The organism is Streptomyces sp. NPDC018031 (genome assembly GCF_044327625.1).
Classification (GTDB): Bacteria; Actinomycetota; Actinomycetes; order Streptomycetales; family Streptomycetaceae; genus Streptomyces.
Map to the genome: position 1 here is coordinate 1 of NZ_JBIRFT010000025.1, position 57,671 is coordinate 57,671.

The 57,671-nt window shown below is 75.9% G+C and carries 38 protein-coding genes and 1 pseudogene (1 of these 39 running past the window's edge); 14 read left to right on the plus strand and 25 right to left on the minus strand.

All coding sequences use genetic code 11. The features are described 5' to 3' along the window. From ACH4B3_RS31860 to ACH4B3_RS31870, 3 genes are all read left to right on the plus strand, one after another. A partial coding sequence (locus tag ACH4B3_RS31860) for an SDR family NAD(P)-dependent oxidoreductase (protein WP_398468829.1) occupies nt 1-4,212 on the plus strand: 4,212 nt, incomplete at its 5' end. Between the two features lie 53 nt (nt 4,213-4,265). Beyond that, nucleotides 4,266-9,959 (plus strand): type I polyketide synthase, encoded by a 5,694-nt coding sequence (locus tag ACH4B3_RS31865; RefSeq protein WP_398468831.1) that lies wholly within the window; start codon nt 4,266-4,268, stop codon nt 9,957-9,959. A gap of 314 nt (nt 9,960-10,273) precedes the next feature. Further along, a complete protein-coding gene (locus tag ACH4B3_RS31870; protein WP_398468833.1) occupies nt 10,274-12,073 on the plus strand; it encodes a thiamine pyrophosphate-requiring protein in 1,800 nt (599 codons plus the stop codon). Between the two features lie 130 nt (nt 12,074-12,203). Here the strand turns inward: ACH4B3_RS31870 and ACH4B3_RS31875 are convergent, their stop codons facing one another. Together ACH4B3_RS31875 and ACH4B3_RS31880 are read right to left on the minus strand one after the other, a co-directional pair. Next, the gene (locus tag ACH4B3_RS31875) at nt 12,204-13,181 is read right to left on the minus strand and encodes a sigma-70 family RNA polymerase sigma factor (RefSeq protein WP_398468835.1); all 978 of its coding nucleotides are present in this window, start codon (nt 13,179-13,181) and stop codon (nt 12,204-12,206) included. Nucleotides 13,182-13,347: 166 nt separating this feature from the next. Then, a complete protein-coding gene (locus ACH4B3_RS31880; protein WP_398468837.1) occupies nt 13,348-13,680 on the minus strand; it encodes a DUF3140 domain-containing protein in 333 nt (110 codons plus the stop codon). A 290-nt stretch (nt 13,681-13,970) separates the two neighbouring features. Here ACH4B3_RS31880 and ACH4B3_RS31885 point away from each other — a divergent pair, with 290 nt between their 5' ends. After that, a complete protein-coding gene (locus ACH4B3_RS31885) occupies nt 13,971-14,198 on the plus strand; it encodes a DUF6480 family protein (protein ID WP_398468839.1) in 228 nt (75 codons plus the stop codon). A 290-nt stretch (nt 14,199-14,488) separates the two neighbouring features. Here ACH4B3_RS31885 and ACH4B3_RS31890 read toward each other — a convergent pair whose 3' ends face one another. After that, nucleotides 14,489-15,367 carry a glycosyltransferase family 2 protein gene (locus ACH4B3_RS31890; RefSeq protein ID WP_398468841.1) on the minus strand — a complete coding sequence of 293 codons (879 nt, stop codon included), beginning with the start codon at nt 15,365-15,367 and terminating at the stop codon, nt 14,489-14,491. A gap of 486 nt (nt 15,368-15,853) precedes the next feature. Here ACH4B3_RS31890 and ACH4B3_RS31895 point away from each other — a divergent pair, with 486 nt between their 5' ends. After that, nucleotides 15,854-17,011 (plus strand): threonine aldolase family protein, encoded by a 1,158-nt coding sequence (locus tag ACH4B3_RS31895; RefSeq protein WP_398468843.1) that lies wholly within the window; start codon nt 15,854-15,856, stop codon nt 17,009-17,011. Between the two features lie 144 nt (nt 17,012-17,155). Here ACH4B3_RS31895 and ACH4B3_RS31900 read toward each other — a convergent pair whose 3' ends face one another. Then, nucleotides 17,156-18,325 carry an acyltransferase family protein gene (locus tag ACH4B3_RS31900; RefSeq protein WP_398468844.1) on the minus strand — a complete coding sequence of 390 codons (1,170 nt, stop codon included), beginning with the start codon at nt 18,323-18,325 and terminating at the stop codon, nt 17,156-17,158. A gap of 296 nt (nt 18,326-18,621) precedes the next feature. On the opposite strand from ACH4B3_RS31900, the gene ACH4B3_RS31905 reads away from it, so the two are divergent. After that, on the plus strand, nt 18,622-19,125 hold the full coding sequence (locus ACH4B3_RS31905) for a metallophosphoesterase family protein (protein ID WP_398468846.1): 504 nt from the start codon (nt 18,622-18,624) through the stop codon (nt 19,123-19,125). A 288-nt stretch (nt 19,126-19,413) separates the two neighbouring features. On the opposite strand, the gene ACH4B3_RS31910 is transcribed toward ACH4B3_RS31905, so the two are convergent. Further along, complete coding sequence (locus ACH4B3_RS31910; protein WP_398468848.1) at nt 19,414-20,250, minus strand: META domain-containing protein; 837 nt, start codon at nt 20,248-20,250, stop codon at nt 19,414-19,416. Nucleotides 20,251-20,470: 220 nt separating this feature from the next. Further along, complete coding sequence (locus ACH4B3_RS31915) at nt 20,471-22,828, minus strand: transketolase-like TK C-terminal-containing protein (RefSeq protein WP_398468850.1); 2,358 nt, start codon at nt 22,826-22,828, stop codon at nt 20,471-20,473. Nucleotides 22,829-23,084: 256 nt separating this feature from the next. On the opposite strand from ACH4B3_RS31915, the gene ACH4B3_RS31920 reads away from it, so the two are divergent. Beyond that, on the plus strand, nt 23,085-23,579 hold the full coding sequence (locus tag ACH4B3_RS31920; protein WP_398468852.1) for an Lrp/AsnC family transcriptional regulator: 495 nt from the start codon (nt 23,085-23,087) through the stop codon (nt 23,577-23,579). Between the two features lie 503 nt (nt 23,580-24,082). Here ACH4B3_RS31920 and ACH4B3_RS31925 read toward each other — a convergent pair. From ACH4B3_RS31925 to ACH4B3_RS31945, 5 genes are all read right to left on the minus strand, one after another. Further along, nucleotides 24,083-24,805, minus strand: coding sequence for a histidine phosphatase family protein (locus ACH4B3_RS31925; RefSeq protein ID WP_398468854.1), 723 nt, complete (start codon nt 24,803-24,805; stop codon nt 24,083-24,085). A 64-nt stretch (nt 24,806-24,869) separates the two neighbouring features. After that, the gene (locus tag ACH4B3_RS31930) at nt 24,870-25,580 is read right to left on the minus strand and encodes a potassium channel family protein (protein ID WP_398468856.1); all 711 of its coding nucleotides are present in this window, start codon (nt 25,578-25,580) and stop codon (nt 24,870-24,872) included. Continuing rightward, entirely contained in the window at nt 25,573-26,943 is a 1,371-nt protein-coding gene (locus tag ACH4B3_RS31935; protein ID WP_398468858.1) for a TrkH family potassium uptake protein, read from the minus strand. The genes ACH4B3_RS31930 and ACH4B3_RS31935 overlap by 8 nt, the downstream gene beginning before the upstream one ends. Before the next feature lie 253 nt (nt 26,944-27,196). Further along, nucleotides 27,197-28,516: an acyl-CoA dehydrogenase family protein gene (locus ACH4B3_RS31940; protein WP_398468860.1), complete on the minus strand. Its 1,320-nt coding sequence runs from the start codon at nt 28,514-28,516 to the stop codon at nt 27,197-27,199. Between the two features lie 282 nt (nt 28,517-28,798). Continuing rightward, nucleotides 28,799-29,257: an RrF2 family transcriptional regulator gene (locus ACH4B3_RS31945; protein ID WP_398468862.1), complete on the minus strand. Its 459-nt coding sequence runs from the start codon at nt 29,255-29,257 to the stop codon at nt 28,799-28,801. Nucleotides 29,258-29,374: 117 nt separating this feature from the next. Between ACH4B3_RS31945 and ACH4B3_RS31950 the strand changes: the two genes are divergently transcribed. The 3 genes from ACH4B3_RS31950 (at nt 29,375) to ACH4B3_RS31960 (ending at nt 31,281) form a co-directional block, all read left to right on the plus strand. Further along, the gene (locus ACH4B3_RS31950) at nt 29,375-30,247 is read left to right on the plus strand and encodes an LLM class flavin-dependent oxidoreductase (protein ID WP_398468864.1); all 873 of its coding nucleotides are present in this window, start codon (nt 29,375-29,377) and stop codon (nt 30,245-30,247) included. A gap of 130 nt (nt 30,248-30,377) precedes the next feature. Continuing rightward, nucleotides 30,378-30,824: a nuclear transport factor 2 family protein gene (locus ACH4B3_RS31955; protein WP_398468866.1), complete on the plus strand. Its 447-nt coding sequence runs from the start codon at nt 30,378-30,380 to the stop codon at nt 30,822-30,824. Between the two features lie 208 nt (nt 30,825-31,032). Continuing rightward, the gene (locus ACH4B3_RS31960) at nt 31,033-31,281 is read left to right on the plus strand and encodes an SCO4226 family nickel-binding protein (RefSeq protein WP_398468868.1); all 249 of its coding nucleotides are present in this window, start codon (nt 31,033-31,035) and stop codon (nt 31,279-31,281) included. A 165-nt stretch (nt 31,282-31,446) separates the two neighbouring features. On the opposite strand, the gene ACH4B3_RS31965 is transcribed toward ACH4B3_RS31960, so the two are convergent. From ACH4B3_RS31965 to ACH4B3_RS31985, 5 genes are all read right to left on the minus strand, one after another. Further along, nucleotides 31,447-32,475 (minus strand): LuxR C-terminal-related transcriptional regulator, encoded by a 1,029-nt coding sequence (locus ACH4B3_RS31965; protein ID WP_398468870.1) that lies wholly within the window; start codon nt 32,473-32,475, stop codon nt 31,447-31,449. A 355-nt stretch (nt 32,476-32,830) separates the two neighbouring features. Then, nucleotides 32,831-34,315, minus strand: coding sequence for a pyridoxal phosphate-dependent decarboxylase family protein (locus ACH4B3_RS31970; RefSeq protein ID WP_398468872.1), 1,485 nt, complete (start codon nt 34,313-34,315; stop codon nt 32,831-32,833). 163 nt (nt 34,316-34,478) lie between these two features. Continuing rightward, nucleotides 34,479-35,900, minus strand: coding sequence for a diaminobutyrate--2-oxoglutarate transaminase family protein (locus ACH4B3_RS31975; protein ID WP_398468874.1), 1,422 nt, complete (start codon nt 35,898-35,900; stop codon nt 34,479-34,481). Nucleotides 35,901-36,396: 496 nt separating this feature from the next. Further along, a complete protein-coding gene (locus tag ACH4B3_RS31980) occupies nt 36,397-38,685 on the minus strand; it encodes a hypothetical protein (protein WP_398468876.1) in 2,289 nt (762 codons plus the stop codon). A gap of 134 nt (nt 38,686-38,819) precedes the next feature. Then, nucleotides 38,820-39,686, minus strand: coding sequence for a class I SAM-dependent methyltransferase (locus ACH4B3_RS31985; RefSeq protein WP_398468878.1), 867 nt, complete (start codon nt 39,684-39,686; stop codon nt 38,820-38,822). A gap of 63 nt (nt 39,687-39,749) precedes the next feature. Between ACH4B3_RS31985 and ACH4B3_RS31990 the strand changes: the two genes are divergently transcribed. The 3 genes from ACH4B3_RS31990 to ACH4B3_RS32000 all read left to right on the plus strand — a co-directional run bounded on the left by ACH4B3_RS31990 (nt 39,750) and on the right by ACH4B3_RS32000 (nt 42,141). Then, nucleotides 39,750-40,385 (plus strand): TetR/AcrR family transcriptional regulator, encoded by a 636-nt coding sequence (locus ACH4B3_RS31990; RefSeq protein WP_398468880.1) that lies wholly within the window; start codon nt 39,750-39,752, stop codon nt 40,383-40,385. Nucleotides 40,386-40,749: 364 nt separating this feature from the next. Continuing rightward, nucleotides 40,750-41,076: a hypothetical protein gene (locus ACH4B3_RS31995; protein ID WP_398468882.1), complete on the plus strand. Its 327-nt coding sequence runs from the start codon at nt 40,750-40,752 to the stop codon at nt 41,074-41,076. A 204-nt stretch (nt 41,077-41,280) separates the two neighbouring features. Beyond that, nucleotides 41,281-42,141, plus strand: coding sequence for an alpha/beta fold hydrolase (locus ACH4B3_RS32000; protein WP_398468884.1), 861 nt, complete (start codon nt 41,281-41,283; stop codon nt 42,139-42,141). Nucleotides 42,142-42,242: 101 nt separating this feature from the next. Here the strand turns inward: ACH4B3_RS32000 and ACH4B3_RS32005 are convergent, their stop codons facing one another. From ACH4B3_RS32005 to ACH4B3_RS32015, 3 genes are all read right to left on the minus strand, one after another. Then, nucleotides 42,243-43,268, minus strand: a complete 1,026-nt coding sequence (locus ACH4B3_RS32005; RefSeq protein ID WP_398468886.1) for an alpha/beta hydrolase — start codon at nt 43,266-43,268, stop codon at nt 42,243-42,245. Nucleotides 43,269-43,330: 62 nt separating this feature from the next. Continuing rightward, on the minus strand, nt 43,331-47,581 hold the full coding sequence (locus tag ACH4B3_RS32010; protein WP_398468888.1) for an alpha/beta fold hydrolase: 4,251 nt from the start codon (nt 47,579-47,581) through the stop codon (nt 43,331-43,333). Continuing rightward, complete coding sequence (locus ACH4B3_RS32015) at nt 47,578-49,494, minus strand: fatty acyl-AMP ligase (protein ID WP_398468890.1); 1,917 nt, start codon at nt 49,492-49,494, stop codon at nt 47,578-47,580. The genes ACH4B3_RS32010 and ACH4B3_RS32015 overlap by 4 nt, the downstream gene beginning before the upstream one ends. A gap of 393 nt (nt 49,495-49,887) precedes the next feature. Between ACH4B3_RS32015 and ACH4B3_RS32020 the strand changes: the two genes are divergently transcribed. Beyond that, nucleotides 49,888-51,171, plus strand: coding sequence for a PucR family transcriptional regulator (locus tag ACH4B3_RS32020; RefSeq protein WP_398468892.1), 1,284 nt, complete (start codon nt 49,888-49,890; stop codon nt 51,169-51,171). Nucleotides 51,172-51,276: 105 nt separating this feature from the next. Here ACH4B3_RS32020 and ACH4B3_RS32025 read toward each other — a convergent pair whose 3' ends face one another. The 6 genes and pseudogenes from ACH4B3_RS32025 to ACH4B3_RS32050 all read right to left on the minus strand — a co-directional run. Then, the gene (locus ACH4B3_RS32025; protein WP_398468893.1) at nt 51,277-52,785 is read right to left on the minus strand and encodes a long-chain fatty acid--CoA ligase; all 1,509 of its coding nucleotides are present in this window, start codon (nt 52,783-52,785) and stop codon (nt 51,277-51,279) included. A gap of 50 nt (nt 52,786-52,835) precedes the next feature. Then, nucleotides 52,836-53,288, minus strand: a pseudogene (locus ACH4B3_RS32030) (3-oxoadipyl-CoA thiolase); the annotation flags it as partial. Between the two features lie 574 nt (nt 53,289-53,862). Next, entirely contained in the window at nt 53,863-54,552 is a 690-nt protein-coding gene (locus ACH4B3_RS32035) for an ABC transporter ATP-binding protein (RefSeq protein ID WP_398468936.1), read from the minus strand. 46 nt (nt 54,553-54,598) lie between these two features. Further along, the gene (locus ACH4B3_RS32040) at nt 54,599-56,074 is read right to left on the minus strand and encodes an ABC transporter permease (protein WP_398468895.1); all 1,476 of its coding nucleotides are present in this window, start codon (nt 56,072-56,074) and stop codon (nt 54,599-54,601) included. A 256-nt stretch (nt 56,075-56,330) separates the two neighbouring features. Then, entirely contained in the window at nt 56,331-57,182 is an 852-nt protein-coding gene (locus ACH4B3_RS32045; protein WP_398468897.1) for an MBL fold metallo-hydrolase, read from the minus strand. A 237-nt stretch (nt 57,183-57,419) separates the two neighbouring features. Continuing rightward, nucleotides 57,420-57,671, minus strand: the 3' portion of a protein-coding gene (locus tag ACH4B3_RS32050) for a methyltransferase domain-containing protein (protein WP_398468899.1). 531 nt of this gene lie beyond the right edge of the window; only the last 252 of its 783 coding nucleotides appear in the window; its start codon lies off the right edge, out of view; the stop codon is at nt 57,420-57,422.

Consider the following 57,671-nt stretch of genomic DNA (forward strand, 5'->3'; position numbering starts at 1 on the left):
CTGGACACCACCAGTCTGGACGCGGAGTACTGGTACACCAACCTCCGCCAACCGGTGCGCTTCGAACCGGTCGTCCGCGCCCTGCTCGCCGACGGGCACGACGCCTTCATCGAGTGCACCCCGCACCCGGTGCTCACCACCGCCGTCGAGGAGACCGCCGAGGACGCCGACGCCCAGGCTCTGGTGGTGGGTTCGCTGCGGCGGGACGAGGGCGGCCCGCGGCGGATGCTGTTGTCGTTGGCTCAGGCGTACACCCGCGGTGTCCCCGTCGACTGGGACACCCTCCTGGCCGACGCCCCGGTAGTGGACCTGCCCACCTACGCCTTCCAGCACCAGCGGCTCTGGTTGCGGAACGGGTCCGCCGGCGGCGATGTGCGCTCCGCGGGCCTCCAGGCCGCCGAGCATCCGCTGCTGGGCGCCGCGCTGCCGCTGGCCGGGGACGGCGAACGGGTGCTGACCGGCCGTATCTCGGTGGAGTCGCACCCCTGGCTGGCCGACCACGCCGTCTGGGACACCGTGCTGGTCCCCGGCACCGCCCTGGTGGAACTGGCGATCCACGCCGGTGACCAGGTGGGCTGCCCGCTGCTCGACGAGCTGACCCTGCGGGCCCCGCTGGTAATCCCGGACCAGGGCGGCGTCCACCTCCAGATGTCGGTCGGGGCGCCCGACGAGGCGGGCCGCCGGCCGCTCACCCTGCACTCGCGGTCCGAGCAGGCCACCGGTGACGCCCCGTGGACCTGCCACGCCACCGGCCTCCTCGCCCCCGGCGGGCAGCCGCCCGGCTGGGACCTCAAAGCCTGGCCGCCGCCCGGCGCCGACCCGGTGGACCTGGCCGGCCGGTACGAACGCCTCGCGGCCGACGGCCTGGGCTACGGTCCGGTGTTCCAGGGCCTGCGGGCCGCCTGGCGGCGCGGTGACGAGGTGTTCGCCGAGGTGGCACTGGAGCCCGGCGCGCACGAGGACGCCGCGCGCTTCGGACTGCACCCCGCGCTGCTCGACGCGGCACTGCACGCTGCCACCCTGCGCACCGGGAACGAGGTGCGGCTCCCGTTCTCCTGGACCGGTGTGACCCTGCACGCCACCGGAGCCACCGCGCTGCGGGTACGGCTGACGGCGGCCGGGACCGACGCCGTCGCCCTGGCGGTGGCCGACGGCGCCGGCGAGCCGGTGGCCTCGGTGGAGTCCCTGGTGAGCCGCCCGGTCTCCCCGGAGCAGGTGCGTGCCGCCGGGGACGACGGCGACCCGCTGCTCGGCGTGGAGTGGACCGAGCCGGTGACCGCGGCCCACGCGGCGGCGGCCCCCGGCGCCGGGACGGGCGGCTGGGCACTGCTCGGCGCCGACCCGCTGCGGCTGGCCACCGGGCTTACCGCCGCGGGCCACGAAGTGACCGGCTACCCCGACCTCGACGCCCTGGCGGACGCGGTGGCGGCCGGCCGGCCGGCGCCCGGGACGGTGCTGCTCACCTGCCGGGACGCGGACCCGGACCGCACCGCGGGCGGTGCCGGCACCCCCGACCTCGCCCGGGCCGTACGCGCGGCCACCCACCGCACCCTGTCCGTGCTGCGCTCCTGGCTGGCCGACGAGCGGTTCGCCGGGTCCCGGCTGGTCCTGGTCACCCAGGGCGCGGTGGCCGCGGCCCCGGGCGAGCCGGTGGCCGACCTGGCGCACGCCCCGGTGTGGGGCCTGGTGCGGTCCGCGCAGACGGAGAACCCGGACCGGTTCGTCCTGCTCGACCTCGACCGGCGTGCCGACTCCGCGGCCGCCCTGCACCTCGCCGTGGCCACCGGAGAGCCCCAGCTCGCGGTGCGCGCCGGGAAACCGCTGGCGCCCCGCCTGGTACGGGCCGACTCCGGGCCGGCACTGGGGCCCGCACCGCAGGACACCGGCTGGCGGCTGGACGTCACCAGCAAGGGAACCCTGGAGAACCTCGCCCTCCTCCCGTACCCCGAGGCGACCCGGCCGCTGGAGCCGGGCCAGGTGCGGCTCTCGGTCCGCTCCGCCGGGATGAACTTCCGCGACGTGCTGCTCGCGCTCGGCATGGTCGACCAGGAGACCATGGGCGGCGAGGCCGCCGGCGTCGTCCTGGAGGTCGGCCCCGGTGTCACCGGCCTCGCCCCGGGCGACCGCGTCATGGGCATGGTGCCGGGCGCCTTCGGACCGGTCATCGTGGTCGACCGCCGCCTGGTCTTCCCGCTGCCCGCGGACTGGACCTTCACCGAGGGCGCCACGGTGCCCATCGCCTTCCTCACCGCCTACTACGGACTGGTGGACCTGGCCGGCCTGCGCCCCGGCGAATCGGTGCTGATCCACGCCGCCACCGGCGGGGTGGGCATCGCCGCCGTCCAGCTCGCCCGCCACCTGGGTGCCGAGGTGTACGTGACGGCCGGCCCCGCGAAGTGGGACACGCTGCGCGCCATGGGCATCGAGGAGGACCGCATCGCCTCCTCGCGCTCCCTGGACTTCGAGGAGCGCATCCGCGCCGCCACCGGCGGCCGGGGCGTCGACGTGGTCCTCAACTCCCTCGCCAACGAGTTCGTGGACGCCTCGCTGCGCCTGCTCGCCGACGGCGGGCGGTTCATCGAGATGGGCAAGACCGACATCCGCGACCCGCAGGCCGTCACCGCGGACCACCCGGCCGTCGAGTACCAGTGGTTCGACCTCATCGAGGCCGGTCACGACCGCATCGGCGAGATGCTCGAAGAACTGATGGCCCTCTTCGGCAGCGGCGCCCTGCGGCCGCTGCCCGCCGCCGCCTGGGACGTGCGGCGCGCCCCGGAGGCGTTCCGCCACATGAGCCAGGCGCGGCACGTCGGCAAGCTGGTCCTGACCGTCCCGCAGCGACCCGACCCGGACGGCACCGTACTGATCACCGGCGGCACCGGAGTGCTCGGCGGCCTGGTCGCCCGGCAGCTGGTCCAGCGGCACGGCACCCGCCACCTGCTGCTGCTCAGCAGGCAGGGTCCGGGCACCGGACGCGCCGCCGCACTCGCCGACGAACTCACCGCCCTCGGCGCCCGGGTGACGGTCACCGCGTGTGACGCCGCCGACCCGGACGCGCTGGCCGCGGTGCTGGACGCGATACCGGCCGAGCACCCGCTGACCGCCGTGGTGCACGCCGCGGGCGTCCTCGACGACGGGGTCATCGCCTCCCTCACCCCGGAACAGGTCGACACGGTGCTGCGCCCCAAGGTCGACGCGGCGTGGCACCTGCACCGGCTGACCGCCCACCTCGACCTCGCCGCGTTCGTGATGTTCTCCTCCTCGGCCGCGACCCTCGGCGGCGGCGGCCAGGGCAACTACGCGGCGGCCAACGCGTTCCTGGACGCCCTGGCCCAGCACCGCAGGTCCCACGGCCTGCCCGGACTCTCGGTGGCCTGGGGACTGTGGGAGCAGGCCAGCGGCATGACCGGACACCTGGCCGAGGCCGACCTGACGCGGATGCGCCGCTCCGGGATCACACCGCTGTCCGACGAGGACGGGCTGGAGCTGTTCAGCGCGGCCCTCACCGCCGACCGGCCGCTCCAGGTGGCGATGGGACTGGACGTCGCCGCCCTGCGCGCCGCGAGCGGACCGGCGGGCACGGTGCCGGCGCTGCTGCGCGGCCTGGTGGGCCCGCCCGCCCGGCGGTCCGCCGAGAACACCGGCGGGGCGGGCGGTGAGCAGGCCCTGGCCCGCCGGCTGGCCGGCCTGAGCCAGGCCGAACGGGACCGGGCGCTGCTCCAGCTCGTCCGGGAACACGCGGCCACCGTGCTCGGCCACGCCTCACCCCAGGCCATCCACCCCGAACAGCCCTTCAAGCAGCTCGGTTTCGATTCGCTGACCTCGGTGGAACTGCGCAACCGGCTGAGCGCCGCCACCGGCCTGCGGCTGCCCGCCACCATGGTCTTCGACCATCCGACGCCCACCGCCCTGGCCGGGCTGCTGCGCTCCCGGCTCGCCCCCGGCGAGGCCGCCGCGCCCGAACTCCCGGACGACGCCGTCCGGGAACTGCTGGGCCGGATCACGCCGGAGCGGCTGCGTGCGGCAGGGCTGCTCGACGCCCTGCTGCGCCTGGCCGACGACGGCCCGGCCGGCCCGGCGGGCGCCGGCGGTGACGGCGGGACCCCTCATCACGACGCCGACGGCATCGACGGCATCGACGACATCGACGAGGTCGACGACCTGGGCCTGGACGAACTGGTCGACATGGCCCTCGACGGCACGGACTTGTGAAGCGCGCCCGCACGAGCGCGCGGACCTGCGGAGACGACGGGACACGGGACGACATGGCAGCATCAGACGAGAAGGTCCTCGAGGCCCTGCGGGCATCGGTCAAGGAGACCAAGCGACTCCGCCGGGAGAACCGGCAGCTCACCGAGGCGATGCGGGAACCGGTCGCCATCGTGGGCATGGCCTGCCGCTTCCCCGGCGACGTCCGGTCGCCGGAGGACTTCTGGCGGCTCCTCGCCCGGGGCGGCGACGCCATCGGCGAGTTCCCCGACGACCGGGGCTGGGACGTGGCCGGACTGTACGACCCGGACCCCGACCGGCTCGGCAAGAGCTACGTCCGGCACGGCGGCTTCGTCCGGGACGCGGACCGCTTCGACGCCGAGTTCTTCGGCATCAGCCCGCGCGAGGCACAGGCGATGGACCCGCAGCAGCGGCTGCTGCTGGAGACCTCCTGGGAGGCGTTCGAACGCGCCGGCATCGACCCGGGAGCGGTGCGCGGCAGCCGGACCGGGGTCTTCGTCAGCGCGGCACCGCTCGGCTACGCCACCGGCGACCAGACCTCCGACGGCGCCGAGGGGTACCGGCTGACCGGCACCACCGTCAGCGTCGCCTCGGGCCGGCTGTCCTACGTGTTCGGCCTGGAGGGCCCCGCGGTCACCGTCGACACCGCCTGCTCCTCGTCGCTGGTCGCCCTCCACCTGGCCTGCCGTTCGCTGCGGCTGGGCGAGTGCTCGATGGCACTGGCCGGGGGGTCGGCGGTGATGGCCGCGCCGCACATGTTCGTGGAGTTCAGCCGGCAGCGCGGCCTCGCCCCGGACGGCCGGTGCAAGGCGTTCTCCGGGTCCGCCGACGGCACCTCCTGGGGCGAGGGGGCGGGCATCCTGCTGCTGGAACGGCTCTCCGACGCCCAGCGCAACGGCCACCCGGTGCTGGCCGTGGTCCGCGGCTCGGCGGTCAACCAGGACGGCGCGTCCAACGGGCTCACCGCGCCCAGCGGCCCGGCCCAGCAGCGGGTGATCCAGGAGGCGCTGGCCGACGCCCGGCTGGCGGCCGACCAGGTCGACGCGGTGGAGGCGCACGGCACCGGCACCACCCTGGGCGACCCCATCGAGGCACAGGCGCTGCTGGCGACCTACGGCCAGGGGCGGCCGCAGGACCGTCCGCTGTGGCTGGGGTCGGTGAAGTCCAACATCGGCCACACGCAGCTCGCCGCCGGCGCCGCCGGTGTGATCAAGATGGTGCTGGCGATGCGGCACGGGGTGCTGCCGCGCACCCTGCACGTGGACGAACCCACCCCGCACGTGGACTGGTCGGCCGGGGCGGTGGAACTGCTGACCGAGGCCCGGGACTGGCCGGAGACCGGACGTCCCCGCCGGGCAGCGGTCTCCTCGTTCGGCATCAGCGGCACCAACGCCCACGTCATCCTCGAACACCCCGGCGCCGGGGCCCCGGTCGCCCCGGCGGACGGGGACACCGGCGGCGCCGCCCTCCCCGGGGACCCGGACGCCCCCGCGGCGGCCGACCCGGCCGGTGCGGCGGGCGGCCCGGACGACCCGGACGAGGCGGACGGCCCGGACGCCGGCCCGGTCCCACTGCTGTGGCCGGTCTCCGCACGCGACGCCGAGGCGCTCGGCGCCCAGGCCGCGCGACTGCGCGACGCCGTGCAGCGGAACCCGGACTGGCGACCGCGGGACATCGGCTGGTCACTGGCGACCACCCGGGCCGCGCTGGAACACCGGGCCGTGGTGCTGGGCAGCGGACGGGAGGAGATGCTCGCCGGGCTGGACGCCCTGAGCAGCGGCCGGAGCGCCCCCGGCGTCGTCCGGGACAGCACCGCCCAAGGCGGCTCGGTCGGCTTCCTCTTCACCGGCCAGGGCGCTCAGCGGGCGGGTGCCGGACGCGACCTCTACCAGTGGTCCGAGGTGTTCGCCCGGGCGCTGGACGAGGTGTGCGAACCCTTGTCGGCACGCCTGGGCCACCCGCTGCGCGACATCCTCTTCGCCTCCCCGGACACCCCCGAGGCCGCCCTGCTGGACCGGACCGCCTTCACCCAGGCGGGGCTCTTCGCCCTGGAGGTGGCGCTGTTCCGGCTGGTCGAATCCTGGGGGGTGCGCCCCGACTTCCTGCTCGGCCACTCGGTCGGCGAACTGGCCGCCGCGCACGTCGCCGGAGCCCTCGGCCTGGAGGACGCGGCCACCGTGGTGGCGGCCCGCGGCAGCCTGATGCAGGACCTGTCGCCCGGCGGCGCGATGGTGGCGCTCCAGGCGACCGAGGAGGAGGTCACGGCCCTGCTGGCGGGTGCCCCCGGTGAGCGGGCGAGCATCGCGGCCGTCAACGGACCCACCGCGGTCGTCCTCTCGGGCGACGAGGAGACGGTGCTCGGCATCGCCGACAAGCTCCGCGCCGACGGCCGCAAGACCAAGCGGCTTCAGGTCAGCCACGCCTTCCACTCGCCGCACATGGACCCCGTGCTGGAACCCTTCCGTGCCGCCCTCGGACGGGTCACCTGGCGGGAACCGGCCATTCCGGTGATCTCCAACCTCACCGGCCGCCCCGTCACCGGCGACGAGGCCCGCTCCGCCGAGTACTGGATCCGCCACGTCCGGCACGCCGTACGCTTCCACGACGGCGTACGCCACCTGGTGGACCAGCAGGTCACCACCCTCCTGGAGCTGGGACCGGACGGCGTGCTGTCCGCCATGGCCCAGGACTGCCTCACCGAACACGACCCGGACACCGTGGCGGTACCGCTGCTCCGCCGCGACCAGCCCGAGGCGTTGTCCGTACGCACCGCCCTGGCCCGGCTGTTCGCCCGCGGCGTGCCGGTGGACCGGCGGGCGCTGCCGGCATCCCGCCGCGGCCGCCGCCTGGACCTGCCCACCTACGCCTTCCACCGCACCCGGCACTGGACCACCGCCGCCGCCGACGCGCCGGCCGACGCCACCGGCCTCGGCCTGGACGGCGCCGGCCACCCGCTGCTCGGCGCGGCCGTGACCACGGCCGACGGCGACGGACTGATCCTCACCGGGCGCCTCTCCCAGCACAGCCACGGCTGGCTCGCCGACCACGTGGTGCTCGGCACCGTGGTGGTCCCCGGCACCGCGTACCTGGAACTGGCGCTGCACGCCGCCCGCCAGGTGGGCTGCGACACCGTGGAGGAGCTGACCCAGGAAGCCCCGCTGATCCTCCCCGAACACGGCGCGGTGCGGATCCAGCTCACCGTGGGCGCACCGGACGGCGCCGGCCGCCGGCCGGTCCGCGTCCACTCCCGCCCCGACGAGGACGGTCCGCACCCGTGGACCCGGCACGCCGACGGCCTGCTGTCCGCCGCCGGACCGGACACCTCCGGCACCGGGCCCGGCACCTGGCCGCCGGCCGGCGCCGCCCCGGTGGACATCCGCGACTTCTACCCCTCGGTCGTCGAGGACGGCTTCGCCTACGGGCCCGCCTTCCGCGGGCTGCGCGCGCTGTGGCGCTCGGGCGAGGAGACCTGCGCCGAGGTCGTGCTGCCCGAGGACACGCCCGCCGACGGCTACGGCGTCCACCCGGCGCTGCTCGACGCGGCGCTCCACGCCGGCCTGGTCGGCAACACCGGCGACCAGGTGCGGCTGCCCTTCGCCTGGAGCGGCGTCCGCCTGCACACCGCGGGGGCGACCGTGCTGCGGGTGCGGACCGCGCCCATCGGCCCGGACACCATCGCCCTGACCGTGACCGACGCCGCGGGCGAGCCGGTCGCCTCGGTCGCCTCGCTGCGCGCCCGCCCGGTGTCCCTGGCCCAGCTCCAGGCCGCCGGCCGGCGCGGCCAGGACGCCCTGTACCAGCTCGGCTGGACCCCCGTACCGCACGGGGATCCGGCCGCGGCGGACGCCGGCCGGGACTGGGTGCTGCTCGGGCCCGGCCCCGACGGGCCCGAGACCGGCACCAGCGCACCCGACGGCGCACCGGCCAACCACTACCCGGACCTCGGCGCGCTGGCCGAGGCGGTCACCGCGGGCCGCCCGGTGCCCGACGCGGTCCTGCTGAGCCCCGCCGCCACCGCCGCCGGCGACGGTCTCCCGCACACCGCCCACCAGGCCGTCCACCGCACCCTGGCGGGGCTGCGCGACTGGCTCGCCGACGACCGGTTCGCCGCCTCCCGCCTGGTGGTGGTCACCCGGGGCGCGGTCGCCACCGGCACCGACGACCCGGCCGTCGACCCGGCCGCGGCCCCGGTGTGGGGCCTGGTCCGGGCCGCCCAGGCCGAACACCCCGGCCGGTTCGTCCTGCTGGACCTCGACGAGGACCGGCGGACCCCGTCCGGACTTCCGGACCTCGACCCGGACGAACCCCAGCTGGCCGTCCGCGGGACCACCGTGCTGGCCCCCCGGCTGGCGCCGGTCCGCCCCGCCGCGCCGGGCACCGGGCCCGGCGAGCCCGCCCTCGACCCGGACGGCACCGTGCTGGTCACCGGCGGCACCGGGGCCCTCGGCACCCTCCTGGCCCGCCATCTGGTGGCGGTCCACGGCGTGCGGCACCTGCTGCTGCTCAGCCGCCGCGGACCGGACGCCGACGGGGCGGCCGCGCTCCGGGACGAACTCGCCGCGCTCGGTGCCGACGTGACCCTGACCGCCTGCGACGTCGCGGACCGGACGGCGCTCGCCGAGGCGCTGGCATCGGTACCCGCCGCACACCCGCTGACCGCGGTGGTGCACGCCGCGGGCGTGGTGGACGACGCCGTCGTCGCGCAGCTGACCCCGGAGCGGGCCGACGCCGTACTGGCGGCCAAGGCCGACGCCGCCTGGCACCTGCACGAACTCACCCGGGACCGTGAGCTGGCCGCGTTCGTGCTGTTCTCCTCCGCCGCCGGCACCCTCGGCGGTGCCGGGCAGGGCAACTACGCGGCCGCCAACGTGTTCCTGGACGCGCTCGCCCGGTACCGGGCGGACCGGGGGCTGCCCGGCCTCTCCCTCGCCTGGGGTCTGTGGGAGCAGACCGGCGGCATGGCGGGCGGACTCGACGCGACCGCCCTGCGGCGGATGCGCCGTTCCGGAGTCCTGCCGCTGTCCGCCGACGACGGCCTGGCCCTCTTCGACGCCGCACTCACCGGCGGGCACCACCTGCTGCTGCCGGTACGCCTCGACCTCGCCGCCCTGCGCGCCGCTCCCGGAGAGGTCCCGCCGCTGCTCCGCGGCCTGGTCCGGGCCCCCGGGGCCACCGCCCCGGCGGCCGGTGCCGAGGTCCCGGAGCTGGGCCGGAAGCTCGCCGGGCTGCCCCCGGCGAAGCAGGAGGAACTGCTGCTGGACGTGGTCCGCACCCAGGTCGCGCAGGTGCTCGGCCACACGGCGGCCCAGGCCGTCGCCCCCGACCGGGCCTTCGACGACCTCGGCTTCGACTCGCTGACCGCCGTCGAACTCCGCAACCGGCTAACCGCGGCGACCGGCCTGCGGCTCCCCACGACCCTGATCTTCGACCACCCCACCTCCGCGGCACTCGCCCGCCATCTGCGCACCGCGCTGCCCCGGGACGGGGCCCCGGCCGTCAACCCGGTACTGGAGGAACTGGACAAACTGGAAGCCGCACTCGCCGGGGTCGGGGACGACGACCCGGACCAGGTACGGATCGCCAACCGGCTGCGTGCCCTGGCGGCCCGGTGGGGCGAGCAGCGCGGCACGACGACGACGGCGGCGGCCGACACCGCCGCCGACGATCTGGAAGCCGCGGGCGACGACGAGGTCTTCGACTTCATCGCGAACGAACTCGGCATCTCCTGACCGCCGACGGGCGACCCGCGGGCGCGGCCCGCGGCCGCGTCCGCCCACCCGCCGTGACGGCGGCCGCACCCGCACCGGGCGCGGCCGCCGTCGCGGCCGTTTTCCGGCTTCCGCGGCGCCGCGTCCGCCGGGGAGTCGTCGCGGAGCACGCGGGTAGACGTCCGGCCTGCCCGCCGGTGAGCCGGACGGGCGACCCGGGCGCGCGGCCCCGTGCCGCATCCCCACCCGGCCGCCCCCCTTGGCTACCGTCCCCAGCAAGCTCCGGGGCGGCCGTCGGGCAGGCCGGCGCAAGGACGGAAACGAAAGGAAGACCCGTGTCCACCAAGGTGTCCGACCTCATCCTCCGGCGGCTGCGCGAGTGGGGCGTCGAGCACGTCTTCGGCTACCCCGGCGACGGCATCAACGGGCTGCTGGCCGCCTGGGGACGCGCCGCCGACCGGCCCGAGTTCATCCAGGCCAGGCACGAGGAGATGGCCGCCTTCCAGGCCGTCGGATACGCCAAGTTCTCCGGGCGGGTCGGCGTGTGCGCGGCGACCTCGGGGCCCGGCGCGATCCACCTCCTCAACGGCCTGTACGACGCCAAACTCGACCACGTCCCGGTGGTGGCGATCGTCGGGCAGACCGACCGCAGCGCCATGGGCGGCTCCTACCAGCAGGAAGTCGACCTGCACAGCCTGTTCAAGGACGTCGCGGCGGACTTCTGCGAAACGGTGACCGTGCCCGAGCAACTGCCCAACGTCCTGGACCGCGCGCTGCGCACCGCGTACGCCCGGCGGACCGTCACCGCCCTGATCGTCCCCGGGGACGTCCAGCAACTCGAGTACAGCCCGCCCGCCCACGCCTTCAAGATGGTCCCCTCCAGCCTCGGCGTGTCCGGGTACGCGCCACTGCCCGCCCAGCAGGACGTGGCGCGCGCCGCACAGGTCCTCAACGACGGCGAGAAGGTCGCGATCCTGGTGGGCCAGGGGGCGCGCGGCGCACGGACCCAGGTGGAGGCGGTCGCCGAGACGCTCGGCGCCGGGGTGGCCAAGGCGCTCCTGGGCAAGGACGTGCTCCCCGACGGGATGCCCTGGGTCACCGGCGCGATCGGGCTGCTGGGCACCCGGCCGAGCTATGAGCTGATGCGGGACTGCGACACGCTCCTGGTGATCGGCTCCAGCTTCCCGTACAGCCAGTTCCTGCCGGAGTTCGACCAGGCGCGGGCCGTGCAGATCGACATCGACCCGTTCATGGTCGGCCTCCGCTACCCCTTCGAGGTCAACCTGGTCGGAGACGCCGCAGCGACGCTGGACATGCTGCTGCCGCTGCTGCGGCGGAAGAAGGCGCGCAAGTGGCGGGAGCGGGTGGAGTCGAACGTGGCCCGCTGGTGGCAGGTGATGGAGCGCCGGGCCGCGGTCTCCGCCGACCCCGTCAACCCGGAGTACGTGGTGCACGCGCTGGACGCCCTGCTGCCCGACGACGTGATCCTCACCGCCGACTCCGGCTCCGCCGCCAACTGGTACGCGCGCCACCTGCGGATGCGGGGCTCGATGCGCGGGTCGCTCTCCGGCACCCTGGCCACCATGGGGCCGGGGGTGCCGTACGCGATCGGCGCCAAGTTCGCCCACCCCGACCGCCCCGCCCTCGCCCTCGTCGGCGACGGCGCCATGCAGATGAACGGCCTGGCGGAGCTGGTCACGGTCGCCAAGTACCGGCAGCGGTGGAGCGACCCGCGGCTGATCGTCGCGGTGCTGAACAACCAGGACCTGAACCAGGTCACCTGGGAGATGCGCGCCATGTCCGGCGCCCCGGAGTTCGAGCCCTCCCAGCGGCTGCCCGACGTGCCGTACGCGGACTTCGCCACCTCCATCGGCCTGCTGGGCATCCGCGTGGAGAAGCCGGACGACGTCGAGGACGCCTGGCGCCGGGCCCTCGCCGCCGACCGGCCCTGTGTGCTGGACTTCCGTACCGACCCCGACGTCCCGCCGATCCCGCCGCACGCCACCTGGGACCAGATCGAGGCGGCCGCCGCCGCGATCGTCCGGGGCGACCCGCACCGCGCCGGAGTCCTCCGGCAGGGCGTCAAGGCGAAGATCCAGGAGATGCTGCCCGGCGGCCGGCGCCGCGAGCACTGACCGACCGCCCGGCAGCCCGCCGCCGGTCGGCGCCCGGCAGCCCACGCCGCCGCCACCGTCCGCGCCCCGACGCCGCCGGACCGGCACCCGGCCGGTGCCCCGGGCCCCGCACGGGGCCGGGCACCGGCCGCTAAGCGGTCCAGCCCAGCAGCGGTTCCTGCCGCTCCGGCGCGCGCAGATGCGCCAGCGCCTGCTTCTCCAGCTGGCGCACCCGCTCCCGGGTCAGCCCCACCTGGTCCGCGATCTGCTGGAAGGTGTGCGACCGGCCGTCGTGCAGCCCGTACCGGAGACTGAGGATCATCGCCTCGCGGGGCGACAGCGTGCCGATGGTGGCCCGCAGATCCTCCGCGAGCGCCCGGAACTCCACCACCTCCGGTGCCTGGAGGGCCTCGGAGTCCTCGATCAGATCCCCGACCACCGTCTCGCCGTCCTCGCCGACCGGGGTGTCCAGACTGATGGCCTCCCGGCCCACCCGGCGCAGCTCGACCACCTTCTCGGCGGTGAAGCCGCTCTCGGCGGCCACCTCCTCGGCGGTCGGTTCCCGGCCCAGCGCCAGCTGCAGCCGCCGCTCGATCCGGCCCACCTTGGAGAGGTCCTCCACCACATGGGCCGGCAGCCGGACCGTCCGGGCGTGCTGCGCCAGGCCGCGGTCGATGCCCTGGCGGATCCACCAGGTGGCATAGGTGGAGAACTTGTATCCCTTGGCGTAGTCGAACTTCTCCACCGCCCGCATCAGGCCCAGATTGCCCTCCTGCACCAGGTCGAGGAAGGGCAGGCCGCGGCGGCTGTACTTCTTGGCGACCGAGACCACCAGCCGCAGGTTGGCGCGGATCATGTGGTCCTTGGCGTGCCGGCCGTCCCGCGCCGCGGCCTCCAGCTCCCACCGGCGGTCCGGGGGGAGTTCGTGCCGGTCCGCCTCCGCCTCCCGCAGCAGCTCGTCGGCGTACACCCCGGCCTCGATGCGTTTGGACAGCTCCACCTCCTGCTCGGCCGTGAGCAGCGGGGTGGCCCCGATCTGGTCCAGATAGCGGCGGACCAGATCCGGGTCCTCATGCGGTTCACGCGGCTCCGCGCGACGGCGCGCGGCGGTCTGGGACGGCATCGTCATCGGCCTCCATCGGCGTGGCGGAGACCCTGCCGCGCGGCCCGCGCGGCCGGCATCCCGGCGGCCTCCGCACCACCCCCCACCCTACGCCCGCCCCAGGGCCCCGCCCGGGGGCGGCGGGGGGCGGTGCGGGGCGGCGGGGACGCCGGTGCCGGTACGGCCCCGGTGGTCAGGACGGCTTCAGCGGGTCGTGGCCGATGTCCATCAGCCGGCGGCGCCAGTCCGCCCCGCCGGCCCGCGGCTCCAGTCCCGCGTCGCGCTGGGTGCGCACGACCTCACACACCCGCCGCATGACCTCCGCGTCGTCCTCGGTGAGGTCCGTGCGGCGTTTGCCGAGGATCTCCAGGACCCGCCGCCCGGCGGGCGGACCGGCCTGATCCGGGGTCTCCTCGGCGACCTCGCCCGCTGCCTGGACGTTCAGCCATTCCTGCAGCTCGCGGGAGGTCATGTTGACGACCGTGTGGAACTCGTCCCACAACTCCGTGCTGACCTGCGCTGCCATGACGGTGTCTCCGTGACTGCTGTCGAATGCTGCTGGACCGCGGCTCCCCGGCCGCTGCCCGCCCGCGTCCCGGACGGCCCGTCGTCGGTGACCCGGCGCCCGTGCGCGCCGCCGGGTTCGGGCACGGCGTCCAGTTCCTCTCCGCATCCGGGTTTCCGCGCGGTGCGGGGGCAAACCCGGGTGCGGCGCCGCAGGTGGGGCGGCATGCCCAGGCGGGCTCCCGCGGGGGCGCGCCGCGATCGGTCGCCGCCGGACCGGTGCGTCCGGGCGGAAGGGGGAACCCGTCCGGCATGACGCAGCGAAACTCTGAACCCCGGAACCCGGACACCCCCGAACCCCGGCCCGGCCAGCGGGTCCCGCCGGGGGAGACCCCGCCGGGCGAGTCCAGCATGTCCGGTGCGGGACCCCGGGAGTCGTACAACCCGACCAAGGGCTGGACCAAGGGGCCGACGGTGGTCATCTGGCTGATCGTGCTCTGCTTCGCGGTGTTCTGCGTGGCCTACGCCCTGGCCCTGTGAGCCGCTCCCGGCGGCCCTCTCCGGCGGCCCGCCACGCGGCCGTGGCGGGCCCGTCCGCCATGCCTGCGCGCGCCGCCGGGCCGCTGAGCGCCGCCGGGCACTCCGCCGTCGGGCCGGGCGGATCCGCGGGGCCTCAGCCGATGTACCGCCGGGCCTCGGAGTGCACCTGGGAATCCTGGGCGGTTCCACCGGCCGCGCCAGGGTGTGCAGCAGATCGGTACGGCGGTCGTGCGTGATGACCACGACGGTCGTCCGGTCGTCCGTCCGGCCGGCCCGGTGCTCCGGGCCGGTCATGCCTGCGACTCCAGCAGCCGGAGGCGGCGCTCCAGCCGGGGCGGCGCGGGGCGGCGGCTGCCGAGCGCCGCGGGCAGCAGCCGCACCGCCTCGGCCAGCGCTCGCCGCGCGGCCGGGTCCCGGCGGCTGTCGGCGGCCAGCCGCGCGGTGGCCGCCAGCGCACTCCGCGGCGGGCGGCGCAGCCAGGCGGTGAGCAGGGCGTTGCGCCGCACCCGCGCCTCCCGGCCGGGCCGCGGGCCGGTGTGCGGGGCGTGGTGGGCCACCACGTCGGGGCAGTGCGCGACGCCCCAGCCGTACGTTTCGAGGTCGATGGCGAGCAGCGACTCCTCACCGCCCACGCCGAGCAGCGGGTGGAAGCCGCCCGCCTGGAGATAGGCCGCCCGCCGGGCCACCGCCGCGCAGGCCAGGAAGCCGAGCACGGAGCGGCCGGGCAGATCGGGCTCGCGGCCCAGTGGCGAGTTCCGCAGCAGGCTGTTCAGCGGGTCGGGCCGTTCCTCGGCGCCGACCAGCACGGTGGCCGACAGCAGCCCCAGCCGGGGGTGCGCGTCGAGCAGCCGCGCGGCACGTCCCAGCGAGCCCGGTTCCCACCAGGAGTCGTCGTCACTGAAGGCGACGTAGCGGGTGCGGAGGGCCGCGGCGCCCAGGGTGCGGCCGGCGGCCGCGAGATTGCGCCCCGGGCTGAGCACGCGGACCGCCGGGTACCGTGCGCGCACCGCCTCGGCGGTGCCGTCCCGCGAGGCGTTGTCCACGACCACCACCACCGGCCGCTCGGGCAGTGCGGTCAGCCGCTCCAGGGTGTGCAGCAGGCTCTGCCGCCGGTCGCGAGTGATCACCACCACGCCCACGGAGGGGCGGCTCACCGCCGACGTGTGCATACCGGCCTCTCTTCCCGGTTCCCGGTTCCTCCGGTTCTCCCGGCCGCTCCGGTTCCGCCGGCCGTTCCGCCGCCAGGTGCCCCGCCTGCGCCGTGAGCCTCCGTTCGCCGGTGCGCCCGCGCCGTACGCCGCCGTTCGCCGGGGCCCGTCCCCGCCGGGCGGACGGGCTCTCCGGGCGGCCAGCCGGGGGCGTATCCCGGAGTACCGCACTCGCGGCGGGTGAAACCTCGGCGCCCCGGCCCCGCCATGCCGCACCGCGCCGTCTCCCCGCCCTGCACCGGTGGCCCGGTCGGAAGGGCCGGGGCGGGCGCGCCGTCGAGGCCGCGCACCCGCCGGACGAGGACCGTGCGTCGAGCCGCGTGCCGACCCCGGTCCGTGGTCCGGGCCGGTTCCGGCGCCGCCGGCCGCGACCGGAGGATGCGGGCCGCGGCCGGAGAATGCGCGGCCGGGAAATGGGGGTGCCGACGGCAGGCGCCGCGTCCGAAGATGCTCATCATGGAATCAACGGAGGACAAGGCGCGGCGGCTGGCCGCGGTGAACGCCTGCGACCGGGTGCTGTCGAGCGGGAAGCGTCCCACGATGCGCGACCGGCTGGCCCAGCTGGGGGAGTACGGCGGCCTGGACGAGCAGCCGGACATGTACGGCGACGGAGTGGTCGCCGAACTGGAGCGGCGGGTGGCGGCCCTGCTGGGCACCGAGGACGCGGCCTTCTTCCCCACCGGGACGATGGCCCAGCAGGTCGCGTTGCGCTGCTGGGCGGGGCGGACCGGCAACCGCACCGTCGCGATCCATCCGCTGGCCCACCCTGAGGTGCACGAGCGCCGCACGCTGTCGGCGCTCGGCGGACTGCGCACCGTGCACCCCACGACCCGGCCCCGGCTGCCGGACGCGGACGAGATCCGCGACTTCGACGAGCCGTTCGGCACCCTGATGCTGGAACTCCCGCTGCGCGACGCCGGGTTCGTCCTGCCCGACTGGGACGGACTGACGGCGACGGTCGCCGCGGCGCGGGAGCGGGACGCCGTGGTGCACTTCGACGGGGCGCGGCTGTGGGAGTGCCCACCGCACTTCGGCCGGCCGCTGCCGGAGATCGCGCAGCTCGCGGACAGTGTCTACGTCTCCTTCTACAAGTCGCTCGGGGGACTGTCCGGCGCGGCCCTCGCCGGGCCCGAGAACCTGCTCGCCGAGGCGAAGGCCTGGCGGCACCGCTACGGCGGGCTGGTCTTCCAGCAGTGGCCGGCCGCCGTGTCGGCGCTGTACGGCCTGGACCACGAGCTGCCCCGGCTGCCGGGGTACGTCGCGCACGCCAAGGTGGTCGCCGCGGCGCTGCGGGAGGCCCTGGAGGGGGAGGTGGCGTTCTTCCGGATCCACCCCGGCGTCCCGCAGACCCACCAGTTCCAGGTCTGGCTCCCGTACCCGACCGAGGTGCTGGACGCGGCCGGGCTGGCCCAGGCGGAGCGGACGCGGACCAGTGTCTTCGGCAAGTGGTTCGACTCGGAGGTGCCGGGTCTCGCGGTGACGGAGATGACGGTCGCCGGCTCGGCGCTGGAGTGGACCGCCCGGGACGTGACCGAGGCGGTCGCCGTCTTCCTGGACCATGTCCTGCGGGAGGCGGAGGCAGCGGGCCGGCATCCCGGACGCTGACCCGGGCCCGGCGCCGGCCCCGGTCCGCCTCCGGGCCCGGCGCCGGCCCCGGTCCGCCTCCGGGCCCGGCGCCGGCCCGGGACCGATTCCGGTCCCGGCCGCGGACGCCGCTCCGGCCGGACCCGGCCCCGGCAGCGGGCCGGGTCAGGGCACCGGCTCGGGTGTCTTCGGGGCCGGCTCCGGACGGGGCAGCGGGGGCCGTGACCCCACCCGCACCTGGGTGACCGCGATCCGCAGTCCGCCGCGCAGCGCCCGGGCCAGTGGGCGTTCGATCCACCGCTGCACCAGCCAGGCTGCGCCCAGCATGCCGCTGACCAGGAGCAGCAGCAGGGCGGGCGGCGGCAGCCGGTCCCCGGTGTGCTCGATCACCACCCAGCCGATCCGTTCGTGGATCAGGTACAGCGGATACGTCAGCGCCCCCGCCGTGGACAGCCACCGCCAGCGGATCCGGCCGGTGTAGCCCAGCGCCACCGCCGCCAGGGCGGCGAAGAACAGCGCCAGCAGTACCGCGGTCGGCCACTGCGGCATGGTGTGTCCGACATAGCCCTCCGCGCGCTCATGAGCGTCCATCAGCAGGTCCTGGGAGACCAGGAAGCATCCGGCGACCACGCCCCACAGCAGGAGGTTCGGTCCGAACCGGTACATCAGGTAGAAGGCGATGCCGGCGATGAAGTACCAGCAGTGGCTCGGCATCACCAGCAGGTCGAGCGCCTCGTTGTCGAGTTCCAGGGCCATGAACCCGGCCACCGCCCACAGCACGCAGAAGGCCAGGGTGCGCCGGTAGTCCAGGCCCTTCCACACCACCAGGGCGAACAGCAGGTAGAAGCGCATCTCCACCCACAGGGTCCAGTACACCCCGTCGACCGGGTCGACGCCCATCGGCTCGTGGAACATGGTCAGGTTGGCGCCCACGTCGCCGAGGGAGAGCGGCTCCGTGCCTGGGGGCGGCCACACCGTCACCACCAGCGCCGTCGCGAGCACCGCGAACCAGTAGGCGGGGTACAGCCGCGCCGCGCGGGACACGCCGAAGTCGCCGACCGACTTCCCCCAGCAGCTCATGCAGATGACGAAGCCGCTGATGAGGAAGAACAGCTGGACCCCGAGCCAGCCGTAGGAGGCCGGCAGGTAGGCGTGCGGGAACAGGTCCTGGACCGGTTCCGGCCAGGCCCCGCTGGCGAAGGCCATGTAGTGGTACGCGACCACCATGAGCGCGGCGAGGATGCGCAGCCCGTCGAGGGCCGCCAGTCGCGGCTCCCGCACGGGTATCAGGTCGTGCTGCGACGGTGGTCTGCCCCTGAACGCTGTGGAACGCAACGGCCCTCCTGGTCTCCCCCGACATATGTCCCTGCCTGCGACGAGGTCGCTGGGGGAAACTACCACGGACCGCTCATTTGCTAAATAACGGTAATAAACGGCAAAGTGGTGCAACCCGCTAGGGTGATCCGGCATCACACCACGGTCACCTCCGGCCGCCTGCCCCGGATCCGGCGCCTCATGCCCGTGCGCGCCGCACAATCTTCCGAACACACGCCGGCCGGTCACCGACGCCGCGGACGGGCCCGCCGAGCGGCCTCCCCGGGTGCCGGCGGGCCGCCGGATACCGTCACACCGTGCTGCTGTTGCTGATGTCCGACACCCATCTGCCGACCCGGGCCAGGGCGCTGCCGCCTCAGCTGCTGGAACAGGTGCCGCGCGCCGATGCGGTGCTCCACGCGGGTGACTGGGTGGACCTCGCCACCCTGGACCTGCTGCGGTCCCGGGCCCGGCGGCTCATCGGGGTGCACGGGAACAACGACGGGCCCGAGCTGCGGGCCCGGCTGCCCGAGGTGGCACGCGCCGAGCTGGGCGGCCTGCGCTTCGGGGTGGTCCACGAGACCGGGCCGGCCCGGGGGAGGGAACGCCGCTGCGCCGATCGGTTCCCCGACCTCGACGTGCTGGTCTTCGGCCACAGCCACATCCCGTGGGACAGCACCGCCGACGACCGGCTGCGGCTGCTCAACCCGGGATCGCCCACCGACCGCCGGCGGCAGCCCTACCGCACCTACATGACGGCGCGGGTGTCGGCCGGCCGGCTCACCGGGGTGGAACTGCACCGGCTGCCCGGCCCCGGCTGACCCCCGCGTCCGGGGCGTGGCGGGACGCGGCCCCGCCACGCCGCCGCCACCGGCGCACCGGGGCGCACCGTGCGTGTGGTGACCGGCCGGGTCCGGCCTCCAATCAGGATGCGATGCGGCGCCCGGGGCACCGGTGACCGGGCCACCGCGGCGGCGGCACCGACGAGGGCCGGGGCCGCGGCGACACCGCTGCCCCGGCCCTCGTCGTGTCCTGCCCGGCCCCGGGGCCTCACCGCCCGCCGCGCCTCCGCCGGGCGGGCGATCGGCGGCCGCGGCCGGCCGGCGAGCTCACTTCGCGGAGGCGGTGAGCCCCTTGCCGGAGTCGGCGGTCAGCGACAGCCGCCGGTCGTCGTGGTCGTAGGAGACCGGCCCGGAGAGCACCGCGCGGACCCGGTTCTCGACCTGCATCACCGCGTCGGGGCACATCTTCCGGGTGCTGGCGATCGGGCCGAACTCGATCCGGCCGTCCTTGACCGTGGCCTCGGAGGTGAAGGTGTTGCAGCCCAGACTGCCGCTCACCTCGCCGCCCTTGCCCAGCCGGAGATGCGCCTTGCCCTCGGTGCCCTGGGGCAGCGACTGGGTGGTCTCCTTGTCGACCAGCCCGTTCACCTGCCAGGTCGTCCCGCGGAGCGGCTTCGCCGGCTTCGGGGGCTTCGCGGTGAGCACGATGCGGTCACCGTCGTCCTGGGTCAGGGTGAGGGTCTTGCCGTCCTCGGAGACCTCGGACTTCAGGTCGCCGGTGAAGACCTCCATGAACCGCTCCTCGAACCGCTGGACCTCGCCCGCGCAGCCCATGGCGGTCAGCGCGGTGTCCCGCACCCGGAGGGTGTCGCCCTCCACCTCGACGTCCGCGCCCAGGTGGTTGCAGCCGGGGACGCCGCCCGACTCGCCACCCTCCGCGCCGTCCTTGCCCGGCTTGAAACTGATGTGGGCGTCGGTCTGCGACGGCAGCCCGTACTTCTTGTCGCCGACGGTGACGGACTGGGGCTCCCATTGGACACCGGTCACAGGTGCGTCGCCGCCCACGGTGTCACTGCTGCCGGTCTCGTTGCCGCAGGCGGCCAGGACCACGGTGCAGGCCAGGGCCGCGGCGGCGGCGTATGTCGCCTTGAAGTGTCGTTTCACGGGGGTGTGACGTGGCCGGGCCGGCACCGGTTCCGTACCCGTCTGCCGTCTGCCGTCTGCCGTCTGCCGTCTGCCGTCTGCCGCCCGCCGTCAGCCGCCCGCCGGGACCGCCGTCCCGCCCCGCCCCCGTGCGGCGCCGCCGGACGGGACCTCGGCGCGCCGCGGGCGGTCCCGGGGGCCGCGGTCCGCTCACCGCGGCCCCGGCCCCCGGCACGGGCACCTACTCGGTCAGGTCCAGCGCGGCCCGGACGATGCTGTCGGCGTCGATCTCGTGGTAGCGGTAGACGTCCTCCAGGGACCCGGACTGGCCGAACCGGGTCACTCCCAGGGTGCGGCTCGGCACCTGGTTGACGGTGGCGAGGAAGGCCAGCGTGTGCGGATGCCCGTCCACCACGGTGACCAGCGGTGTGGCCCGGGACGCCGGGAAGGCGTGGTCGAGGATCCAGCTGTTGCCGGCCTCCTGTCCGTGGCGGGCCCGCAGCGCCTGGTGCAGCAGGCCCGGGCTGGTCACGCACACCACGTCCGCCGGGGTGCCGGCCTGCTCCAGCCGGTCGGCCGCCGTCAGCGCCTCGGTCATCATCGCGCCCATGGCCGCGATGGTGACCTTCGCCCCCTCCCGGCGGCGCAGCGCGTAGGCGCCCGCGACGACCTGGCGGCGCCGGCGTTCACGGCCCGCCGGGTCGGCCGGCACCGCGGCCAGGGCCTGGTCGACCGGCCTGGTGGACAGCCGCAGATACGCGGAGCCGCCGTCCGGCCGGCCCAGCCGGGCGAGACAGGCCAGCAGCGCCCACTCGACGTCGAGGGCGAACGCCGGCTCGTAGGTGACGCAGCCGGGCTGCTCGATGCCCAGTGAGGGGGTGGTGATCGACTGGTGGGCGCCGCCCTCCGGAGCCAGCGTCACGCCGGACGGGGTGCCGACCAGGATCGACTGGCCGCCGGCGTAGATGCCGAATGACCACGGCTCCAGCGCCCGCTGGACGAACGGGTCGTACATCACCCCGATGGGCAGCAGCGGTTCGCCCCACCGGCTCCAGGTGGCCCCCAGCTCGCCGAGCAGGCCGACCAGGTTGGTCTCCGCGATGCCCAGTTCGATGTGCTGCCCGGAGGGCTTCTCCCGCCAGTGCAGGATCGTCTCGGCGTCGTCGGCGAACCAGTTCACCCGTTCGGCCGTCGACCAGACGCCGACCTTGTTGACCCAGCCGCCCAGGTTCGTCGAGGAACTGACGTCCGGGCAGACCGTGACCACCCGCCGGGCGGCCTCCGGTGCCTCCCGGGTGAGGTCGAGCAGCGCCCGCCCCAGCGCGGCCTGGGTGGTGGCCACCCCGGTCGGCGTCCGGCCGATGTCGACCGGCAGCTCCGGCACGGGCGGCACCGCGGGCTGCCGCCGAGCCAGCCGGTCCGCCGTCCGGGCACACAGCTCGGCGGCCGCGGAGCCGGCCGGGAAGCGGGCCCAGGGCCGCCGCGGATCGGCGCCGACCCGCTCCGCCAGCTCCTCCATCTGCTCCGTGGTCAGCAGCGACGAGTGGTTCTGCGGATGCCCCTGGGTGGGCAGGCCGTAGCCCTTCACGGTGTAGGCGAAGATCACCGTGGGCCGGTCGTCGTCGATCGCGGTGAAGGCGGCGTCGAGCGCGGCCAGGTCGTGCCCGCCGAGGTTGCGGACCGCCCGCAGCACGGTGGTGTCGTCGAGCTCCGCCAGCAGCCGGGCGATCGCCTCGGCGCCGGGGCCGTCACCGGGCAGCCGCCGCCGCAGCTCCTCCGCGGGGCAGCGCAGCAGCCGCTGGTACTCGGGGTTCGGCATGGCGTCGATCCGCGCCCGCAGCGCGTCCCCGCCCGGCCGGGTGAACAGCTCCTCCAGCAGCCGGCCGTACTTGACGTTCAGCACCTGCCAGCCGGCCGCGGCGAACATTCCCTGTAGCCGGTCGGCGGCGATGACCGGCACCACCCGGTCCAGCGACTGACGGTTCAGGTCCACGATCCAGACCAGCTCGCCGAGTTCGGTCACCGCCGGGTCCAGGACGGCCTCCCAGACCGCGCCCTCGTCGAGTTCGGCGTCGCCCACCAGCGCGTACTGCCGGCCCCGGTAGCCCCCGGCGGTGGTGTCCGACACATAGCGGCGGGCCAGCGCACCCCAGATGGTGGCGGTCGCGCCGATGCCCACCGACCCGGTCGAGTAGTCCACCGGGTCCGGGTCCTTGGACCGGCTCGGGTAGCTCTGCAGTCCGCCGAACTCACGCAGCGTCGTCAGGTAGGACTCGTCCAGCGTGCCGAGCAGGTAGTTGAGCGAGTGGAGCACCGGAGAGGCGTGCGGCTTCACCGACACCCGGTCCTCCTGGCGCAGGTGCCGGAACCACAGCGTGGACATGATGGACACCATGGACGCGGACGACGCCTGATGGCCGCCGACCTTCAGCCCCGAGGGATTGGGGCGCACCCGGTTCGCGTGGTGCACGATCGCACTGGACAGCCACAGCACGCGCTGTTCCAGTTCGCCCAGCACGTCGAACCGGTCGGCGTCGACCTGCCCGGGGCCGGTCTGGCCGGTGCCGGACTGCTGCCTGAGGGGGGTTGCGCTGGTCATGGACTGACGGGCCTCCAGGGACACGTCACCACCCCGGCGAAGGGGCGGCGACCTTCAGGATGCGATGCCCCGAGCGGCACTTCGGGCTCAGTGCGGCGTGAGGGCGGGCGACGCGCCGATCGCATCACGGCCGACCGGCACTCCATGCTCCTCGTAGGCACTTGGTGCATATGAGGACAGCATGGCTCGTTGATGTGCACAAGAGCAGCGATGATATTTGCGCAGAATGCTCAACCGCCCGTCGCCCCGAACCGTCATGGAGTGCACTGTGCCCAGTGGCCGCAAGATCGACCCGACCGACGCCCGACTGCTGCTCGCGCTCGTCGATCAACCGCGCGCGACCACCGTCGCCCTCGCCGACCGGGCCGGGCTCTCCCGCAACACCGTGCAGGCACGCCTCACCGGACTCGAACAGCACGGCGCGCTGACCTCGTTCGAGCGCTGCGTCGACCCGGCTTCCCTGGGCTATCCGCTGACCGCGTTCATCACCACCCAGGTCACCCAGCGCAGGATGGACAGCGTGGCGACCGCCCTGGAAGAGATCCCCGAAGTGCTCCAGGTGCACGGCCTCAGCGGGCAGACCGACCTGCTGGTGCACGTGGTCGCCAAGGACGCCGACGACCTGTACCGGGTCGCCGACCAGATCCTCGACATCCCGGGCGTCGAGCGCACCAACACCGCGCTGGTCATGCGGCAGCTCGTCGACTACCGCATCGCCCCGCTGCTGCGCCGCGCCGCCGCGCCGCGGTGAGCGCGGGCCCGGGTAACGGGGGCGGGTGCGGGGCCGCGGGGGACCGGACATCGCGCCGCGCGCGTTCGTCCGGCTGCCCGACGCCGGCTCACCGGGACGGCACCGGCCGCGGCGCCGCGGGCCGCCGGGCAACGGGAGAGCGGCGACTCCACCGAGGGCCCGGTGTCCAGCCCGGCCGTGCGCGGCGGGGTGGTCGCCGGGAGCGCCACCCCGCCGCGCACGGCCGGGAAACAGGGGTCGGCACCGAACGCCGTACCCCTTCGCGGAGCTGACGGAGCGCCGGCCGCGGGTCTGGCGCGGCCAGGAGACCGCGGTCGGGACCGCCGACCCGCTCCGCGGTCGGCCCCGCGCGGCGGCCCGGGGTCCCGCGCGCCCCGCTTCGCCGGACGCCGGGCCCGGTACCCGGCGTGCCGGCGTCGTCCGGTCGGCGCGCCGCCAACGGACGGACGCGGGGAGAGCCGGCGTGCGCGGCGCGGCGGCTGAGGCGGCGCCCCGGCCGGGGCTCACTCCTCCGCGGGCAGATGGGAGGTGTCGCCGAAGACGCGCAGCCGGAGCCGTCCCTCGTCCGGGGTCCAGCGGGTCACGGAGGCGTTGGGCACCGGTGGCAGGTCTCCCGGCACCGGAGCGCCGACCCCGGCGATGACCTGGCGCAGGGCGGCGACCACGGCGTCATGGGCCACCACGAGCACCTCGCCGCCGCCCGCGACGGCGTCCAGCCGGGCGAGGAGGTCGCCGACCCGCAGGGCCACATCGGCGTGTGACTCACCGCCCGGTGGCCGGTAGAACCACTCGCCCACCCGCGCACGCCGGCGCGCCTCCAGCGGCGCCTCCGCCTCGATGGCCACCGGGGTGAGGAGTTCGAAGACCCCCATCTCGCGGTCGCGCAGCCGTGCGTCGGTGACCGCCCGCGGGGCCGGGCACCCCAGCCGCGCCGCTTCCTCGGCCATGATCGACCAGGTCTGCCGGGCCCGCCGGTACGGGGAGCAGACCACCAGGTCCGGGCGGTGCGCGGGGGCCAGCCGGGCCAGCCGGCAGCCGAGCGCCGCCGCCTGCCGGGCGCCCCGCTCGGTGAGCGGCACCTCGGCGTCGGCGTAGGGCGGCGGGGTGTCCACGGCACCGGTCCGGGCCGCCGCCGCGAAGCGGACGTTGCCCAGGCTCTCGCCGTGCCGCACCGCGGTGAGCCCGCGCAGCGGGGATGGGGCCGTCAGCGGTTCGTCCCAGGACACGGCCGGGCCTCCTCACCCGTCGGTGGACGTCTTCCCGCGGTGCGACGCCGGACCCGCCGGCCGTTCACCGCAGTGCGGAGAAGTTCTCCACGTCGGCGGTCCGGCCGGTGACGATGATGACATCGCCCTCGTTTACCACCGTCTCGGCCGTCGCGTGGGTGAAGTTCTCGCCCAGGCGTTTGATCCCCACGATCGTCACCCCGTAGACGCTGCGCAGCCTGCTCTCGCCGAGCGGGATGCCGCGGACGACGCTCGGGGCGATCGTCTTCACCAGCGCGTAGTCGCTGTCGAACCGGATGAAGTCCAGCATCCGCCCGGTCACCAGATGGGCGACCCGTTCGCCCATCTCGTGCTCGGGCAGCACCACGTGGTGGGCGCCCAGCCGTTCCAGGATCCGGCCGTGCTGGCGGCTGACCGCCATGGCCCAGATGTTGGGGACCCCCGCGTCGAGCAGATTGGCGGTGACCAGCATGCTCGCCTCGATGGCGGTGCCGATCCCGACGACCGCGCTGGTGAACTCGCCGACGCCGAGCTGGACGAGCGCCTCGGGGTCGGTGCAGTCGGCGGCCGCCGTGTGGGTGAGGGTGTCGCTGAACTTCTGCACCACCCGGTCGTCGATGTCGACGCCGAGGACTTCCCAGCCGTGCCGCATCAGCTCGCCGGCCAGCGACCGGCCGAAGCGGCCCAGGCCGATGACGGCGACCCGCTGCTCACGGGGGGAGGCGGGCTGCTCCTTGCGGCGCCGCCGGCGCATGCCGTGTACGTGGTCAGCCAATGATGGGTCGCTCCTCGGGTAGCTGGTAGCGGCGGGTCCGCTCGCGCAGGGCGAGCGCGGAGACCAGGGTGACCGGGCCCAGCCGGCCGACGAACATCAGCAGGATCAGCACCAGCCGGGCGGAAGTGGACAGGTCCGGGGTGATGCCGGTGGACAGGCCCACCGTGCCGAAGGCGGAGACCGCCTCGAACAGGACGGCGTCGAACGCCTCGTCCGTCAGGGTCAGCAGGACCATGGTGCCGCCGATGACCAGGCCGACGCCGAGCAGGGCGACCGTCAGGGCCTGCCGCAGGACATGGGGCGCCAGCCGGCGTCCCATGATCACCGACTGCCGCTCGCCGCGTACCTCGGCCACGATGGCGGCGGCGAGCACCGCGAAGGTGGTGATCTTGATACCGCCGGCGGTGCCCGCGCTGCTGCCGCCGATGAACATCAGCATGCAGGTGAAGAGCAGCGTCGCCGGTTCCAGGGCGCCGGTGTCGATGGTGTTGAAGCCCGCCGTCCTGGTCATCGCGGAGGTGAAGAAGCCGTTCAGCAGCTTGTCCCTGGTGTCGAGGGGACCCAGGGTGCCGTCGTTGGACCATTCCAGCAGGCAGATGACCGCGGTTCCGACGGCCAGCAGCAGCGCGGTGGTGAACAGCGTCAGCCGGGTGTGCAGCGACCACGAGCGCCGTCCGGTGCGCCGGCGGCGCCCGCGGTGCCGCAGTACCTCCAGGATCACCGGGAAGCCGAGGCCGCCGAGCACGACGGCGGCGGCCACCGGCAGGGTCACCCAGTGATCGTGCTGGTACGGGGTCAGGTTCGTCGGGTACAGGCCGAACCCGGCGTTGTTGAAGGCGGACACGGCGTTGAAGAGCCCGTGGTAGGCGGCCTCGCCCGGCGGCCGGTCGTAGTGGAGGCCGAAGCGGAGCGCGAGGACGGCGGCCACCGTCAGTTCCACGACCGCCGTGGTGCCGGCGACGCCCAGCAGTACCCGGCGCGTCTCCCCGATGCCCAGGCTCTTGGTCTCCGCCTGCGCGGTGAGCTGCATCCGCAGCCGCAGCTTGCCGGAGACGAGCAGGGCGAGCAGCGACGCCATGGTCATGATGCCGAATCCGCCCATCTGGACCAGACCGAGGATGACGCCCTCACCGAAGCGGCTCCAGTGCGAACCGGTGTCCACCACGGCCAGGCCGGTGACGCAGACCGCCGAGGTCGAGGTGAACAGGGAGGTGACGAAGTCGGTCGCGCCCCCGTGCGAGGCGGCCACCGGCAGTGCCAGCAGCCCGGTGCCGGCCAGCACCGCGACGGCGAAGGCCACCACGACGGTGCGGGCGGGGTGGGCGGTGAAGAAGCGCCGCAGCCTTCTCACGCGTTCGTCCACCGGCCGGTCTCCTCGTCGCCCACCTTCCCGAATACGCGTCAAATCAGACTTTAACCGTATTCGATCTACAGGTGTGGCTGCCGGGCGCGGGCGAGCCGTGCCGGACCGGTCGGTGCGTGGCGCGGGAGGGGCCGGCTCGGCCCGGGCGGGCGGGGCGTCGGACACGGCCGGACGGGGCCTGGGCCGGATGGGGTCGGGGCCGGACGGGGCCCGGACGCCCGTGGCCGGTCCGGCCTCCGGGCCGGCGGGGGTGTCAGGCGCGGAGGGTGAGGCGGGGGTGCGCGCCGTTCAGGTAGTGGTCGCCGACGTCCCGCAGCCGGTGCGCGGGCGAGCTCCGCGCGGTCAGCACCCGCGCGTTGCGCCAGAACCGGTCGAACCCGGGGCCGCCCGGGAAGGCCCTGGTGCCGTCGGTGAGTTCGAGCACGCGGGTGGTGATGTGCACCGCGGCCCTGCTGGTGACGGCGTCGGCCGCGGCGATGAGCACGGCGATGTCGGCACGGTCGTCGACCCCGAGCTCCGGCCCCGCGTGCAGCCCCCGCTCCAGTGCCTCGGTCGCCCGGTCCAGCACCGCGGCGGCGGCGTGCGCGGCGGTGGCCAGCTCCCCGTAGGCCAGCAGGAGGTACGGGTCCTCGCCGGGCCGGTCCGGGTATCCGCCGTCCCCGCCGGGGGCCGTGGGCCAGGAGGCCTGGCCGGCGCGGTTGACGTCCCGGGCCTCGGCCAGCGCCCCCTCCGCGACCCCCAGGCCGACATGGGTCAGGACCAGCTGGAGGGCGAGCGGCGCGAGCGCGGCGTAGGGGGAGATGGCGTGCTCGTCCCGCGGAACGGTGCCCAGCACCTGGTCCCGGCGCACCCGGACGTCGTCGAACCCGACGCTGCCCGCGCCGGTGAGCCGCTGCCCCAGGCGTTCCCGCGCGCTCTCCGTGGACACCCCGGGAAGTGCCGGGTCCACCAGAGCTATCAGCGACTCGCCGGTGTCCGCCGACTGCGCGCCGACCACCAGCCGGTCGGCCACCGTCGCCCCGGCCGCGAAGCTCCGCTGCCCGTTCAGGACGTATCCGCCGCCGGCCGGGGTGAGGGTGAGGCCGGGGCCGGACTCCGGCTCGGACGGCTCGACACCGCCGCCCAGCAGCCAACGGTGCCGCGCGGCGGCGGACTCCAGGCCGGAGGCGCTCTCCGGGGTGCCGAAGAAACGGCCGCTCCAGGTCAGGACGTAGTGCCGGCCGAGCAGTTCGCCGATCGAACCGTCCGCCGCCGCGATCTCGCGGATCACGGCACAGGCGGCACGCCAGTCGGTGCCGTGCCGGCCCGGGGCGGGCGGGGTGAGCAGCGCCGGCAGACCGGCCTCCCGCAGCCGCGCCACCTCGTCGAACGGGGGCTCGCCCGCGCGGTCCCGGGCGAGGGCGTCGACGGCGAGGTCGTCGGCGAGCTCCCGGGTCACCCGGGACCACAGCTCGTCCTCGGGGAGGCGGTCGGCCGCCCGGAGGGCCGGACGGTCGACCGCCGGGCCGGTGGTGGGGCCGGCCGGACAGTCGGCGGGGGCGGACCCGATCCGTACCGCGGAGTGCTTCGGCATGTCGCCGTTCACCTTTCCCTCGGGTGTGCCGTCTGCGGGAGAACACGGCGACGGTGGGCGGCGTCGGCCGTTCACGCGAGGTGCCATAGGAGCGGATCTCTGTCCTGGTTTTCCCACTGAAGTAGTAGGAATAGTGTCAGAGGACGAGCCGTGCCCCAAGGGGCAGTTCGCGATATGGACGATGCTTTCCGAGTGGTGAGACGTGCCCTGGGACCTCGGCGGAGCCGTCCCCGGTGTCGCTTTCGGAGCCGCCCGTCCGGTCGGCGGGCCCCGGGCGTGGTGTCAGGGATTGGTCCAGGCGTCCGGGTTCTCCGCCAGCGCCGACACCTCGGGAGGCAGCGCGGCGGACGCGACCTCGGCCAGCGTCACCTTGTCGAGGATCTCCCGGACGTTCGCCCGTACCGCGATCCACAGCGGCAGCAGCGACTGCGCGGGGCCGGTGTAGGACAACTCCGGCGGGCGCACCCCGCGCACCGAGACCAGGGGACCGTCCACGACGCGGATGACATCCGCGATGGTGATGGCGTCGGCCGGCCTGGCCAGCCAGTAGCCGCCGTTGCCGCCGCGCTGGCTGAGCACCAGCCCGCCCCGGCGCATGTCGTTCAGGATGCCTTCGAGGAACTTGTGCGGAATGCCCTGCGAGTCGGCGATGGCCTCAGCCTTGAGCGGCCCCGCGTCCTGAGCGGCGGCGAGTCGCAGCGCGGCGCGCACCGCGTAGTCGGCCCTGGCTGAAATGCGCATGCCCGCATTATCCCGTACCGCCGCCCCCGCGCCCCGTCCCGACCGCCGCGACCCGCCTCCGGCCGGCCTGGACCGGGGTGTTGCCATCCGATCACCACGCCGGGTAGGAAGGGCGCCATGACCGCTCTCGGCGCCGTCTTCCGGCCCCAACTCCCGCCCGAGCGACTCCGCGACCTGGCCCGCACCGCCGACGACGCCGGCCTGGACGAACTGTGGCTGTGGGAGGACTGCTTCCTGGAGAGCGGCATCGCGACCGCGGCCGCCGCGCTGGCCTGGACCGGACGGCTGCGCGTGGGAATCGGCCTGCTCCCGGTCCCGCTGCGCAACGTCGCGCTGGCCACCATGGAGACCGCCACCTTGCACCGGCTCTTCCCGGACCGGGTCATGGTGGGCGTCGGACACGGCGTCCAGGACTGGATGGCGCAGGTCGGGGCGCGGGTCGACTCGCCCCTGACACTGCTGCGCGAGCACCTCACGGCGATGCGCGCACTGCTGCGCGGTGAACGGGTCACCACCGCCGGCCGCTATGTGCGGCTCGACGGCGTGGCCCTCGACTGGCCGCCGGCCACCGCCGCCGAGGTGTTCGCCGGAGCCACCGGACCGCGCTCGCTGCGGCTGTCCGGCGCGGCCGCGGACGGCACCGTCCTGGTCGCCGGGACGTCGCCGGACGGAGTGCGGCGGGCCCGCCGCCTCATCGACCAGGGACGCGAGGAGGCCGGCCGGACCGGCCGGCACCGGGTGGTGGTCTACCTCCTCACGGCGACCGGGCCGGACGGGGCCGCGCGCGTCGAGGGCGAACTCCGGCCACCGGGCGACGGCTCGCAGCCCGGATTCGGCGTCGCCGGCGACGCGGAGCGGATCGCGGACGCGGTCCGGCGCCTCGCGGAGGCCGGTGCCGACTCCGTGGTCCTCCAGCCCACCGCCGACGAACCCGACCCGGAGGGTCTCATCCGGTTCGCCGCCGAGGAGGTCCGGCCCCTCGCCGGCTGACCGGACGCCCCCTGCCGCGCTCCGGACGGGACCCTTACCCGGGAGGTAATCGCCCCGGCGGGGCCGGCTCGCCGATCATGGGGCCATCCGCGCCGGCCGGTGCGGAGCCGGCACCAGGAAAGGAGCGTCCATGTCCATGGGCACCCCCGTGACCACCACCCGCGAGGTCGTGGAGGAACTGCTGCGCCGCATCGGCGAAGGCGACCCCGAGCGGATCGCCGCGCTCTACGCCGAGCGGGGCGACTGGAAACTCGACTGGCCCGAGGCCGAGCACGGCCGCGCCGCCACCCCCTGGATCCGCCACCGCACGACCCGCGCCGACGCCGCCGAGCACTACCGGCAGCTCGCCGCGCACCACGTGCCCGGGGCAGCGGCCACCGTGATCGAGACCATCCTCGTCGACGGGGCCGACGCGGTGGTGCTCGGCGAGATCCGCCAGACCGCGCGCCCCACCGGGCGCGCCTACCGGGCCCGGTTCGCCCTGCACCTCACCGTCGAAGGCGGCCTGGTCACCCGGCACCACGTCTACGAGGACAGCCTCGCCGTGGCCCGGGCCTTCGACCCGGACGGCGCCTGACCACCGGCCGCGCCCCACGGCAGGGCAGGACCGGCACCTTCCCGGGCCGGCACCTTCCCGGGCCGGCACTCCGGACCCCGGCCAGGGCCGCCGGCCGCCGCGTGGGCGCCGGGCCACGCCCCGCGATGCGATCCCGGCGCCCCGGGGAGACGCTGGAGACAGCGGGGCCGCGGCCACGGTCCCGGAACGCGACCGGAGGTTTGGGGCGATGACCACGTTCATGGACGTACACCACGGCATGGAAGGGATCACGGGCGACCAGCTCAAGCAGGCCCACCAGGCCGATCTGGCCGTCGAGGGCGAGGAAGGCGTGCACTTCCGGCGTGCGTGGGCCGACCCCGGCTCGGGCACCGTGTACTGCCTCTCCGAGGGGCCGTCCGCCGAGGCGGTGCAGCGGGTTCACCGGAAGGCCGGTCACCCGGCCGACGAGATCCATCCGGTACCGCTGACGATCTGAGGGACACGGCGGCCGGACGGGAGCGCCGTTCGGCCGCCGGGCACACCGGGCCCCCTGGTGCCGCCGGGCACACCGGGCCCCTGGTGCGGTGGAGGGTCTCGCGGCTCCCGGCAGGCCATGGCGCGGTACCCGGCCGGCGGCGGCGCGGTCCGGACGCCGGCGGTCTCAGGGAGGCGGCTCCAGCCCCCAGGCGGCCGCCCGCCCGGCCGCCGCCGCGCGGTTGGGGACCCCGAGCTTGGTGAGGATGTGCTCGATGTGGGTGCCGACCGTGCGGGGGCTGACGAAGAGCCGGGCGGCGATCTCCCGGTTGGTGCGCCCCCCGCAGAGTTCCGCCAGCACCTGGAGCTCACGCAGGGTGAGTCCGGCGGGAAGCGCGACCGGGCGGCACACGGCCAGGATCCCGTGGTTCCGGGCGTCCCGGGCGTCCTGGGCGGACAGCCGGAACTGGAGCAACCGCCCGCCGTGCGGCACCAGCACGGTGCAGGGCAGCGGTCGCCTGGCGACGGCCGCGTACAGCAGGCGGACCAGCCCGGAGCCGGGGTCGGTGAGCTCGGGCGGCACCACGCCTCCCGCCGGCACCGGCGCCGGTGCCGGGCCGGAGGGCGGTGTCGCGGGCAGCACCACCGCCGCGGCGGCCGGCCGGGCCGCGACGGCCGGGCCGTCGCCGGACACCAGCTGCTGCGCCGGATCCGCGACCGCGGCGAGGCACTCGTTGAGCAGGGTCATCACCGCCCGGGCCGGATCGTGCCGGTGCCGGGGCCGGACGGTGCTCACGTTGAGCACCCCCACGTAGCGGCCGTCGGGAGCGAAGAGGCACTGGGCCACCCCGTCCTCGACCCCGATGGGCTCCAGCACCTCGCGGAAGCCGGGCGATTCCGCCCGCCGGTCGCCGGGCACGTCCCCGAGCCACCGGACGCCGCCGGCCGACCCGCGGATCCGCGTGAAGACCGGATCGTCGTGCAGCCGGTCCTCGATGTACGCGGTGGCGGCGCCGGGGTAGCTGCCCGCCAGGGTGAGATGACGGCGGCGCAGCGGATCCCACCGGGAGAGCGAGGCATAGGAGTAGTCGATGACCTCGGACAGGCTGGCCAGTACGGCACCGGCGTCCGAGGTCCCGCGCACCGCGTCCCGCGCGGCCGCACGGACGTGCAGGGCCGCGTCGAGCACCTCTGCCGCACCGCGCTCCGTCGTCATTCCCCCAGCATAAGCGGGGTGTGAGGGCAGTCATCGAGGGTGTCGTGCACCACCTCCCCGCCGGCCGCGGTGAGCGCCACCGGCATCCCCGGGGTGGCGTGCGGACCGGCGGAGAGCAGGTCCCCTCAGCAGAGGCGGGCCGTCGCCGCCCCGCCCGCCCGGCGGCGACGTCCCCGGCCCCGGGGCCGACGCCGCGAGGACCCGTGCCGCCCCGCCCCGGAGCCGCTCATCGGTCATCCGGCCGGTGCACGGCCCGGCGCCGGGCGACGGCGCCCGCCCGGGGATCCGGCCCCGAACGGGCCGCTGGGGCCCGCCCGCAACGGCCGGGACCGGGCCCCGGGGGCGGGGCGGCGCCTCACCCACCCCACCCGGCGATCCGGTCCAGCAGCGGCGCGAAGTCGCCCGGCACCGCTTGGGGGTGGAGCAGGGTGGCCTTCAGCCAGCGGCGCGGCAGCCCGTCGGCGTCCTCGGCGACCGCCCGGCCCAGCACCGCCCGGCCCCGGTACAGCAGTTCCCGCCGGATCTCCGCGACGAGGGCGTCGCCCTCGGCCCGGGGCAGCGCGTCGGCCGCCGCCGGCCGGAACAGCACGGTGCTGATGCCGATCGCGCCGGGGCGTCGGCGCAGCGCCGGATGGGCGTCGACGCACTCCGCGAACCGCTCCGCGGTGTCCACGCAGTGCTCGACGAGCGCGCCGAGCCCGGCGCGGCCCAGCGCGCGGAAAGTGGCGGCGATCTTCAGGGCGTCGGGGCGGCGTGAGGTGTGCAGGGACCGCCCCAGCAGATCGGGCAGCCCCGCCTCGGTGTCGTCCTCGGCGTTGAGGTAGTCGGCCCGCAGCGACAGCGGCCGCAGCGAGCCGCCGTCGGCGACCGCGAGGACGCCCGCGGCGACCGGCTGCCAGCCGAGCTTGTGCAGGTCCAGGGCGACCGACACCGCGGACTCGATGCCCCGAAGCCGGCCGGCCAGCCGTTCGCTGAACAGCAGCGGCCCCCCGTACGCCGCGTCGACGTGGAGCTCCGCGCCGTGCGCGGCGGCGACCCGGGCGATCTCGGGCAGCGGGTCGATCAGACCCTCGTCGGTGGTACCGGCCGTGGCCACCACCAGAGCCGGTCCGCCGCCGGCTCCGCGCAGCGCCCGGTCCAGCGCTTCCGGCACCATCCGCCCGGCCCGGCAGCCGACCGGGACGGGTGCGGCCAGACCGAGGAGCCAGGCGGCGCGTCCGACACTGTGGTGGGCGTTGGTCCCGCACAGCACCCGCGGTGCCCCCGCGCCCCGGGCGGCCGCCCGTTCCCGGGCCAGCAGCAGGGCGACCAGGTTGGACTCGGTGCCGCCGCTGGTGACGAGCGCGTCCGGCCCCGCGGCGCCGGGGTAGACCAGCGCGGCCAGCGCCGCGGTGGTCAGCTCCTCGAGCGCGGTCGCGGACGGGGCCTGGTCCCAGGAGTCCAGCGACGGGTTGAGCACCGCGGCGGCCAGGTCCGCGGCGGCGGCGACCGCGAGCGGCGGGCAGTGCAGATGAGCGGCGCAGGCCGGGTCGCCGGGGTCGGCGGCGCCCTCGGCCACGGCCCGTACCAGGCCGTGCAGCGCCGCCCGGGCGCCCACCCCCGCCTCCGGCAGCACCGGCGCGCACGCGGCCCGGACCCGCTCGGCCACCCCGGCCGGGCCACCGGAGGGCAGCGGGCCGCCCCGCGCGGCGCTCCCGTCCGCCAGCGCGTCCAGCACCACCTCGGTCAACGCCCGTACGGCGGGCGGACCGTGGGCGCCGCCCGCGACCGCGGCCGCCAGGGGGTCGTCGGGGCGGCAGCCCGCCGGCGGCCCCTTCGGCCGGTGGCCGCGGGGCGTCATGCCCGCGCCCCTTTCCCGTCGTGTTTCCCGTCGTGGTGCTGCCGGGCCCTGCCGGGGCGGCGGCCCGGGGCCCGCCCCGGGACGGCCGCCCCGCCGTGCCGCCCGGCCCGCCGGCGGGGGCCGGTGGCGCGGTGCACGGCGCCCCGGTCACGCGGCGCGCGACTCATGCCCGCCCGCCCCCGCTCACCGCACCGGCCGGGGCGCCGGGCACGGTTGCGGCGCTGCCGCGCCCGCCACCGGACCGAGTGCCGCGCGGGATGCCGGCCCGGGCGGCACGCAGCGCCCCGGCGAGGCGTTCCAGGACCGAGTCGGCCTCCCCGTCGCCGAGGATCAGCGGCGGCAGCAGCCGCAGCACGCTGTCCGCCCGCCCGCCGAGTTCCAGGAGCAGACCGTGGTCGAGGCAGGCGGCACGCAGCGCATGGGCGAAGCGGGGGTCGGCGGGCGGGGAACCGGTCCGGTCGGCCGGCCCGTCCGGATCCACCAGTTCCACCCCGGTCATCAGGCCGCGGCCACGCACGTCGCCGAACTCCGGCCACTCGGCGGCCAGTTCCCGCAGCCCGCGGCGCAGCCGCTCGCCGACCTCGGCGGCCCGCCCGGCCAGCCCCTGTTCGGCCACCGTGCGCAGGGTGATCTCCCCGGCCACCATGGCGAGGGTGTTGCCGCGGAAGGTGCCGGTGTGGGCCCCCGGCGCCCACACGTCCAGTTCCGGACGGTAGGCGATCAGGGCGAGCGGCAGACCACCGCCCACCGCCTTGGCGGCGACCAGGATGTCCGGGGTGACGCCGGCCCGCTCACAGGCCCAGAAGTGGCCGGTCCGGCCGACCCCGGTCTGCACCTCGTCCACGATGAGCGGCACCTCGTGCCGGGCGGTGATCCGGCGCACCTCGCGCAACCAGCCGTCCGGGCCCGCCACCACCCCGCCCTCGCCCTGGACGACCTCCAGGATCACCGCGGCGGGCCGGCCGACCCCGCTGCACGGGTCGGTGATCAGGCTCTCCAGCAGCCGGGCGGAGAGTTCCCCGGCCCGTTCCTCGCCGACCCCGAACGGGCAGCGGTAGCCGTACGGGAAGGGCAGCCGGGTGACGGGCTGCGCCTCGGCGGGCCCGCCCGAACGCAGCCCCTCCGGCCCGGACACCGACGCCGCGCCGAGGGTCATGCCGTGGTACGCCCCGGTGAACGCGACGACGCCGCGCCGCCCGGTGGCCTCGCGGGCGAGCTTCAGCGCGGCCTCGACCGCGTCGGTTCCGGCCGGGCCGCAGAAGTGCACCCGGGCGTCCTGGCACAGCTCGCCGGGGAGCCGGGCCAGCAACTCGGTGGTGAAGGCGTCCTTCTGCGGCGTGATCAGGTCCAGGCCGTGCAGCAGGGCGCCGGAGTCGAGGGTGGCCTTCAGGGCCGCCACGACCTCGGGGTGGTTGTGGCCCAGGGCGAGACTGCCGGCTCCGGAGAGGCAGTCCAGATAGGTGCGGCCGTCGGCGCCGGTGACGACCGCGCCGGCGGCCGTCACCGGCACCACCGGCAGGGTACGGGCATAGGTACGGGCCGCGGACTCGCGCCGGGCCTGGCGGTGGAGGAGCTCGGCACGCATGGCCGGGGTGCCCTTCGTCGTCGGGGGACGGCCGCACGGTGGCTGACGGTGCGTCGCGTCGTCGGACCGTCCCCGGGCGGCCGCGGTCGGCCCGAGCACCGGCCCGCGCGATCCGCCGCGGCCCGAGGACATGTCACTCAACGCCCGGCGGCGGCCGGGCGTCACGGCCCGGCGGCGCCCGCCTGGCCCCGCCGCCGTCCGGGCCGGAACCCGGCCCGGGCCGCCGTGGCCGCGGCGGCCCGCCTCCGGGGGGTGACGGCTTCGCGCCACGGGCCTCCCGCTCGTCGCGTCGCGCCCGCGCCGGACGCGCCGCCGGGCCCGGAGCGGCCGGCAGGGCGGCCGCCGGACCCGGGGACGGTCCGCCGCTCCGGCCGGCCGTCCCCCGGCCGCGGCGCTCGGCGGCGCCGGGTCCCGTCGTGAGGGCGGCCGGCGCGGACACCGCCCGCTGGACGTCCCGGCCCGCGCCGGGGCGCCGGGGGCCGGCTCCTGCCCCGGGTCAGTCGGCCGCCCGGTCCCGCTGCTTCTGCCAGAAGGACCGGGAGAGGACCTTCTGCTCGTGCCGGGTGCGCGCCCGCTTCAGCTCGCCGGTGAACTGCCGGGCGTTCAGCGCGGTCGCCTGCGCGGCGAGATCGCCGGCGTCCCGGGTCAACCCGGCCGCCTCCAGGGCGAGTACCAGGTCCACCTGGGCCGGGATGGGCCGCGCGTGCACGATCCGGTGCAGCACGTGGTGCGCGACCCGGTCGGCGCGCCGGCCCAGGGGACCGTCGAGCGCCCGGAGGTTCCGCAGCAGCAGCACCGCTTCACCGGCCACGCAGTCCACCGCGCTGCCCCGGACGACCGCGTCCAGCCCGTCGTCCAGGGACACCGAGTCGAGCGCCAGCATCAGCGGCGCCATCGCCGACGGCAGGGCAGCGCGGGCCCGCCGGAGCAGTGCGACCGCGTCGGTGTAGCCGGACCGGACGTGGTGGAGGTCGCGCAGGAAGAGCCCCGCGTGCCCGACGGGCCGCTTGTGCAGGGTGTACTCGAAGACGACCTCGGCGTACCCGGGGAGCTGCCCCAGCTCCAGCCGGACCACCATCGCGGCGGCGTCCTGCGGGCTGCTGCTCCTCGCCGCGGTCTCCAGGATCGCCCGGGAGCCCTGGTACGTCTCGTCCAGGACGGCGAACAGGGCGGCGATCTCCGGGTACGGCAGGGTGTGCAGGGCCGACGACAGCAGCCCGGTCGCCTGCTGGTGCCGGCCCGTCCCGTACAGGTCGGCGATCAGGGCCGCCACCTCGGCCGCGGGACGCCTGCCGAGCGCCCGTTCCAGGACGGCGGCGGCCTCGTGGTGCCTGCCCCCGCGGCGCAGCGCGTGGGTCAGCGCGATGAGGTAGTCCACGGTGCGGTCCTGCGCGCGGCGGAAGACGGTGTCCGCGTCCTGGGCGAGGCCGGACCGGGACAGCGCCTCCACCAGGTCCGCCACGTCCGGCGCCGACCGCCGCGCGGCCGCCTCCTCCTGCAGGTCGTGGGCGAGGCGGTGCAGGCCGGCCGTCCGCAGGGCGATGCTCAGGTCCGCGATGCCGGGCACGTCGCGCTTGTCCGCCACCAGCCCCACCGCGGCACCGACGGCGGGGTCGAGCTCGGTTCCGGTCAGGGCGGCCAGCACCGCCAGCACGTCGGCGACCGGCCGGACCGCGGCGGCGGCCTTGACGAGCGTCTCCGCGTGCTGCCGCACCCCCGCCCGCTCCAGCGCCCGGGCGAACCCGGCGAGGTCCTCGGCGGTGTGGAGTTCCACCGAGGCCCGTAACACGGTGACCACGCACTCCTCGAAGCCGGCCGCGTGCAACGTCGCGGTCAGCGCGCTGGTGTCGTCCGCGGACCGCATCATCACCAGGGCCGGCAGGACCGTCTCGGTGTACGCGTGGTACCCGTCGTGCCGGAGTGCCGCCAGCAGGGCGGCGACCTCCTGGACGCTCCGCGACCGGCTGACCGACGTGACCAGTTCGCTGGCCATCGCCCGCTGGGTCCGGGACTCCAGGCTGCCGACCACCGCGACCAGTTCCGGCACGGACGCCGTCCGGTCCGCCGCCTCCAGGGCGGCCATCAGGGACGAGGCGGTGCCCCCGTCGGGTTCGTGCCGCTGCGCCGTCTCCAGTTCGTTCTCCAGCCGCTGGCACTGCTCCTCGGCGGCGATCAGCTCCGCCCGGGCCACCGCCAGCGCCTCCTGGAGGTAGTGGACCTGCTCCTGGAGGTCCTCGCACTCCGTCTCCAGCCGCTCGTACTCTCCGCGCCAGACCTCCAGTTCGGCCCGGTGCGCCAGCCGCTGCCCCTCCAGCTGCACTTCGAGGTCCCGGCAGCGGCCGCGCGCCTCCATCAGGCGGGCCTCGCGGTTCAGCAGCGCCTCCTCCAGGGCCCGCTGCCGGGTCTTGATGCGCCGGGTCTCCTCGTCCGCCTGTTCGAGCCGGTCCTGCAGGGTCTGCACCTCGCTGCTGCGGCGGTTGCTCGCCAGCGCCGTCCGGTGCAGGTCGCGCAGCGCCGTCTCGGCCTCGAAGGTGATCGGGGCTCCGGCCTCCCGGACGTCGGCGACGAGTGTCGCGGCGAAGTCCCAGGGCGGGACGCGCTCGCCGTTGAGGTACCGGGTCACCGTGCTGGCGTCCAGGTGCCGACGCGTGGCGTAGCGCCGCACACTCACCTCCAGGAGGAGGAAGACCTGCCGCAGGTCCTCGGCCAGCGCACGCCGGGAAGGCGCCAACCCCTCCTTCAGCGGGGCGAGGCGTGCCGCCCTGGTCCTGCTCTCGAGGTCCATCTCACCATCCACGACCGACTGCCTGTCCGTGCCGGGCCAGTATCCCGGCGCGGACGCCGCGTACGGCCCCGCGGGCGTTGACACTTGCGGCAGCAACACCGTGGGCTGCCCGGCCGGCACCTCGCCGGCCGGGCTCAGGCCTCCCGGCCGGCCGGCAGCCCGCGCGCCTCGCGAGAGGCGGTGACGATCCAGACGGCGCCGGGGATGCGGACGCCGTCCGGGGTCTCGAACTCCGTGAGCGCGTCCCGTACTTCGGTCCGGACGCGGGTGACGGTGGCGGGGTCGGCAGCGCGCAGGTTGTGGCGCGTCGGGCCCATGGAGAAGAGGAAGTCGGCGGCGTCGTCCGCGTCGGCACCGAAGGTCATGGGCGCCTCGGACGGAGCCACCTCGATGTCGGTGAACCCGGCGGCGGTGAGCACCTGGCGGATGCGCACGGGGTCCAGGAGCGATCCCATGCCCCGGGAGGCGGGGGACGCCTCGCGCAGCAACGGCGAGAGCGCGGCGGTCGCACGGGCGTAGGCGCTGTCCGGGCCCGCGGGCTGCGGGCCGAGGAACGCCAGTCGGCCGGCCGGTGCCAGCGCCCGCCGGAGGTGGGTGAAGGCCGCGACGTGGTCGGTGAAGAACATGACGCCGCCACGGCTGAGGAGGACGTCGAACCCGTGGTCGGGGAACGGGTGGACCTGGGCGTCACCCTGCTCGAAGGTGACGTTGCCGAGACCCGCCGCGGCGGCGTCACGGCGGGCGCGGTCCAGCATCGGGGCGGACAGGTCGATCCCCACGGCGCTTCCCCGGTGCGCCCGTTGCCCCGCGAGGCGCGTCGTCTGGCCGGTACCGCAGCCGACGTCGAGGACCCGGTCCCGGGCCCCGATGTCCGCGGCGGCGAACAGCGGCGCGTTGAACGCGCCCATCATCCCGTCGTAACGCTCGGGGTGTTCGGCCCAGTGGACGCCCTCCCAGTCGTTCCATGCCGCTGCCTGCTGACGGTTGGCGATGGGGTGCACGGCTCGTCCTCCCTTGTTCTAGAGCTGGCCTCTAGAGTTCGACTCTAGATATAGACTCCAGCCATGCGGGAAGGCAAGGGGAGACAGGGCGACAAGGCCCGGCAGACGCGGCGGCGGATCATCGAGGCGGCCGGCGCGCTCTTCGTCGAACAGGGCTACGGGGCGACCAAGCTCCAGGAGATCGCCGACCGGGCAGGCGTGGCGGTGCAGACGATCTACTTCGTCTTCCGGAACAAGCCCTCGCTGCTCAAGGAACTCGTCGACGTCGCGATCGCGGGCGACGACGAACCCGTGGCGACGATGGACCGGCCCTGGTTCGCGGAGGTCATGACCGCGCCCACCGCCGAGTCCGCGCTGGCCGCGCTGGTCGCCGGCAGTCGCGGCACACTCGAACGCGTCGCGGCCATCAACGAGATGGCCCGCGCCGCAGCGGCGACCGACCCGGAGATCCGCGAGTTGTGGCCGGACGAGGCGGACCCGCGGTACGCGGTGATCTCCACGGCGGCCACGTCCCTGACGCGGAAGCCGGGAGCCCGCCCCGGCATCCCCGCCGACGAGGCGGCGGACATCATCTACGCCATCCTCAGCCCGGAGCTCTTCCTGGTCCTCACCCGCGACCGGGCTTGGCCACCGGCCAAGTGGGAGCGCTGGGCGCGCCGCAACCTCGGCTCCCAGCTGCTGGCCGACGGCGGGCTCTGACCACGTCCCGGCCGCCGGCCGCCGCCGCGCGGTGTCCGCCGCCCGGCGCGGCCGGCCCGGAGCCGCGACGAGCGCGCCGGACCGACGGTGGATCCCCGGCGCGGGTCACGGTCACGGTGGGGCCGGCCCGGCCGCGGGGCGCGGGGCGGCTCCGTGTGAAGTGCGGGCCGGCGCGTGCCCGGTGGCCGTGCGGTGCGCGGGAAGGGCCGGTGGGGGAGGGGTGCGCCATTCGGGCGGGACCATCGGACCGGTGATGGCTATATACCGGTAAACGCGCCGAATATCCGTTTAGAGTCCTGGCGAACCGCCCCTCGGGCGGACCTCGTCCCCGCGACCCCTGTCGCCTGCCCCCTGGAGGACTCCCATGTCCATCGTCCGTGTCACCGGCCTCGCCGTCGCGGCCGCGGCCTGCCTCACCTTCCCCATCGCCTCCGCCGTCGCCGACCCGCAGCGCGACCTCGCCGCGGCCGAGCAGCCCACCACCATGACCGTCGAACACCGCGCCAGCTGGACCGTCGACCAGCCCGTCGCGAAGTCCGCCGCGAAGCCGGCCGACCGCACGGAACCCGCGTCCGCCGACGCCTCGAAGGACGCCGTCTGCTACTGCTATCCGGAGAGCATCCAGGTGACCGTCAGCCCCGGACGCCAATACGACCCGCGCACCGGGGTGCCGTTCCGGGCCGCCGACTGACGTCCGGCCGGACACGGCACCCGGGGGCGGTGGGTGCCGTGCGGCGGCCCCGCCGCCCCCGGGTGTGCCACCGCGGCGGTGCACCCGGGGGCGGACGTCTGTCCCCGGGCACAGGAACCGGCACGCGGTGTTGTCGCCGGAGCCATTCGGTGCCCGGCCTCCGGCGGGTGACGATGGTTTCCACCTCACGAGGAGACGGAAACCATGACGTCCTTCACCTTCACCTTCGACGGCCGCGACGGGGCGGCCGTCCACGTCCACGCGTGGACACCCGACGCGCCCCCGCGCGGACTGGTGCAGATAGCCCACGGCATGGGCGAGCACGCCGCCCGCTACGCCCCGTTGGCGCGCGACCTCACCCTGCGGGGGTACGCGGTGTACGCCAACGACCACCGCGGCCACGGGCGCACCATGCACGCCGGACCGGGCGTCCTCGGGGAGGGCGGCTGGGACCTGCTGGTGGCGGACGTGGCCGAACTCTCCCGCCAGGCCCGTGACCGCCACCCCGGCCTGCCCCTGGTGCTGCTCGGGCACAGCCTCGGTTCGTTCGCCGCGCAGCAGTACCTCCTGGACCACGCGGAGCTCGCGGACGCGGTGGCGCTGTGCGGGACCACCGCGGTCGACCAGCTCGTCGCCCTCCTCGCGGAGGCGGGGCCGGAGGTGCGGTCGGCCTTCAACGCCCCCTTCCAGCCCGCCCGTACCGAGGCCGACTGGCTGAGCCGCGACGAGGAACAGGTCGACCGCTACCTCGCCGATCCGCTGTGCGGATTCACCCTGGACGGCCGCGGCATGGGCGAACTCGCCACCGCCGCCCTCACCCGGCTCACCGAGCCGGCCGGCATCCCCGCCGACCTGCCGCTGTACGTCCTGGTCGGCGACGCGGACCCGCTCAACCACCGGCTGGCGTTCAGCGACCGGCTGGTGGAGCGCTACCGCAAGGCCGGTCTGGACGACATCACCTACCGCGCCTATCCCGGCGCCCGCCACGAGCTGTTCAACGAGACCAACCGGGAGGAGGTCGTCGCCGACCTGCTCGCCTGGCTCGACCGGGTCTCGCGGCGGTGAGACCCGAACCGGAGGCCGGCCCGGCCGGAACCCCGCGGCGGGGCCCGGCCCCGGACCGGGGAGCGCCTCCGGCGGCCCCGGCGCGCCGGGGCCGCCGCAGCTCAGGCCGGCAGTCCGAGCCCCGCCGCGAGCGTCGGCCAGGAAGCTTCGAACTCCCGCTCCCAGTACCGCCAGCCGTGCGAACCACCGCTGTAGAAATGCGTCCGCACCGGGACCCCGGCCCGCTCCAGCCGCCGAACGAAGCCCTGCGCCTGCCCGCGCAGCGTCCCCTCCAGGACCGCGCCCTCCAGATTGCCGAAGTCCACGCCGGGGACCCCGCCGCCCTGGGAGACGTACAGCCTCGTTCCGGCCAGCCGCTCCACCCGGGAGGCCGGGTTGTGCCGCAGCCAGACGTCGCGGTCGAGCACCGGGCTGCCCCACAGCGCGGTGGGCCGCAGCCCCTCCCGCGCCACGATGGCGCCGACCACCGTGGGCATGCCGGGAGCCGTCGTGTCGAGGATTCCGCTGTACGACGCGGCGGCGGCGAACGCACCGGGACGTCTGGCGGCGAACGCCATCGCGCCGTAGCCGCCGGTCGAGACCCCCGCGACGGCCCGGGTGGCGCTCGCCCGGAAGTGCCGCCTCAACAGCCCCATCACCTCGTCCACCTGGAACCGCTCGTAGTCGGGTGCCGCCGCGTCCCCGCCGTGCCGCCAGCGGGTGGGGATCCCGGTCGGACCGGCGGACGGCAGCACCGCGATCACCTCCTTGTCGGCGAGGAACTCCTCGACCGCCGTCTCCCGGGTCCACGAGGTGTGGTCGTCGTGCCCGCCCTGGAGCAGGTAGAGCACCGGCCAGGTGCGGTCCGGCCGGGCGTCGAAGCCGGCCGGCAGGATCACCCGCACCGGCACCGTGCCGCCGACCGCGGGGGAGTCCACGGCCAGATCGACCGTCCGCTCGTCGAGCCGGGTCGCGGAGACGATCCGGGCCTCGTCGTCCGCGGAGCGGACCAGCGGCGGGGCGGGCGCCCCCAGCGCGGCGGGACCGGCCGCCGCGCCGGCCGCGGCGAGCAGGACGGTCGCGGCGGTGGCCGCGACGGCGGCGCGCCGGGCGCGGGGCCGGCGGTGCCGACCGGACGACACGGGCACGGGCGATCGCCTCTCGTCCTCTTCGGTGCGGTCGGGGGCCGCGGGAGCGGGGCCGGGCCGGTTCACGGACGCCTCCGGGCCGGGCCGCCGGGCAGGTCGCGGCCGAGGAACCCGGCCAGCACACCGACGACCGGGGGGTCCAGCAGCGACAGATGGTGACCGGGCAGCGGGGTGACGGCCAGGTCGGGGCAGTGGGCGTCCCAGCCGAGCGCCGTGTCGTCCCGCTCGTAGCGGGCGTCCCGCACGGTGTGCGGGGCGGGTTCGGACGCCCGGTACAGCAGGGTCCGGCCCGGATGGCGGCCGGGCACGTGGCGCTCGCCGCTGCGCAGGTCCAGATAGGACGTGCGCTGGTGCTCCAGGACGGCGCGCGGCAGGTCGACGGCGTGCTCCAGCGCCTTGACCACCAGGTCGATCTGCCCGGTGTCGTCCAGGGCACCCAACTCCTCGTACGGCAGGGGCAGCGGGCAGCCGTAGGTGCGCTCCACATAGGCGGCGAAGCCCGCGAACCGGCGCCGGGCCTCCTCGGCCGGGGCGAGGTCCGGGGCGGGCAGCGGCAGTACCGAGTCCAGCAGGACCAGGGCGTCCACGGTGCCGTGCGCGGACAGCCGCCGGGCGGTCTCCTGGGCGACCACACCGCCGTAGGACCAGCCGCCGACCAGCCAGGGGCCGTCCGGGCTGACCTCCCGCACGCGCCGGGCGAAGGCCGCGGCCCGCCCCGGCACGTCGTCCGGTTCCGGCAGCCGGTCGAAGCCGTACACCGGCCGTACGTCGCTCAGGGCTTCGACGAGCCGTGCGTAGACCTCGGACGAACCACCGGCCGCGTGCGCGAGGAAGAGCGGGGCGCCGGTACCGGACGCGGGGAAGGTGCGCAGCCGGCCCGGGGCCCCTGCCCCGCGGCGGCCGCCCGCCGTACCGCGCCTGCCGTCGGTCAGCCGCGGCCCGGGCCCGGCGTCCGCCGGCGGGTGGCCGGTGGGCGCGGCGGGATCCGCCCCGCCGGGGCCGGCCCGGCCGGGCCCGGGCGGATCGGCGGGGTGGGGCAGCAGTTCCGCGACCGCGCGCAGGGTGCCCTGCCGCAGCAGCGCCGCCGGTGCCACCGTGATGCCGAACTCCCGCCGCAGCGCGTCCCGTATCCGCGCCGCGACCAGCGAGTCGAGCCCCAGCTCGGTGAGCGGGAGGTCCGGGTCGAGCCGCTCGGGACCGAACCCCATCACCTCGGCGACGCAGCCCCGCAGCCGGGCCAGGGTGCCCGCGCCGCCCGGCCCGGCGTCCTCGGCCCGGCCGGTGCCCGGGACGCGAGTCACCGGTTCCTCCCCGGCCCAGAAGCGGCGGTGGCGCCAGCGCGGGGACGGGACGTCCACGATCCGCCCGTCCGGATGGAGGGCGGTCCGCGCACCGGGCAGCGGTACCCCGTGCACCAGGAGCGTGGCGAGGCCGGTGCGGAAGGTCAGCGCGTCGTCGGTGTCCCGGCGCAGGGTGGGCAGCACCAGCGCGTCCGTCACGCCGGCGGCGTGCAGGGTGTCGGTCAGCGGACGCGACTGGGTGCCGTGCGGGGCGACTTCCACGAACACCCGGTGACCGTCCTCGGCCGCGGCCCGTACCGCCTGGGCGAACCGGACCGGCGCCCGGAGGTTGGCCACCCAGTGCTCGGTGTCCAGCACGGCCGGGGCGCGCGGGTCCTCCCGCACGGTGGAGTAGTGCCGGCAGCCCGGCGGCGCGTGCCGCACGGCGCCGACCTCCCAGGCGAACTCCGCCAGGACCGGATCGACGTGCGCGGAGTGGCCGGCCACCTCGACGTCCATGCGCCGGGCGAAGCCCCCTTCCGCGGTGACGCGGGCGACCAGCCCGGCCACGTCCTCGGCGGAGCCGGTCACCACGCTCTGCACCGGGGAGGCGTGCACCGCGACCCGCAGGGTGCGGAAGTCACCGGCCGGCTCCGCGATGTACTCCGCCGGGCGGTCCACCACCGCCATGGCGCCACCGGACAGCCGGGACAGCAGCCGGGAACGGACCGCGACCAGGTGCGCGCCGGTGTCCGCGTCGAGGGCGCCGGACACCACCGCGGCGGCGACCTCCCCCAGCGAGTGGCCGATGACGGCGGCCGGTTCGAAGCCGTAGGACCGCCACAGGGCGGCCAGCGAGACCTGGAGGCCGAAGAGCGCCGGCATGACGACCGCGGGGGACGACAGCGGGGCGCCCGGTTGCAGCTGGGCGCGCAGCGAGATGCCGGCCCGGTCCCGCAGCACCGGCTCCAGCCGGTCCACGGCGGCGGCGAAGGCCGGTTCCGCGTCCAGCAGTCGGTGGCCCATCCCGGGCCACTGCGACCCGTACCCGGAGAACACCCACACCGCGCCGGGGCCGCCCGGCCCGGGGCCGCCGACGACCAGACGCGCGTCGGGCCGGCCCGTGGCGAAGCGGTCCAGCGCGGCCGCGACCGCCGCCCGGTCGCGGGCCACCACGGCGGCGCGGTGGCGGCCGCGGCCGGTGCGACCGGCCAGGGTGCGGGCGAGATCGGCGAGGCGCACGGTCCGCCCGCCGGGCGAGCCGAGCCATCCGGCGAGCTCTGCCGCCTGGTCGCGCACCCGGTCCGGGGCCGGCCCGTCCAGCAGCACCACGCACGGCCGGCCGGCCACCGGGCCCGCCCCGGCGATCCGCGCGGGGAGCGGGACGCCGTTCCCCGCGGGTGCTTCCGGCGCCGCGGGCCGGGCGGCGGGCGTCCGGCGCCGCGGACGGTACTCGCCCAGCACCACATGGGCGTTGGTGCCGCCGAAGCCGAAGGCCGAGACCCCGGCGGTGGCGGAGCCGGAGTACCGGGGCCATGGCTCGGGGGAGGTGACCACCCGCAGCCCCAGCGCGTCCGGGTCGGCGTGCGGCCCCGCCGCGGTGAAGTGCAGTTGCGGCGGGATCTCGTCGTGGTGCAGGGCGAGAACGGTCTTGATGAGCCCGGCGATGCCCGCCGCGGCCTCCAGATGGCCGAGGTTGGTCTTCACCGAACCCAGCAGCAGCGGCTGGTCCGGCGCCCGGCCCCGCCCGGAACCGAGGACCGCCCCGAGGGCACCGGCCTCGATGGGATCGCCCAGCGCGGTGCCGGTGCCGTGCGCCTCGACGTAGTCGACGGTGGCGGGCGCGGCGTGCGCCTGCTCCAGCAGCTCCCGCTGGGCCTCGGCGTTGGGCGCCAGCAGCCCGTTGGACCGGCCGTCGGAGTTGACCGCGGTCGCGTGGATCACCGCCAGCACACGGTCGCCGTCCCGCTCCGCGTCGGCCAGCCGCTTGAGCACGACCACGCCGCAGCCCTCGGCACGCACGATGCCGTCCGCCGCCGCGTCGAACGCCTTGCACCGGCCGTCCGGGGCCAGCGCCCCGGCCCGCTGGAACCCCAGGGTGACCGCGGGCGAAAGCAGCAGGTTGACGCCCCCGGCGAGTGCGGTGTCGCTCTCCCCGCCGACCAGACTGCGCACCGCGTGCACCACCGCGACCAGCGACGAGGAGCAGGCGGTGTCCACCGCCATGCTGGGACCGCGCAGGTCCAGCGCGTACGACAGCCGGCCCGCGGCGACCGACGGCGAAACCCCGGGCGCCGTCCAGGGACCGATCGACTCCGGGTCGGCGGTGGTGAGATGGGCGTACTCGTTGCCGCTGATGCCCACGAACACCCCGGTACGGGTGCCGGCCAGGGACGGCGCCGGGATCGCGGCGTGGTCCAGGGCCTCCCGGGCGACCTCCAGCAACATGCGCTGCTGCGGGTCCATGGCGACGGCCTCCTCCGCGCCGATCCCGAAGAAGTCGGCGTCGAACCCGGCGATGTCGTCCAGGTAGCCGCCGGCGCGCGTGAGGTCCTCCGGGAGCGCCGTGCCCGCGCGGACGAAGGGTTTCCAGCGGTCCTCCGGAACGGTGCCGACCGCGTCCCGGCCCTCGGTCAGCAGCCGCCAGAACCCGGCGGGGGAGGTGGTCCCGCCGGGCAGCCGGCAGCCGATCCCGACGACCGCGACGGGGGCCGGCGTGACCTCCCCGGCCCCGGCCGGGGGGCCGGAGGCCGCCGGAGCGGGCCCGGACCCGGGCCGGCCGCGGGGCGCGCCGTCGCCCTCGTCGAGGCGGTGCAGCAGCGCGGCGATGGTCGGTGCCTCCCACAACAGCGTGGCGGGCAGCCGCCGGCCGGTCAGCTCGCTCAGGGTGGCCGTCAGCGCCACGGCGTCGCGCGAGGTGAGGCCCTGCTCGGCGAGCGGCCGGTCGTCGGATACGTCCTCCACCGCGGCGCCGTACCGGTCGCGCAGGCGCCGGACGATCGCCGCGCGGATCTCTTCGGGGGTGGTGTTCATCGGGTGGCGGCCTCCGCGTCGGTGGGGCGACGGTCGCCGGGGCGGAGGGCACCGGGCCCGGGGGCCCCGCGGCCCGGGGAGAGGTGGCCGGCCGGGTGGCGGCCGGCAGGCGTGGCGCACCCCGGGCCGGAGCCGGGGACGGAGTCGGAGCCGGCCTGGGCCGGCCGGGACGCACCGCCGAACTCCCCGGCGAGGAAGCCCGCCCGGCAGCCGGCCCGCGACACCTTCCCGCTGGTGGTCCGGGGGACCGAGCCGGGCGGCGTCAGCAGCATGGCGTCCAGGCGCAGCCCGTGCCGCGCGGACACCGCGGCGCGGGCCGCGCGCGCCGCGGCGTGTGCCTCCTCCTCGGTGGGAGGCGCGCCGCGGCGGTGCTCGGCCACCACCACCAGCCGTTCGTCCATCCCCTCGGGGCCGGGCACGCAGAACGCGGCGAGCCGGTCCCGCCGGACCGCCGGCACGACCGACTGCACCGTCTCCTCGACGTCCTGCGGATAGTGGTTCCGGCCGTCGACGATGATCACGTCCTTGAGCCGGCCGGTGACCAGCAGCCGGCCGTCCGACAGCGCCCCCAGGTCGCCGGTGCGCAGCCAGCCGCCCTCCTCGCCCGCCAGTCGTACCCCGAAGACCTGCTCGGACCGGCCGGACCGCTTCCAGTACCCCGCCCCGACGTTCGGACCGCGCAGCACGATCTCACCGACCTGCCCCGGCGCCCGGGCCGCACCGGTCACCGGGTCGACGACCCGCACCTGCTGGCCGACCGGGGTACCGCAGGCCACCAGCGCGGTGGTCGCCCGGCCGGCCCCGGCCGCGACCTCCACGACCCGTCCCTCGGCCAGGGCGACGGCATCGCAGTGCACCGTGGTGGGCGGAGCCAGGCGCGAGTCGGCGGTCACGAACACGGTGGCCTCGGCGAGGCCGTACGCCGGGCACAGCGCCTCGGGTGCCAGTCCGTGGCCGGCGAACGCCGCCCGGAACCGGTCCACGGTCGCCGCCCGCACCGGTTCGCTGCCGTTGAGCAGCACCCGGACACGCTCCAGCCGTAACCCCTCGCGGTGCTCGGCGCCGGTCCGGGCCACGCAGTAGTCGTAGGCGAAGTTGGGTGCCGCGCTGAGCGTCCCGGGGTACGCCCCCAGCAGCCGCAGCCAGCGGGCCGGCTCCGCCAGGAACGCCGCCGGGTCCATCAGCACGGACGCGAAGCCGCCCACCACCGGGGCGGCGATGCTCAGCACCAGCCCCATGTCGTGGAAGAGCGGCAGCCAGCCGACCGCGGTGGAGGTGCCGGCGTCCGCGCCGACCGCCTCGATCGCCTGGCGTGCGTTGGCCACCACGTTGGCGTGTGTGATCATCACTCCGGCCGGACTGCGAGTGGAGCCCGAGGTGTACTGGAGGTAGGCGATGTCCCCGGGCCCGGGCCCGGGGCGCACCGGCGCGGCCGCGCCCGCCGGGGCCTCCCCGGCCCGGTCCACCCGCACCACCGGTGGCACCGGCAGGTCCTGCCGGGCGGCGAACTCCTCGACGGCCGGGGCGGTGGCCGTGTCGGTGAGCAGACACGCGGGCTCGCAGTCCGCCAGGATCGCCGCCAACCGCCCTTCGTGGCCGGGCAGTCGCGGACCGAACAGCGGCACCGCGATCACGCCGGCGTACAGGCAGCCGAGGAAGGCGGCCGCGTAGTCCAGGCCCTGGGGCAGCAGCAGCGCGGCCCGCTCACCCGGCGCCGCCAGCGCCGTCAGCCGGTGGGCGACGCCCCGGGCCCGGGCGTCCAGGCTCCGCCAGCCGAGCGTGCGGTGCAGCCCGGCCGACGCGGGGTCGGGGAAGTCGACGAAGGTGAACGCGCGGTGGTGGGGGCGGTGTTCGGCCCAGTGCCGCAGCTGGTCGGTCAGCAGCGGGCCCGGGCAGGGCGGGGCGGAGGTCATGGGGGCTCCAACGGCTCAGGGTGGGGGAAGCGCGACGCGAGGGGGGTGGGTGCTGCTCGGTTCGGTGCTCGGTACTCACGATTCCCCTTGTGTGACCGGCGAGTAAGTCGAAGCACTGACAGAAGACCCGGGCCCGGCTGTCAGCCGGGTGACAAACACCCGCCCGACGCCGCGAGCCCGCCCGCCCGCTGCCGTGAGCCCACCCGCCCGACGCCGCGAGCCGGCCCGGCCGACGCCGGGGGCCCGCCCGCCCGCTGCCGCGAGCCCGTCCGGCCGCGGCCGCTCTTTGTCACCCCCGCCACAAGAGACGACGCGTTCTCTGTCCCGCGGTGACAGGCCGGCACGGGCCGGCCGGCGGTAGATTCACCGCACCCCGCGCAGGAGGAAGCCCACGTGCCGAACGGATCCCGGACCGCGTCCGGCGATGCCACCCGAACCCGCCCCGACGACGGGCCGGGCACTCCCTTCAGCGCGTTCCCCTCCGGGCTGCACGCCCATCTGAGGCCGTTCTTCGCGGACATCTCCGAGGAAGTGGCGCTGGCGATCCGCACCGAGATCCCCGAGTACGCCCGCCCCATGGACGACACCTACATGCACGTCCTCCACGAAGGGGTCAGGAAGGCCCTGGACGGGTTCCTGGCCCGGATGGCCCACCCCGACAGCGACTGGGAGCCGGTCAAGGCCACCTATCAGCGCATCGGCCGGGGCGAGGCGGACGAGGGCCGCAGCCTCGACTCCTTCCAGGCCGCGCTCCGGCTCGGGGCCCGGGTGACCTGGCGGAGGGTCAACGCCCTGGTCGCCGACGACCTGCTGCCCCGGCACATCCTGGCCGCCTTCGGGGAGGCGCTCTTCGTGCACCTGGACGAGATCGCCGCCGCGACCACCGTCGGCTACACCGAGGCGCGGCTGCACGCGGCCGGCGAGCTCCAGCAGCGCCGGGCCCGCCTCATCGACCTGCTCACCACCGACCCGCCGGTCTCCGCGGAGGCCGTCACCGACCTCGCACACGCCGCCCAGTGGACGGTGCCGCGGGCGCTGGCCGTGGTCGTCACCGACCACGGCCCGCAGTACGAGACCATCCGCCCCATCGTGCCGCCCGAGTTCCTGGCCCGCTTCGACACCCGCCCGGGCATCGTCGTCGTCCCCGACCCCGAGGGCCCCGGACGCGCCCGGGCCGTGGCCGCGGCACTGAACGGGCTGCGGGCCGTGCTGGGACCCACCGTCTCCCCGGACGAGGGCGCCCGCTCGCTGCGCTGGGCGGTCGAGACGCTCGCACTGTGCCGGCGCGGCATCCTGCCCGGCGGCCGGCTGGTGCGCACCGCCGACCACCTGGCGACCCTGCTGCTCTTCCGGGACGAGGCGCTGGTGAACGCTATCGCCGAACGGCACCTCGGTGCGCTGCGGCAGGTCCGCTCCCCTCAGCGCGAACGCCTCGCCGAGACCCTGCTGTGCTGGCTGGAATGCGGCCGCAACGCCAGCGAGGTCGCCACCCGGCTCGCCGTCCACCCGCAGACGGTCCGCTACCGGCTGCGCCAGCTCGACGAGGTGTTCGGCGGCCGCCTCCACGACCAGGCGGCGCAGTTCGAGATGCAGCTGGCGCTGCGCGCCTGGCGCTGTGCCGGGGCCGCGGCCCGGAAGCGCTCCGAGGCCCGGGACGCCCCCGAAGGCAGCCCCTGAGGCCGCGGGCTCCCGGGGCGGCCCGGGGAACACCGGGCCGCCGTCCGGGCCGCCCCCGCCCCGGCCCGACGGCCTCCGGGTGCCCGCTGCGCGGCCTGCCCGGGGTCAGCCGGCGTACCGGTCGCGCAGCTCCCGCTTGAGGACCTTCATGCTCGGCCCGAGGGGGAGCTCCGCGATGAACTCCACCCGCCGGGGGTACTTGTGACGGCCCAGGTGCTGCCGGGACCAGGCGATGATCGCCGCCGCGTCCGGTGCGGAGCCCGGCGCGGGGACGACGACGGCGCAGACCTCCTCGCCGTGCCGCGGGTCGGGCAGGCCCACCACGGCGACCCGGGCGATGCCCGGGTGGCGGACGAGGACCTCCTCCACTTCCCTGGGGTACACGTTGTAACCGCCCCGGATGATGACGTCCTTCTTGCGATCCACGATGCGCAGGAAGCCGTCCGCGTCCTTGGTGCCCAGGTCGCCGGTGCGGAACCAGCCGTCGACCATGGCCTCCGCGGTCGCCTCCGGCCGGCCCAGGTAGCCGGAGAACAGGTTGTGGCCGCGGATCACCACCTCGCCCAGCTCGCCGGACGGCAGCAGTTCGACGCGCCGCTCGACGTCGGACCGCGCGATCTCCACCTCCACCCCCCACAGCGGGTGCCCGATGGTGCCCGGCCGGGTGCCGAACGCGGGCTGGTTGACGGCCGCGGTCGGGGAGGTCTCGGACAGGCCGTACCCCTCGTAGATCTTCGCGCCGAACGTCTCCTCGAACCGCTCCAGTACGGCGGCCGGCAACGAGGCGCCCCCGGAGATGCACAGCTTCAGCCGGGGTAGTTCGGTGGCCTCCTGCGCGGCCGACACCAGGGCGTCGTACATCGTCGGCACCCCGTGGAAGGTGTTGACGTGCTCGGCCACCATCACCTCGATCGCCCGCCGGGCGTCGAAGCGCGGCAGCAGCACCAGCGTGGCCCCGGCGCGCCAGGTGGAGTTCATCGACACCGTCTGCCCGAAGGCGTGGAACAGCGGCAGCGCGCCCAGCGCGGTGTCGTCCGGGCGGACGTCGTTGGCGTCGAAGGCGTTGACGGTCGCGTTCATCACCAGGTTGAGGTGGCTGAGCACGGCGCCCTTGGGGACGCCCGTGGTGCCGCTGGTGTAGAAGATGACGGCCGGGTCGTCCGCGTCCCGGGAGACGTAGGAGGGCAGCGGACGCACCGCGCGGGCACGCTCCTCGAACTCGCCGCCCAGGCGCAGCATCCGCACCCCCGCGGCCGCGGCGGCCGCCGTACCGGTCCCGGCCTGTGCGGGGTGGCACAGCAGCAGGGTCGCGCCGCTGTCCCGCAGCACGTGCTCGACCTCGGCGGCGGACAGCAGCAGGTGCACCGGCACCACCACCCCGCCGGCGGCCAGGATCGCGTAGTACGCCCGGGGGAACTCGGCGGTGTTGGGCGCCATCAGCGCCACCCTGTCCCCGGGCGCCACGCCCAGCTCGGTCAGGGCCGCGGCCTGCACCCGGGCCTGGTGCCACAACTCGTCGAAGGTCAGGCGCAGTCCGCCTTCGACGAGGCCGGTCCGGCCCCGATGGCGGTGGGCCGCCTCGGCGAGGATCGCAGCGAGGGAGAGTGTTGCCATGGAAGGTGCTCCGTTCTGGATGCGGCTCGGACCAGGTGGGGGCGTGGGGGTCAGGGGCGTTCGACGAGCACCGCACTGCCCTGGCCGACACCGACGCACATGGTGGCCAGGCCGCGCGCCGCGCCGGTGCGGCGCATCCGGTGCAGCAGGGTGGTCAGGATGCGGGCGCCGGAGCAGCCGAGCGGATGGCCGAGCGCGATGGCCCCGCCCGTCGGGTTGACCCGCTCGGGGTCGATGCCCAGCCGGTCGACGCAGGCCACGGCCTGGGCGGCGAACGCCTCGTTCACCTCGTACTCGTCGATGTCCCCGATACGCCAGCCCAGCCGCTCGGTCACCTTCCGGACCGCGGGCACCGGACCGATCCCCATGACGTCGGGGTGCACCCCGGCCGCGGCGCCGCCCGCGTACCGGCCCAGCGACTCCAGCCCCAGGTCCGCCAGTGCCTCCTCGCTGACCAGCAGCAGGGCGGCGGCGCCGTCGTTCATCGGGGAGGCGTTGCCGGCTCCGCGGAGCTTTCCGATGGGGGTGCGGCGGGCGGCCGCGAAGTGGACGGGGCGCACGATAGGGCTCCTGGTTCGGCGTTCGGTGCGGCGCGGGAGGGGCCGTGGTCCGAGCAGCGACCGGCATTAATTAGCACTGCTAGTTTTTGCACTATAGGGCGCCGCGCGGTCTCCTGGGAAGGCCGTCCCCCGATGTGCCGGACCCCGGCGCCGGTGACCTGCGCCACCCGCGGAGCCGGGCCGGACCCGGCCGCCGCACCCGGCCCGGGCCGCCTTCCGGAGGGCGCCGCCGCCCCGGCTCGGCCAGACCCGACGGCCCCGTTGTTTGCTTCGGGGCCCGCGTCCATCGCCCGCCGTGCCCCGCCCGCCGGGCCCCCTCACCTGCCCCGGGGCCCGCGCCCATCGTCTCCATGCCCCGCCCCGCCGGCCACCGTCCGCCGGGCACCGCGTGCCGCCGGGCATCGCCCGCCGGGCAACCGTCCGCAGGGCCCCGCATGCCGGCGGGCCCGGTGCCGCCCCCGGCACCGGGCCCGCGGGTGACCAGGGCGGTCCCGGCCGCCGGTCGCCGGACACGCGGCTAGGCGGTGCCCTCCGCCCGCTCGGTGATGGTCACCCGTCCCTCGCGGATGGTCGCCAGCCGGGTGGCCCGGCGGGCGAGCGCGGAGTCATGGGTGACCATGACGAAGGTCAGGTCGTACTCCCGCCACAGTCCCTCCAGCAGTTCCATGATCTCGTCGCGCATCGACTCGTCGAGATTGCCGGTGGGCTCGTCCGCCAGCAGCACCCTGGGCCGCTTGACCAGCGCACGGGCGATGGCGACGCGCTGCTGCTGACCGCCCGACAGCTCCCCGGGCAGGTGCCCGCACCGCTCCTCGAGGCCCACCGACGCCAGCGCCTCGGCCGCCCGGGTCCGCCGCGCGGCCGCCTTCAGGCCGAGCGGCACCAGCGCGGTCTCCACGTTCTCCTGGGCGGTGAGGGTGGGGATGAGGTTGAACCCCTGGAAGACGAAGCCGATCTGCTCCGCCCGCACCCGGGTCAGCCGGGCCTCGGGCAGCGTCGCGAGATCCGCGCCGTCCAGGACCACACTGCCGCGCGAGGGCCGGTCCAGTCCGCCGAGCATCTGCAGCAGGGTGGACTTCCCGCCACCGGTCGGCCCCTGGACCACCAGCCGGCCGCCGTCCTCGATGGTCAGGTCGACCCCGTCCAGTGCGGTCAGGGTCTCCCGGCCGCGCCGGTAGTGCTTGGTGACGCCTTTGAGCTGGTACATCTTCTTCCACTCCATGGATGACGAGACGGGATGGGGGCCGGATCGGCTACTCGACGCGCCGCAGGGCGTCGGCCGGACGCAGCCGGGCCGCGCGCCAGCCGCCGAATCCCCCCGCGACCAGTCCGCCGGACACCGCGAGCGCCACCGCGAGGCCGATGGTGCCCGCCGCGACGGGCGCGGTCAGCGCGACGTCCAGCGCTCGGCCCCCGGCCTGCCGGACGGCTCCGCCCGGACCGCCGCCGGCGACGAGCGCCGGGCCGCCTCCGGGACCCTGCGGACCGCCCCCGCCCGGTTCCGCGGTGAGGGTGGGGGCGAGGGCGGTGACCAGCCACGCCCCGGTCAGCCCCAGCGCGATGCCGAGCGCACCGCCCACCAGCCCGGTGACCAGCGCCTCGCCGGCCACCTGCCGGGTCACCCGGCCGCTCTTCCAGCCCACCGCCTTGAGGGTGCCGAACTCCCGTACCCGGCGGTTCACCGCCGCCGAGGTGAGCAGCCCGGCGACCAGGAACGCCGTGGCCAGCACCGCGATCGACAGCCACTTGCCCACCCCGGAGGCCAGGTCGGAAGCGGTGGACAGGGACCCGGAGACGGTGTCCGCGAGGTCGGCCGAGGTGGTCACCGTGGTGCCGCTGACGTTCCGCTGGATGGCCTCCTTGACGTCGTCGATGCGCTGCGAGTCGGCGGCCCGCACGTACACCGTGGTGACCTTGCCCTTGGCGTCGGCGAGCGACTGCGCCCGGGCCAGGGGGAGATAGACGTCGGCGGCCGCGTCCCCGCTGTCCGCCGTCGCGATGCCGATGACGGTGAAACGGGTACCGGAGACGGTGAACTTCTCACCGGCCTTCAGCCCGTTCTTCTTCGCGTGGGCGCTGTCCACCACCGCGACCGCGGCGTCGGACTCGCCCACGGTGAAGGTGCGACCGGAGGTGATCTTCGAGGTGGTCAGCGGGCCGAGGCCCTGGTGGGCGACGTCCGTGCCGTAGGCCCGGTACGAGTCGACGTCGAAGTCCGCGCCGCCGCCCCGCACGGTGTCCTTGGGGCCGTCGCCCGGCCCGCCGGACCCCGGCTCGGCGCGCCGGACCGTGCCGGGGGTGAACTTCCCGCTCACCTTCATCACGCGCAGGCCCAGCCCGCCGACCGCCTCCGCGACGCCGTCCTCCCGGCCGACCTCGGCGACGGTCGAGGAGCTGAGGGTCTGGAAGCCGTCGACGAGCACCATGTCCCGGCTCTGTTCTGCGTCCCCCTCGGCCCCCTCGGCCTTCTCGGCGCCCTTGGCGTCGAACTCGAAGCGGGGCCGCTGCCGGGTCTCCCCCTCACCGGGCGGCTCGGCGGCCTTGGTGACGGTCATGTCGGTACCGAGCCCGTACAACGACTCCAGCACCTTGTCCTGGGCCCGGTTCATCCCGGACGAGACCGAGTCGACCACGATGACCAGCGCGATCCCCAGGGCCAGACCCGAGGCGACGACGAGCGCCGCTTTCCGGCGGCGGCGCAACTCGCGCCGTAGATAGACGAAGAACATGCGGCGACGGTAGGAACGCCGGGTGATGGGACGTTAAGGGAGCCATGAGAGACGGATGAGAAGGGCGCCCGGCCGCCCCTGGCCCGGCCCGGCCCGCCCCGACGAGCACCTGCCGACCTGACCTGACCTGACCTGACCCGCCCCGAGCCGACCCGGCTCCGGCGAGGCCGACCGGCCCCACCCGCGACGGCGGGACTGCCGGGAGATCGGACCGGGTGCCTGCCCCCGCGGCCCGACCGGCCCGAACCGCCGCGTTTCACGCGGAGACGAACGGCTCCGTCAGGTGCGGCGTCGCCAGGTGCAGCCTGGTGGCGGACTCGTGGCCGAGCATGCGCTCCCTCGAGCGCCTGGCCTCCTCGGGGTCCGCCTCATGTGCGTAGGCGAGCTCGGGGTGGAGCACCTGGAGCGCGTGCACCAGGAGGTCACCGGTGACGAGCGCCAGCTCGCGCCCGTCGGCGACCAGCACGCTCTGGTGTCCGGGCGTGTGACCGGGCGTGGCGACCACGCGCCCGGCACGCAGCGTCGTGTCCCCGTCGAGGAGCCGGAGCCGGCCGGCGGCCTCGAGCGGGTCGGTCAGGGCCTCGCGAAGCTGCGGGTTGAGCGCGTCGAGGGCGTCGAACTCGGCCCGCTGGAGCAGGTATTCGGCGTTCGGGAAGTAGGGGCGGCGGGTCGCGGGGTCGCCGTCCGCCGCGCCGCCCGCCGAGGGGACGGCCGCCTCGGTCACGACCGCCCACCCGACGTGGTCGGTGTGCAGATGCGTGAGCACCACGGTGTCGACCTCGGCCGGGTCGATGCCCGCGGCGGCGAGCGACTCCGGGAGCACCCCGGGCACGGGCGCCCACGAGCCGGCCGGGCTGTCCGCCGGGCCGATCCCGGCGTCCACGACGGTGAGGCCCCGCTCGCCGCGGATCGCGTACGCACGGAACTGGAGCCGCCAGCGGCCCTCGGCGTCGACCGCGCCCGGGTCGAAGCGGTCGGCCTCGGCCCACTGTGCGGCCGTGGCCTCGGGGAAGGCCTCGGCGCGCGGGGAGAAGAACGGCCCCTCGCCGTCGGCGAGGGCGATGATCTCGGTCGAGCCGATCCGGAGGCGGGGAACACTGGGGGACATGCCCGCGATCCTGCCATGCCCGCCACGGGGGTGGTGACTCGCCCCAAGCCGTGATGATCCCGATGTGCGAGGAGGTGGTCTCCCGGACGAACGGCGTTCGGCGCCGGGGTGGTTGCCACCCGCACGGGAGCGGCGGCCGGGACCACCGGGGCGCTGCCGGCCCGCCGCTCGACCGAGACCCCCGCCCGTGACCGGCCGCCCTCCGGCCGGGCAGCCACCCGCGACCGGGCGGCGGCGCTACCCGGGAACCACGCCGCCGGGTGCCGCCGCCGAGACCGCGAACATGGGTACGGCCATCAGCAGCCGGTCGCTCCCGGCGCGCCCCCGCTGCTCGGCCAGCCACGCCCGTGCCTGTCCGCCGGTCACCGCGCCGGCGGTGCGAGCCGCCTCCACGAGCCCTGCCAGCAGCGGCAGCGCGGCGGCTCCGGTGAACACCGCCGTGTGCACCTCGACCGTCACGTCCGTGAATTCGGCGTCCAGCAGCCCGGC

Coding starts and splice junctions, on each gene's coding strand:
- ACH4B3_RS31945 (WP_398468862.1), bottom strand. CDS start 29,257: ATGCGCATTTCAGCCAGGGCCGACTACGCGGTGCGCGCCGCGCTGCGA.
- ACH4B3_RS31990 (WP_398468880.1), top strand. CDS start 39,750: ATGCGGGAAGGCAAGGGGAGACAGGGCGACAAGGCCCGGCAGACGCGG.
- ACH4B3_RS31940 (WP_398468860.1), bottom strand. CDS start 28,516: ATGCCGAAGCACTCCGCGGTACGGATCGGGTCCGCCCCCGCCGACTGT.
- ACH4B3_RS31920 (WP_398468852.1), top strand. CDS start 23,085: ATGGAGTGCACTGTGCCCAGTGGCCGCAAGATCGACCCGACCGACGCC.
- ACH4B3_RS31880 (WP_398468837.1), bottom strand. CDS start 13,680: ATGGCAGCGCAGGTCAGCACGGAGTTGTGGGACGAGTTCCACACGGTC.
- ACH4B3_RS32025 (WP_398468893.1), bottom strand. CDS start 52,785: ATGGCAACACTCTCCCTCGCTGCGATCCTCGCCGAGGCGGCCCACCGC.
- ACH4B3_RS31955 (WP_398468866.1), top strand. CDS start 30,378: ATGTCCATGGGCACCCCCGTGACCACCACCCGCGAGGTCGTGGAGGAA.
- ACH4B3_RS31995 (WP_398468882.1), top strand. CDS start 40,750: ATGTCCATCGTCCGTGTCACCGGCCTCGCCGTCGCGGCCGCGGCCTGC.
- ACH4B3_RS31885 (WP_398468839.1), top strand. CDS start 13,971: ATGACGCAGCGAAACTCTGAACCCCGGAACCCGGACACCCCCGAACCC.
- ACH4B3_RS31970 (WP_398468872.1), bottom strand. CDS start 34,315: ATGACGCCCCGCGGCCACCGGCCGAAGGGGCCGCCGGCGGGCTGCCGC.
- ACH4B3_RS31890 (WP_398468841.1), bottom strand. CDS start 15,367: ATGCACACGTCGGCGGTGAGCCGCCCCTCCGTGGGCGTGGTGGTGATC.
- ACH4B3_RS31965 (WP_398468870.1), bottom strand. CDS start 32,475: ATGACGACGGAGCGCGGTGCGGCAGAGGTGCTCGACGCGGCCCTGCAC.
- ACH4B3_RS32035 (WP_398468936.1), bottom strand. CDS start 54,552: ATGTACCAGCTCAAAGGCGTCACCAAGCACTACCGGCGCGGCCGGGAG.
- ACH4B3_RS31915 (WP_398468850.1), bottom strand. CDS start 22,828: ATGACCAGCGCAACCCCCCTCAGGCAGCAGTCCGGCACCGGCCAGACC.
- ACH4B3_RS32000 (WP_398468884.1), top strand. CDS start 41,281: ATGACGTCCTTCACCTTCACCTTCGACGGCCGCGACGGGGCGGCCGTC.
- ACH4B3_RS32010 (WP_398468888.1), bottom strand. CDS start 47,581: ATGAACACCACCCCCGAAGAGATCCGCGCGGCGATCGTCCGGCGCCTG.
- ACH4B3_RS32045 (WP_398468897.1), bottom strand. CDS start 57,182: ATGTCCCCCAGTGTTCCCCGCCTCCGGATCGGCTCGACCGAGATCATC.
- ACH4B3_RS31975 (WP_398468874.1), bottom strand. CDS start 35,900: ATGCGTGCCGAGCTCCTCCACCGCCAGGCCCGGCGCGAGTCCGCGGCC.
- ACH4B3_RS31950 (WP_398468864.1), top strand. CDS start 29,375: ATGACCGCTCTCGGCGCCGTCTTCCGGCCCCAACTCCCGCCCGAGCGA.
- ACH4B3_RS32040 (WP_398468895.1), bottom strand. CDS start 56,074: ATGTTCTTCGTCTATCTACGGCGCGAGTTGCGCCGCCGCCGGAAAGCG.
- ACH4B3_RS31895 (WP_398468843.1), top strand. CDS start 15,854: ATGCTCATCATGGAATCAACGGAGGACAAGGCGCGGCGGCTGGCCGCG.
- ACH4B3_RS31960 (WP_398468868.1), top strand. CDS start 31,033: ATGACCACGTTCATGGACGTACACCACGGCATGGAAGGGATCACGGGC.
- ACH4B3_RS31865 (WP_398468831.1), top strand. CDS start 4,266: ATGGCAGCATCAGACGAGAAGGTCCTCGAGGCCCTGCGGGCATCGGTC.
- ACH4B3_RS31980 (WP_398468876.1), bottom strand. CDS start 38,685: ATGGACCTCGAGAGCAGGACCAGGGCGGCACGCCTCGCCCCGCTGAAG.
- ACH4B3_RS32015 (WP_398468890.1), bottom strand. CDS start 49,494: ATGACCTCCGCCCCGCCCTGCCCGGGCCCGCTGCTGACCGACCAGCTG.
- ACH4B3_RS31875 (WP_398468835.1), bottom strand. CDS start 13,181: ATGACGATGCCGTCCCAGACCGCCGCGCGCCGTCGCGCGGAGCCGCGT.